Annotated in this window: 49 protein-coding genes and 1 tRNA gene (1 of these 50 cut by a window edge); 15 read left to right on the top strand and 35 right to left on the bottom strand. The window is 66.8% G+C overall.

Annotated features, from left to right (window positions below):
• Nucleotides 1-83: 83 nt before the first annotated feature.
• From atpA to PCK14_RS03365, 9 genes are all read right to left on the bottom strand, one after another.
• A complete protein-coding gene (gene atpA, locus PCK14_RS03325; protein WP_269937047.1) occupies nt 84-1721 on the bottom strand; it encodes a F0F1 ATP synthase subunit alpha in 1638 nt (545 codons plus the stop codon).
• 114 nt (nt 1722-1835) lie between these two features.
• Entirely contained in the window at nt 1836-2651 is an 816-nt protein-coding gene (locus tag PCK14_RS03330) for a F0F1 ATP synthase subunit delta (protein WP_269937048.1), read from the bottom strand.
• Nucleotides 2651-3205 (bottom strand): F0F1 ATP synthase subunit B, encoded by a 555-nt coding sequence (locus tag PCK14_RS03335; protein WP_442864657.1) that lies wholly within the window; start codon nt 3203-3205, stop codon nt 2651-2653. Before PCK14_RS03335 ends, PCK14_RS03330 begins: the two co-directional genes overlap by 1 nt.
• 76 nt (nt 3206-3281) lie before the next feature.
• Complete coding sequence (locus PCK14_RS03340; RefSeq protein ID WP_269937049.1) at nt 3282-3497, bottom strand: F0F1 ATP synthase subunit C; 216 nt, start codon at nt 3495-3497, stop codon at nt 3282-3284.
• Between the two features lie 95 nt (nt 3498-3592).
• Nucleotides 3593-4405: a F0F1 ATP synthase subunit A gene (gene atpB, locus PCK14_RS03345; protein ID WP_269937050.1), complete on the bottom strand. Its 813-nt coding sequence runs from the start codon at nt 4403-4405 to the stop codon at nt 3593-3595.
• A gap of 91 nt (nt 4406-4496) precedes the next feature.
• Nucleotides 4497-4751: a hypothetical protein gene (locus PCK14_RS03350; RefSeq protein WP_269937051.1), complete on the bottom strand. Its 255-nt coding sequence runs from the start codon at nt 4749-4751 to the stop codon at nt 4497-4499.
• A complete protein-coding gene (locus PCK14_RS03355; protein WP_269937052.1) occupies nt 4741-5283 on the bottom strand; it encodes a hypothetical protein in 543 nt (180 codons plus the stop codon). The genes PCK14_RS03350 and PCK14_RS03355 overlap by 11 nt, the downstream gene beginning before the upstream one ends.
• Nucleotides 5284-5400: 117 nt before the next feature.
• Entirely contained in the window at nt 5401-6438 is a 1038-nt protein-coding gene (locus PCK14_RS03360; protein WP_269937053.1) for an MraY family glycosyltransferase, read from the bottom strand.
• Nucleotides 6438-8336 carry a nucleoside-diphosphate sugar epimerase/dehydratase gene (locus PCK14_RS03365; RefSeq protein ID WP_269937054.1) on the bottom strand — a complete coding sequence of 633 codons (1899 nt, stop codon included), beginning with the start codon at nt 8334-8336 and terminating at the stop codon, nt 6438-6440. Before PCK14_RS03365 ends, PCK14_RS03360 begins: the two co-directional genes overlap by 1 nt.
• A gap of 196 nt (nt 8337-8532) precedes the next feature.
• Between PCK14_RS03365 and PCK14_RS03370 the strand changes: the two genes are divergently transcribed.
• From PCK14_RS03370 to PCK14_RS03380, 3 genes are read left to right on the top strand one after another with little or no spacing between them, the layout of a single operon-like run.
• Complete coding sequence (locus tag PCK14_RS03370) at nt 8533-9432, top strand: glycosyltransferase (protein ID WP_269937055.1); 900 nt, start codon at nt 8533-8535, stop codon at nt 9430-9432.
• On the top strand, nt 9429-10421 hold the full coding sequence (locus PCK14_RS03375; protein ID WP_269937056.1) for a glycosyltransferase: 993 nt from the start codon (nt 9429-9431) through the stop codon (nt 10419-10421). The genes PCK14_RS03370 and PCK14_RS03375 overlap by 4 nt, the downstream gene beginning before the upstream one ends.
• The gene (locus PCK14_RS03380) at nt 10418-11389 is read left to right on the top strand and encodes an NAD-dependent epimerase/dehydratase family protein (RefSeq protein WP_269937057.1); all 972 of its coding nucleotides are present in this window, start codon (nt 10418-10420) and stop codon (nt 11387-11389) included. The genes PCK14_RS03375 and PCK14_RS03380 overlap by 4 nt, the downstream gene beginning before the upstream one ends.
• Here the strand turns inward: PCK14_RS03380 and PCK14_RS03385 are convergent.
• Complete coding sequence (locus PCK14_RS03385) at nt 11386-12435, bottom strand: zinc-dependent alcohol dehydrogenase family protein (RefSeq protein WP_269937058.1); 1050 nt, start codon at nt 12433-12435, stop codon at nt 11386-11388. The two genes, PCK14_RS03380 and PCK14_RS03385, sit on opposite strands and share 4 nt — an antisense overlap.
• 145 nt (nt 12436-12580) lie before the next feature.
• Here PCK14_RS03385 and PCK14_RS03390 point away from each other — a divergent pair, with 145 nt between their 5' ends.
• Nucleotides 12581-13468, top strand: a complete 888-nt coding sequence (locus tag PCK14_RS03390; protein ID WP_269937059.1) for a helix-turn-helix transcriptional regulator — start codon at nt 12581-12583, stop codon at nt 13466-13468.
• A 10-nt stretch (nt 13469-13478) separates the two neighbouring features.
• The gene (locus tag PCK14_RS03395; RefSeq protein WP_269937060.1) at nt 13479-13880 is read left to right on the top strand and encodes a (R)-mandelonitrile lyase; all 402 of its coding nucleotides are present in this window, start codon (nt 13479-13481) and stop codon (nt 13878-13880) included.
• An 80-nt stretch (nt 13881-13960) separates the two neighbouring features.
• Here PCK14_RS03395 and PCK14_RS03400 read toward each other — a convergent pair whose 3' ends face one another.
• The 10 genes from PCK14_RS03400 to PCK14_RS03445 all read right to left on the bottom strand — a co-directional run bounded on the left by PCK14_RS03400 (nt 13961) and on the right by PCK14_RS03445 (nt 27456).
• On the bottom strand, nt 13961-14821 hold the full coding sequence (locus PCK14_RS03400) for an L-threonylcarbamoyladenylate synthase (RefSeq protein ID WP_442864658.1): 861 nt from the start codon (nt 14819-14821) through the stop codon (nt 13961-13963).
• 84 nt (nt 14822-14905) lie between these two features.
• On the bottom strand, nt 14906-15790 hold the full coding sequence (gene prmC / locus PCK14_RS03405) for a peptide chain release factor N(5)-glutamine methyltransferase (RefSeq protein WP_269937256.1): 885 nt from the start codon (nt 15788-15790) through the stop codon (nt 14906-14908).
• A gap of 34 nt (nt 15791-15824) precedes the next feature.
• Complete coding sequence (gene prfA, locus PCK14_RS03410; protein ID WP_269937062.1) at nt 15825-16898, bottom strand: peptide chain release factor 1; 1074 nt, start codon at nt 16896-16898, stop codon at nt 15825-15827.
• 134 nt (nt 16899-17032) lie between these two features.
• Nucleotides 17033-19198: a transcription termination factor Rho gene (rho, locus tag PCK14_RS03415; RefSeq protein ID WP_269937063.1), complete on the bottom strand. Its 2166-nt coding sequence runs from the start codon at nt 19196-19198 to the stop codon at nt 17033-17035.
• A 338-nt stretch (nt 19199-19536) separates the two neighbouring features.
• Nucleotides 19537-20505: a homoserine kinase gene (thrB, locus tag PCK14_RS03420; protein ID WP_269937064.1), complete on the bottom strand. Its 969-nt coding sequence runs from the start codon at nt 20503-20505 to the stop codon at nt 19537-19539.
• Nucleotides 20506-20534: 29 nt separating this feature from the next.
• A complete protein-coding gene (gene thrC, locus PCK14_RS03425; RefSeq protein WP_269937065.1) occupies nt 20535-21635 on the bottom strand; it encodes a threonine synthase in 1101 nt (366 codons plus the stop codon).
• Nucleotides 21635-22939, bottom strand: coding sequence for a homoserine dehydrogenase (locus PCK14_RS03430; protein WP_269937257.1), 1305 nt, complete (start codon nt 22937-22939; stop codon nt 21635-21637). The genes thrC and PCK14_RS03430 overlap by 1 nt, the downstream gene beginning before the upstream one ends.
• Nucleotides 22940-22987: 48 nt before the next feature.
• A complete protein-coding gene (gene lysA, locus PCK14_RS03435; RefSeq protein ID WP_269937066.1) occupies nt 22988-24439 on the bottom strand; it encodes a diaminopimelate decarboxylase in 1452 nt (483 codons plus the stop codon).
• A gap of 4 nt (nt 24440-24443) precedes the next feature.
• A complete protein-coding gene (gene argS / locus PCK14_RS03440; protein ID WP_269937067.1) occupies nt 24444-26096 on the bottom strand; it encodes an arginine--tRNA ligase in 1653 nt (550 codons plus the stop codon).
• Nucleotides 26097-26181: 85 nt separating this feature from the next.
• Complete coding sequence (locus tag PCK14_RS03445) at nt 26182-27456, bottom strand: MFS transporter (RefSeq protein WP_269937068.1); 1275 nt, start codon at nt 27454-27456, stop codon at nt 26182-26184.
• A gap of 153 nt (nt 27457-27609) precedes the next feature.
• On the opposite strand from PCK14_RS03445, the gene PCK14_RS03450 reads away from it, so the two are divergent.
• The 4 genes from PCK14_RS03450 to PCK14_RS03465 all read left to right on the top strand — a co-directional run bounded on the left by PCK14_RS03450 (nt 27610) and on the right by PCK14_RS03465 (nt 31779).
• Nucleotides 27610-27682 (top strand) — tRNA-Arg (locus PCK14_RS03450).
• 146 nt (nt 27683-27828) lie between these two features.
• Nucleotides 27829-28794 (top strand): endonuclease/exonuclease/phosphatase family protein, encoded by a 966-nt coding sequence (locus PCK14_RS03455; protein WP_269937069.1) that lies wholly within the window; start codon nt 27829-27831, stop codon nt 28792-28794.
• 88 nt (nt 28795-28882) lie between these two features.
• Nucleotides 28883-30286 carry a GH1 family beta-glucosidase gene (locus PCK14_RS03460; protein WP_269937070.1) on the top strand — a complete coding sequence of 468 codons (1404 nt, stop codon included), beginning with the start codon at nt 28883-28885 and terminating at the stop codon, nt 30284-30286.
• Complete coding sequence (locus tag PCK14_RS03465) at nt 30283-31779, top strand: carboxylesterase/lipase family protein (protein ID WP_269937071.1); 1497 nt, start codon at nt 30283-30285, stop codon at nt 31777-31779. Before PCK14_RS03460 ends, PCK14_RS03465 begins: the two co-directional genes overlap by 4 nt.
• A 92-nt stretch (nt 31780-31871) precedes the next feature.
• On the opposite strand, the gene PCK14_RS03470 is transcribed toward PCK14_RS03465, so the two are convergent.
• The gene (locus PCK14_RS03470) at nt 31872-34781 is read right to left on the bottom strand and encodes a discoidin domain-containing protein (protein ID WP_269937072.1); all 2910 of its coding nucleotides are present in this window, start codon (nt 34779-34781) and stop codon (nt 31872-31874) included.
• Between the two features lie 677 nt (nt 34782-35458).
• Here PCK14_RS03470 and PCK14_RS03475 point away from each other — a divergent pair.
• Nucleotides 35459-36166 (top strand): class I SAM-dependent methyltransferase, encoded by a 708-nt coding sequence (locus PCK14_RS03475; protein WP_269937073.1) that lies wholly within the window; start codon nt 35459-35461, stop codon nt 36164-36166.
• A 32-nt stretch (nt 36167-36198) separates the two neighbouring features.
• On the opposite strand, the gene PCK14_RS03480 is transcribed toward PCK14_RS03475, so the two are convergent.
• From PCK14_RS03480 to PCK14_RS03490, 3 genes are all read right to left on the bottom strand, one after another.
• Nucleotides 36199-37893: an HNH endonuclease gene (locus PCK14_RS03480; protein WP_269937074.1), complete on the bottom strand. Its 1695-nt coding sequence runs from the start codon at nt 37891-37893 to the stop codon at nt 36199-36201.
• A gap of 367 nt (nt 37894-38260) precedes the next feature.
• Nucleotides 38261-38752: a GNAT family N-acetyltransferase gene (locus tag PCK14_RS03485; protein WP_269937075.1), complete on the bottom strand. Its 492-nt coding sequence runs from the start codon at nt 38750-38752 to the stop codon at nt 38261-38263.
• On the bottom strand, nt 38694-39626 hold the full coding sequence (locus tag PCK14_RS03490) for an EamA family transporter (RefSeq protein WP_269937076.1): 933 nt from the start codon (nt 39624-39626) through the stop codon (nt 38694-38696). The genes PCK14_RS03485 and PCK14_RS03490 overlap by 59 nt, the downstream gene beginning before the upstream one ends.
• 45 nt (nt 39627-39671) lie before the next feature.
• Here PCK14_RS03490 and PCK14_RS03495 point away from each other — a divergent pair, with 45 nt between their 5' ends.
• Genes PCK14_RS03495 through hrpA form a run of 3 tightly spaced genes read left to right on the top strand, consistent with a single transcriptional unit; the run spans nt 39672 to nt 45091 of the window.
• Nucleotides 39672-40157: a MarR family winged helix-turn-helix transcriptional regulator gene (locus PCK14_RS03495; protein WP_269937077.1), complete on the top strand. Its 486-nt coding sequence runs from the start codon at nt 39672-39674 to the stop codon at nt 40155-40157.
• 34 nt (nt 40158-40191) lie between these two features.
• Complete coding sequence (locus PCK14_RS03500) at nt 40192-41025, top strand: hypothetical protein (protein WP_269937078.1); 834 nt, start codon at nt 40192-40194, stop codon at nt 41023-41025.
• A 37-nt stretch (nt 41026-41062) separates the two neighbouring features.
• The gene (gene hrpA, locus PCK14_RS03505; RefSeq protein ID WP_269937079.1) at nt 41063-45091 is read left to right on the top strand and encodes an ATP-dependent RNA helicase HrpA; all 4029 of its coding nucleotides are present in this window, start codon (nt 41063-41065) and stop codon (nt 45089-45091) included.
• Here the strand turns inward: hrpA and PCK14_RS03510 are convergent.
• The 7 genes from PCK14_RS03510 to PCK14_RS03540 form a co-directional block, all read right to left on the bottom strand.
• Entirely contained in the window at nt 45088-46848 is a 1761-nt protein-coding gene (locus PCK14_RS03510) for a BCCT family transporter (RefSeq protein WP_269937080.1), read from the bottom strand. The genes hrpA and PCK14_RS03510 overlap by 4 nt on opposite strands.
• A gap of 58 nt (nt 46849-46906) precedes the next feature.
• Nucleotides 46907-47920 carry a matrixin family metalloprotease gene (locus PCK14_RS03515; protein ID WP_269937081.1) on the bottom strand — a complete coding sequence of 338 codons (1014 nt, stop codon included), beginning with the start codon at nt 47918-47920 and terminating at the stop codon, nt 46907-46909.
• 85 nt (nt 47921-48005) lie between these two features.
• Nucleotides 48006-49259 carry an MFS transporter gene (locus PCK14_RS03520; RefSeq protein WP_269937082.1) on the bottom strand — a complete coding sequence of 418 codons (1254 nt, stop codon included), beginning with the start codon at nt 49257-49259 and terminating at the stop codon, nt 48006-48008.
• Nucleotides 49256-49816: a winged helix-turn-helix domain-containing protein gene (locus PCK14_RS03525; RefSeq protein WP_269937083.1), complete on the bottom strand. Its 561-nt coding sequence runs from the start codon at nt 49814-49816 to the stop codon at nt 49256-49258. The genes PCK14_RS03520 and PCK14_RS03525 overlap by 4 nt, the downstream gene beginning before the upstream one ends.
• 72 nt (nt 49817-49888) lie before the next feature.
• Nucleotides 49889-50317, bottom strand: a complete 429-nt coding sequence (locus PCK14_RS03530; protein WP_269937084.1) for an HIT family protein — start codon at nt 50315-50317, stop codon at nt 49889-49891.
• Between the two features lie 41 nt (nt 50318-50358).
• Entirely contained in the window at nt 50359-51408 is a 1050-nt protein-coding gene (locus PCK14_RS03535) for an NAD(P)-dependent alcohol dehydrogenase (protein WP_269937085.1), read from the bottom strand.
• On the bottom strand, nt 51405-52280 hold the full coding sequence (locus PCK14_RS03540) for a sulfurtransferase (RefSeq protein ID WP_269937086.1): 876 nt from the start codon (nt 52278-52280) through the stop codon (nt 51405-51407). The genes PCK14_RS03535 and PCK14_RS03540 overlap by 4 nt, the downstream gene beginning before the upstream one ends.
• Nucleotides 52281-52344: 64 nt before the next feature.
• Here PCK14_RS03540 and PCK14_RS03545 point away from each other — a divergent pair, with 64 nt between their 5' ends.
• Entirely contained in the window at nt 52345-53454 is a 1110-nt protein-coding gene (locus PCK14_RS03545) for a PLP-dependent cysteine synthase family protein (protein WP_269937087.1), read from the top strand.
• 10 nt (nt 53455-53464) lie between these two features.
• On the opposite strand, the gene PCK14_RS03550 is transcribed toward PCK14_RS03545, so the two are convergent.
• Nucleotides 53465-54121, bottom strand: coding sequence for an MBL fold metallo-hydrolase (locus tag PCK14_RS03550; protein ID WP_269937088.1), 657 nt, complete (start codon nt 54119-54121; stop codon nt 53465-53467).
• A 125-nt stretch (nt 54122-54246) separates the two neighbouring features.
• Here PCK14_RS03550 and PCK14_RS03555 point away from each other — a divergent pair, with 125 nt between their 5' ends.
• The gene (locus PCK14_RS03555; RefSeq protein ID WP_269937089.1) at nt 54247-54654 is read left to right on the top strand and encodes a Fur family transcriptional regulator; all 408 of its coding nucleotides are present in this window, start codon (nt 54247-54249) and stop codon (nt 54652-54654) included.
• Nucleotides 54655-54661: 7 nt separating this feature from the next.
• Here the strand turns inward: PCK14_RS03555 and PCK14_RS03560 are convergent, their stop codons facing one another.
• The 3 genes in view from PCK14_RS03560 to PCK14_RS03570 are tightly spaced (at most 32 nt apart) and all read right to left on the bottom strand, a layout consistent with a single transcriptional unit that may run on beyond the window.
• The gene (locus tag PCK14_RS03560; protein ID WP_269937090.1) at nt 54662-56110 is read right to left on the bottom strand and encodes a lipase maturation factor family protein; all 1449 of its coding nucleotides are present in this window, start codon (nt 56108-56110) and stop codon (nt 54662-54664) included.
• A gap of 32 nt (nt 56111-56142) precedes the next feature.
• Nucleotides 56143-57018: a metal ABC transporter permease gene (locus tag PCK14_RS03565; RefSeq protein WP_269937091.1), complete on the bottom strand. Its 876-nt coding sequence runs from the start codon at nt 57016-57018 to the stop codon at nt 56143-56145.
• Nucleotides 57015-57286, bottom strand: the end of a protein-coding gene (locus tag PCK14_RS03570; RefSeq protein WP_269937092.1) for a metal ABC transporter ATP-binding protein. It continues 583 nt past the right edge of the window; only the last 272 of its 855 coding nucleotides appear in the window; its start codon lies beyond the right edge, outside the window; the stop codon is at nt 57015-57017. Before PCK14_RS03570 ends, PCK14_RS03565 begins: the two co-directional genes overlap by 4 nt.

Genomic DNA, 57286 nt, shown 5'->3' on the forward strand with positions numbered 1-57286 from the left:
GGTCACCTTTTTTTTGTTTTTTCCTTCTGTTTGGGGGGTTTTGGCCCCCCACCGGGCCCCAACAACCCGCATCAGGGATGGTGTCAGCGTTTCTGCTTAACGATCTTTTCCTGGTCGACGTCCTCGGCGGCAAGCGCATCGAACTCTTCGTGGCCGGCGCCGACAAGCTTGTCGTCGCCATCCCCGAAGAAGCCCTTCTTGAAGTCAACAATGTTGGACTTGAGTGCTTCAACCGTTGAGTCTTCGAGCAGGTTGGTCTGAGCCAAGGTGGTCAGGACCGAGGTGCGCAGGCGCAGGTGCTCCAGGAACTCGGTCTCGAAGCGGCGCACATCTTCCACCGGGACGTTGTCCAGGTAGCCGTTGGTGCCCATCCAGATTGAAACAACCTGGTTTTCGACCGGGAACGGTGCGTACTGGCCCTGCTTGAGCAGTTCCATCAGGCGGGCGCCACGGGTCAGCTGCTGCTTGGAAGCGGCATCCAGGTCCGAGGCAAACATGGCAAATGCCTGCATGTCGCGGTACTGGGCCAATTCCAGCTTCAACGTACCGGAAACCTTCTTCATGGCCTTGACCTGTGCGGCACCGCCAACGCGGGACACAGAGACACCCACGTCAACAGCGGGACGCTGGTTGGCGTTGAAGAGGTCCGACTGCAGGAAGATCTGGCCATCGGTGATGGAAATGACGTTGGTCGGGATGTAGGCCGAGACGTCGTTTGCCTTGGTTTCAATGATCGGCAGGCCGGTCATTGAACCTGCGCCGAGCTCGTCGGAGAGCTTTGCACAGCGTTCCAGCAGGCGGGAGTGCAGGTAGAACACGTCACCCGGGTATGCCTCGCGGCCCGGCGGGCGGCGCAGCAGCAGCGAGACGGCGCGGTAGGCTTCAGCCTGCTTGGAGAGGTCATCAAACACGATCAGGACGTGCTTGCCGGCGTACATCCAGTGCTGGCCGATGGCCGAACCGGTGTAGGGAGCCAGGTACTTGAAACCAGCCGGGTCAGATGCCGGGGAGGCAATGATCGTGGTGTATTCCAAGGCACCGTTGTCAGCCAGGGTCTGGCGGACAGCAGCGATGGTGGATGCCTTCTGGCCGATTGCAACGTAAACGCAGCGAACCTGCTTCTTGACATCCCCTGAAGCCCAGTTGGCCTTCTGGTTGATGATGGCGTCAACGGCCAGGGCCGTCTTGCCGGTCTGGCGGTCACCAATGATCAGCTGGCGCTGGCCACGGCCGATCGGGATCATGGCGTCAATGGCCTTCATACCGGTCTGCAGCGGTTCGTGAACCGACTTGCGCTCGGTAACGCCAGGAGCCTGAAGTTCGAGGGCGCGGCGGCCTTCGGATTCAATCTCGCCCAGGTCGTCCATGGGCTGGCCCAGGGGGTCAACCACGCGGCCCAGGAAGTTGTCGCCCACCGGCACGGAGAGGATCTCCCCGGTGCGGTGAACCTGCTGGCCCTCGGCGATGCCGGCGAAGTCGCCAAGGACAACAACACCGATCTCGCGAGTGTCCAAGTTCTGGGCCAGGCCCAGTGTGCCATCTTCGAAACGAAGAAGCTCGTTGGCCATGACGGAGGGAAGACCCTCCACCTTGGCAATGCCGTCACTAGCCGTGGTGACGCGGCCAACCTCGACGCGCTCTGCGTTGCCCGGTTCATAGGACGCTGCGAACTCATTCAAGGCATTCCGGACGTCGTCGGCATTGATGGTCAAGTCGGCCATCTGCAGTCCCTGCTCTCCTAAGTTGTGGCTGCCGCCGCTAATACAAGTGGTAGGCGGCACCCTAAGTGTTTGATTCAGTCTGTTGTGGACTGGCGGGTGTGGAACTAAGAGTCCCTACACTGCCAACCGGCGGCGAAGTTCGGCAATGCGGGTTGCTGCGGTTGCGTCAACAACCTCAGATCCCACAACAACCTTGATTCCGCCGACCAATGTCGGATCGATCGTGACATTGATCTTCAAGTCGCGGCCATAGAGGTTGTTCAAGCCGGCCTGCAGGCGGGCGAGCTGCTCTTCGCTCAGGTCACGGGTGACACTGACGGAGGCAATCCAGCGCTGCTGGCGCTTGGCAACCAATTCCACGAAACGTTGCACCAGGGCCGTTGGCTTGAGCCCGCGGGGGGCAGTCACGGCCTGGTGGATCAACAGCGCGGCGACGTCGCCGGCTTCCGGGACAACCTTGCGCGCCAGGGCGCCCTTGGCTGCATCCGAGGCCTGTGCATCGTCAAATGCGCGCTGCAGATCATGACTGGACCCAACAACACGGATAAACGAGAAGAGTTCCTCTTCAAGCTTGTCCAGGTTGGCAGAACCGCCACCTTGACCTTCAGCAACTGCGATCGCCGATGTTGCTGCCAGGACTTCGAGTGCATCGCCCAGGTCACGTGCCGAGCTCCATCGTGAGGCAACCAGGTCCAGGAAGACGGCCTGCGCCTGGGCGCCGACCTTGCCCGAGACCAGCTTGGTGGCCAGTGCTGCCTTGTCCGCACCCTGGCGGGTGGGATCAGTCAGTGCGCGGCGCAGGCCGGCGTTGCTGTCCAGGAGCTCCAAGATGCCAAAGAGGTCCTGGGCCAGTGCGATCGACGCAGTGGCAAGCTGGGGTTCCAACGACTCCAGGGCCGCTGCCAATGACTTGCTCGATACACCTGCCATTACTTCGATGCACCCGCGTTCGTCTGGTTTTCCAGATCAGCCAGGAAGCGCTCAACGACGCGGTTGGAACGCGCATCGTCTTCGAGTGCTTCGCCGACGATCTTGCCGGCAAGCGACGTTGCCAAGGTGCCAACCTCGCTGCGGAGGGAGTTCACTGCGGCAACACGCTCGGATTCGATCGTGACCTGTGCCTGTGCGGTGATGCGTGCAGATTCCTCTGCAGCCTTCGCCTTCAGGTCAGCCAGGATCTGGGCGCCTTCTGCACGGGCGGTCTCACGGATGGTGTTGGCCTCCGTGCGTGCGTCCATCAGCTGGGCCTTGTACTGCTCCAGGAGGGCGTTGGCTTCTGCCTGCGCCTCTTCTGCCTTCTCGAGCCCACCTTCGATGGCCTCTACACGGTCGGTGTAGGACTTCTCGAAGGTCGGTGCGATGAATTTCTTCACCACGAAGAGCAGGACAGCGAAGGACACAGCAGTAACTAGTATTTCCCAAACATTGGGAACAAGCGGGTTTGCACCCTCACTAGCAGCGAGGATTACTTCTGCGGTAATCATTTCTCACTAATCCTTAATCTGATATTTGTCCATGAACACTGCGGCCCCCGCAAAGGGGCCAGGGGGTTCAAAAGGACTAAGCGCCGATGACGAAGGCGAAGACCAGGCCCAAGATGGCCAGTGCTTCTGCAAGGGCGAAGCCAAGCAGTGCGATGGGCTGCAGGATGCGCTGTGCTTCGGGCTGGCGGGCCACACCGTTGATGTATGCGGCGAAGATCATGCCCACACCAATAGCCGAGCCAATTGCTGCCAGGCCGTAGCCAATCATGTTGAGCGAGCCGTGGAGTTCCATTTCGTTCCTTTCAAGATACCGGCGTTGTGCCGGCAGGTTGTGAGGTGATTCTTTAGGGGAAAGCTTGTGGGGGTGAACCCGGGAGGGAAAACGTCTTAGTGTGCGTCAGCTTCCAGGCTGCCCTGGATGTAGATCGCGGTCAGCAGCGTGAACACAAACGCCTGCAGGACCATGATCAGAAGTTCCAGGAAGTACATGGCAACTGAGCCCGCGATCACTGCAACGCCTGTGGCGTTGAGCAGGATGCTGTCCTGGACGACGATCAGGTACTGCGCGCCGCTGCCTGCCAGTGCCACAATCATGTGGCCGGCCAGCATTGTCGCCATCAAACGCAGGGAGTGCGTCAGCGGGCGGACAATGAAGTTGGAAATGATTTCCAAGGGCACCATCAGCGGCATGATCCAGCCGGGAACACCGGAGGGAACAACTGCCAGCTTGAAGTAGCGGATGCCGTGCTTCTGCACGCCAACACCGATCCACGTGAAGTAGATGATGAGGGCGATTGCATAGGCACTGCCTGCGTGTGAGAACGAGGGCAGCTGCAGCAGCGGGATTGCGCCGAAGATGTTGTTCAGCAGCACAAACAGGAACACGGAGAAGAGCAGCGGCACCCAGGGGCGGAAGTTCTTCTCACCCATGATGTCGCGGCCCACAGTGTTGCGCGCGAAGCTGTAGAAGCCTTCGGCGAAGAACTGGAGCCGGCCCGGAACCAGTTTCGGGTTACGGATCGCAACTTTAAAGAAAACAGTGATCAAGACCACCGACAAGATGACCATGATCATCTGCTTGCCGAGCCCAGTGCCGTATTCGGCCATCCAGGGAAGGATGTCTGGGAGGTGGGTGTCACTAATCGTCGGTGGAACGAAGCCACCGTCATTCGAGGCCATCGGAAGCGCAAACGCGGTCAACGCGCTGTCCTCTCTGCAGTTTCGGTCATAGGGCAAGTGTGCTGGGCCATCGCGAGACGGTCAGCTACGTGAAAGAGTCTGATGGTGGGATTCATTGCTGTTTGCCATTATCTGGGCGGCCATGCCTTTGATAATGCCGGGCCAGGTAGTATCCGCAGACCGCCCCAACGGGTATGGCAGCGAACACAATCCAAGCAGTGTGCAATAAAAAGTCCAGTCCCCACCCTATCAAACCCCAGAGAAGGATTCCGCCAATAATGTAGGTGTAATCCAGCTTTCCGGCGTTCTGCGCCGGTGGAACAACCACATGGCGGGGTTCTGTGCCGTCGGGGTCCTTATGCGTCATGGGAACCGTCCTTTGTGTCGCTGGTGCTGCCGTTGCCGGCCTCGCCTGCGGGGCTGGCCGGGGCCTGCGCCGGCACCGCCGACTCATCGAAAATCAGGAAGCGCTGCTTGCTGAAGATGACCACCTCGGTGGCCTGCCACAGCAGCACGCAGGCCACTGCGGCACCTGCAAACCAGGGCTTGTTGAGCCAGCCGGGGGTTCCCATGGCGAAAAGCACCGCGGCAAACCCCACAACCTTCACAAAGTACGTCATGACAAAGATGCCCATGACGGCCTGGGGCATTTTCCTGCTGAACAGGTGGCCCACCAGCAGGCTCAGGCCAAAGAAGGAGATGACCAACAGCGAGCCAAACAGCACGCTGGCCACTCCGTCCGCATCGGTGAAGATGAAGGCCAGCAGGACCATGACGGCAACGGCAATGCCGTCCACCAGCAGGCACTTTTTCAGGATGTTCCAGCTGGGGCTCGCAGTGGGACCCGAGGCCGCAAAAGGCGCCTGCGCAGCGCTGTAGTGGGCGCTTTTGTCCTTCATGGGAGCTCCGTCGTCTGGGGCGGGTGCCCACGGCGGGGCAAGAGGCGGGTGAATGTCACCGATGCCAATTCTACATGAGATAGAACTGATGCCGCACGCCGGGTGCCCGCCATGGCGTCACACAGCCTTCGCAGCCCGCCGGCGCAGCAGTTTCTGGAAAAGCGTTGGCGTGCGCAGGTAGCACAGCACCACGGCAAAACCGGCGGCGGTGGCGGCAATCTGCGCCACCTCCCCGCCTTGGGCGGCGATGATGCCCAGCACGCTTACCAGGATGGTGGCCCCGGCCACCACGGCGGTGGCCTGGACGTGGCCCAGGCCCACGATTGTCAGCCGCTGGTACACATGCTGGCGGTGCGCCACGTACCAGCGCTCACCGGCCAGCAGCCTGCGCAGGAACGTCACAAAGGTGTCCGTGAGGTAGATCAGCACGGGGGAGAAAATGTATTCCACCGGGACGCCGGCAAGGAAGGCGCACATGGCTGTCACGGAAATGGCGGCACCGAGCAGGTAGCTGCCCACATCGCCCAGGAACACCTTGTTGCGGCTCAGGTTCCACGGCAGGAAGCCGGCGAACGCCAAGGCGATGGCAATGCCCGCATAGACCAGCCAGGAATGCCCCGTGAGGTGCCCGGCGTAGGCATAGAAGCCGCCCACGAGCAGGCCGTGCGAGCCGGAAATGCCGTTGATGCCGTCCATGAAGTTCGTGACGTTGATGTACGCGGCCACCGCGAGGGCCCCGGCAGGGATGAGCCACAGTTGCTGCCTGCCCGGGTCGATCACGGCCACCGCCGCCGTTGCCAGGCCGCCAACGCCCAGCTGCAGCCCTGCGCGGACCTTCACGGAGAGCCCCTTGATGTCCTCGACCCAGCCAATGGCGGCGGCGGCAAGCACGACGGCGAGAATCACCGTGAGCGTCAACTGCGCCCCGTTCCCGGCACCGGTCTGTGGCATGAAGACGGCTGTCAGCACGGCTGCGGCCAGGGCGACCGCGGTGGTGATGCCCATGCCGCGGATGGTGGGCACGGAGTGCGATGAACGGGCGTTGGGGACGTCAAGCACCCCGGCGCGCGCCAACAGGGGCCGCGCCGCGAACGGCAGCACGAGCGCCAGGACAAGCGCCACGGCGCCCACTGTGATTTGTGCCCAGGTCTCCATCAGGCACCCGCCGCAACGTCGCCGTCGGACTCGTCGATGCTGGGCACGCCCGGCCCCGCCTCGTCGCGCGTGTGCTGCAGCCACAGTTCCAGGTCCAGGTCCGCCGGATCCAGGGGGCGGGCCTGCGTGTGGGAAATCTTGGGGTGGCCGTCCGGGTCCTTGATTTCGTCGTCGCCCGTGAGCTGTTCGTGCAGCTTCTCCGAGGGGCGCAGGCCCGTGATCTCAATCTTGATGTTCCGCCCGGACATGGCAATCATGCGCTCGGCCACGTCCATGATGCGCACGGGCTCGCCCATGTCCAGGATCAGCACGTCGCCGCCGTGGCCAATGGCGCCGGCCTGGATGACAAGCTGGCAGGCCTCGGGGATGGTCATGAAGAAGCGCGTCACGTCGGGGTGGGTGACGGTGACGGGGCCGCCGTTGTTGATCTGGTCGGTGAACAGCGGCAGCATTGAACCGCGGCTGCCGATCACGTTGCCGAAGCGGACGGAGACGTAGCGCTTGCCCGTCTCCCCCGCCATCCAGGCCGTGAGCTTCTCGGCGGCGCGCTTGGAGTGGCCCAGGGCCGTGGTGGGGCTGGCGGCCTTGTCGGTGGAGATGTTCACATAAGTTTCAACGTCAACGCTGCGGGCCGCGGCCAAGACGTTCAGGGAGCCCAGCACGTTGGTCTTCCAGCCCTCCTCCGGGTACATCTGCAACAGCGGTGCGTGCTTGAGGGCCGCTGCGTGGAAAACCACCTCGGGACGGCGCTTGGCGAAGATTTCGTTGAGCGAATCGGCGTCGCGGATGTCGGCGAGCACAATGTTGTTGTTGTCCAGCAGGCCGTGGCCCCAGATGGACAGCTGCGTGTGCTGGAGCCCGGATTCGTCCCTGTCCAGCATGATCAGCTCGGCCGGGTCAAAGCCGTGCAGCTGGCGGCACAGCTCGGAGCCGATCGAGCCGCCGGCACCTGTCACCAGGACGCGCTTGCCCCGGATGTAGCCGGCAATCTGCTCCACCTCGGTCTCCACGGGCGATCGGCCAATGAGGTCGGCGACATCAATTTCGCGGAAGTCCGTCAGCCCGCCCTTGCTGTCTTTGTTGGTGTCGGGGCTGAGCATCTCCTGCAACGGCGGCAGGACCAGCACCTTCACGCCCAGCCCGGAGACGCGGTCCGAAATCCGGCGGATGGCCCGCGAGTCCAGGTGGGCAATGGCCAGGACCACCACCGTGGACTTGGTGCGCTTGATGATCTCGGGCAGTTCGTCGCCAATGCCCAGCACGCCCACCGAGCTCAGGCGCAGGTGCTTCTTGGTGGGGTCGTCGTCGATCAGGCCCACGGGGACGTACGGGGACTCGGGGTCCTGGACCATGCGGGTGACAAGCGAGTTGCCCAGGAAGCCGGCGCCGTAGACAAGGGTCCGCTGGGCCTCCTCGCCGAAGATCGGCTTGCCCTCGACGTACAGTCGCTTGGCGTAGCGCACGGCGGCCATGAGCAGGGCCGCGAAGGGGAAGGCGATGACGGCCACGGAGCGGGCAATGTGGAGTTCGTTGATGAGCACCGACAGGAAGACGCTGGTGACCACGGCGACAATGAGCGTCACGGCGACCAGGACCCTGGCCTCGTGGATGCTGCCAAAGGTGTAGCGGCCCCGGTACAGGGCCATGTACCAGCCGGCAATGAGCTGTGTGGCAACGGCCACGGCGATCAGGCCCGCCAGGCCAACAAAGTTGATCAGGCCAATGTCGAGTTCATAGCGCAGCAGCACTGCCAAAAAGAGCGCCACGGCCCAGGCAAGGGAGTCGAGCAGGGCCTGTGACCAGAGCCAGAGCCGGGGCTTCCGCTCGCCGTCCCCGGAAGGGCCGGATCCCTGGCCCGCTGCGGGGATTCCGGCTGCCTGCTTGCTGGAGGTATTCAATGCGACTCTGGTTCCGTATTCTGCCGGTTGCTAGGTTGCTGAGGCCTTGTTCCACGGCACAGCGGCGGCCCATGATGGCGGCTGTACTAAAGTGGAGGCTACACAAGAATAGTAATCCCTTTGGGCGATTACCCACTGTTTAGCCGTGCCGCATGCCGCGCAACCGCCGCGGGCAGGCGCCCGAGAGGACCCTCCCTTGACCGATACCGTAGCCGTCGCTGCCGTCACCTTTGACAGGCCCTCGGACGTGCGCACCCTGCTCGGGGCCCTGGCCGCGCAAAGCCACACGCCGCACGCCATCGCCCTGGTGGATTCGGGCACACAGGACGTGCGCAGCATTGCCGAGGAGTCACCGGCCGAGGTCACGTATGTGAGGTCGCTGGCCAACCTGGGCGGCGCCGGCGGGTTCTCACTGGCCATCCTGAACGCCATTGCCTCGGGTGCGCAGTGGGTCTGGATCATGGACGACGACGCCCATCCCGAGGACCCCGAATGCCTGGCCACACTGCTGGCAGCGGCGAAGGAGCGCGGCCTGGACGTGGTGGTGCCCATCATCGTGGCCCCGGGCGAGCCCACCAAGCTGTCCTTCCCGTTCCGCATTGACGGCCACCTCACGCATGAGCGTTCAGTGGTGGAGCCGCTGGGCTTCATTGACAACGTGGGCCAGTTCTTCAATGGCGCATTGATCCGCAGCGACGTCTTCTTCAAGGTGGGCCTGCCCGATCTGCGCCTGTTCATCCGCGGCGATGAAACCGACTTCATGCTGCGACTGCGCGAGGCCAAGGTGAAGTTCGGCACCGTCACCTCCGTGGCACTGAGCCACCCGGTGGGCTGGGGCGAGGTCCAGCAGGTCCTGGGCGACCGCCTGCACGTGCTGGTCCCGGAAACTGCCTTCAAGCGCTTCTACTATTACCGCAACCGCGGCCACCTCACCCGCAAGCACCGCCGCGTGCGCTCCTTCGTGGCCGACGCGGTGGGATACCCCCTGTTCTTCCTCAAAAAGGGCGATCTCAAGGGCCTGGCCAAGTGGGCCGGCACGTACGGCGCCGGGCTGCGCGGGGCAAAGTTCGGCCCCATGAAGGACCAAAAGTTTTGAGCCTGGGCCGCCGCGAGCAGTTTTTCGTTGTCATCACCACGTTCAACCGTGCTGACTACCTTGCCGAGCTGCTGTCCTCGGTTGCCGCCCTCGACCCCGCCCCGCACGGCGTGGTGGTGGTCAACAACGCCAGCACTGACGGCACCGCATCCGTCATAGAGGAGGCCCGGGCGCGCTTTGCGGCGCTTCCCGCGCCGATCCCCCTGGTCCACCACCTGCTCGCCGAGAACTCCGGCGGTGCCGGCGGCTTCTCCGCCGGCGTGGAGCGTGCCCTGGCCGAGGGTGCGCAGTGGATGTGGCTGATGGACGACGACGTCACTGCCGTTCCCGGGGCCATCGGCGCCTTTGGCCCGTGGATGGAGCGCTACGACGCCCTGGTGGGGCGCCGCTACGACGCCGCCGGCGAGCCCTTCTATTGGCAGAACAACTTCAGCTCCTTCCTTGGCTTCCCCCTGCCCGTGCGCGGGGACGTTTTCAAGGACTCCAATGAATTCGCCACCAACGCCGGCTGCTTTGAGGGCATGCTGCTGCACCGCGACGCCGTTGCCGAGGTTGGGCTGCCCGACCCGCGCTTCTTCCTGACCTGGGACGACACCGTGTACGGCTGGCTCATCTCGCTGCGCCGCCCCGTGGTTTACGTCAATGAGTTTGTGCTGCACAAGGCGCGCGCCCAGCGCAGCATCGACCTGGGCATCCGCCACCTCAATGACTCCTCGGACCTTGGCCGCTACTACGTCATGCGCAACCGCGGCCTTGTGGCACAGTACCTGCGCGCCAACGGCCGCTTCAACCGCGTTGGTTTTGCCCTCGGCACGGTCTTGACCGCGGCCAAGGAAGTGCTGCGCCTGCTGGCCGTGGAGAAGTCACCCAAGGGCGCCGGCCGGCTGCTGGCGGGCTGGCGGGAATCCCGGCGCATCATGGCCGCCACGGACTTTGAGCCCATGCCGGCCCTGGACCTGGCCCCCGGCCGGGACGGCGGCGCGGCATGAGCGGCGAAACGCCTGGCCTGAGGTGGGCCGTGGTTGGCGCCTCCGGCTTTGTGGGCAGCGCCGTGGTTGCGGAGCTGCGCGGCCGCGGCCTGGACGTCCTTGAGGTCACGGCACCGCGGCTCGAGAGCAGCGCCACGGCTGCCGCGGACGTGGTGGCCGAGGCCGCCGGCGCGAATGCCGGCGCAGCCGCCGCTGCGGCCGCCTTGCTCGAGACGTTCCGCGGTGTGGACGTTGTGGTCAACGCCGCGGGCCTGGCCACGCCCGGCGGCGGCGAATCGCCGGGGCAGACGGGGGCCAATGCGCTCCTGCCGGCAGTCATTGCCACCGCGGCGCGGGACGCCGGCGCCCGGCGCCTGGTGCACCTGAGCAGCGCCTCCGTCCAGGGGCAGTTGCGCACCATCGACGCCTCAAGCCGCCGCGAGCCGTTTTCCGCCTACTCACGGTCCAAGGCCCTCGGGGAGGAAGCCCTGGAGCTGCTTGCGGCCGGGCCGCTGGGCATCACCACCATCCGCGCCACCTCCGTGCAGGGTCCCAGCCGCCCCACCACGCTGTCGCTGGCCAAGATTGCCCGCTCGCCGCTGGCCAGCGTGGCAGCCCCCGGCACAGCCCCCACACCCGTGAGCTCCATCGACGCGCTGGCCTGGTTTGTCGCCGAGGTGGGCAGGCACCCAGGCGGGGTTCCCGCCGTCGTGCTCCAGCCATGGGAGGGGCTCTCCGTCCGCGAGGTCCTCGCGGCGGCTGGCGGCCGCTCCCCCATCACCCTGCCCGCGTGGCTGTGCCGCGCCGTGCTTGCCGCGGGCTACGCGGTGTCGGGCGCGCTGCTGGGCGAGAGGCTGCACGGTCCGCTGCGGCGCGTGGAGCTCATGTGGTTTGGCCAGGAACAAGTTCCTGGCTGGGCCGAGGCGGAGGGCCTGGTGCCGGTTCCGGCCGTGGCCCGCGTCCTGGAGCAGGCCCGCACCGCCGCTTAGGCCTGGAGGCGGACCTTCAGGGCACTGCGGCTGTCCATGGCCCGGTAGCCGTCTGCCGCGTCCTCCAGGCTGATGGTTTGGTCGAACACCTTGCCGGGGTTGATGCTGCCGCTGAGCACCTCGGGCAGGAATTCCTCGATGTAGGCGCGCACGGGTGCCGGCCCGCCGGTCAGCGTGATGTTGTGGCCGAACAGGCTGCCGAATCCCACGGGTGCCTCCTCATATTGCGGCACACCCACGCGCGAGATCGTGCCGCCAGGGCGCACCACGCCAACGGCCTGCGTATAGGCCTCCATGTAGCCCACGGCCTCCAGGACAGTGTGGGTGCCCTGGCCGCCGGTGAGTTCACGGACCCTTTCAATTCCCTCCGCGCCGCGCTCGGCCACCACATCGGTGGCGCCGAACTCACGGCCCAGGTCCGTGCGGTCCCCGTGGCGGCCCATCAGGATGATCTGCTCCGCGCCCAGCCGCCTGGCGCTGAGCACGGCCATGAGGCCCACGGCGCCGTCGCCAATCACCGTGACTGTTGTTCGGGCGTTGACCCCGGCGCTGCGGGCGGCGTGGTGGCCCGTGCCCAGCACATCGGAGAGGGTCAGCAGGGACGGCAGCAGGGCGTCGTCAGCGCCCGACGGCGTGTAGCCGGGCACCTTGACGAGGGTTCCGTCGGCGAGGGGCACCCGCACGGCCTCCGCCTGGCCGCCGGCAACATCCCCCGAATTCCAGAAGCCGCCGTTGCTGCAGGAGGTTTGCAGACCCTCGCGGCAGAAGTCGCAATTCCCGCAGGACCACGCGAAAGGGGCAATGACAAAGTCACCCTTGGCCAAGGTCCGCACTGCAGCGCCAATCTCCTCAACGATGCCAATGAATTCATGCCCCATGGAGGATCCCGTGCCGCCAGCAGGGCTGTGGTGGTAGGGGTGCAGGTCGCTGCCGCAGATACAGGAGTTCACCACCCTCACAATGGCGTCCGTTGGGTTCAACAGCACGGGGTCGGCAGTGGTTTCCACCCGGACGTCGCCGGCTCCGTACATAAATGTGGCTCGCATGGCACTTCTTCCTTGACGCTGGTGCCGGCGCATTCCGCCGGCCTGCCCCCAGTCAAGCTTCTTTTGCAGCTGTGTGGGAGTGCCTGCCATTGCAGGTAATGGCAGTGCCTCCCTGCGCCGATCGGCCCGGCGTACTGTTGAAACCATGGACCACAAAACTGAGATTCGGGAGTTTCTGACCAGCCGGCGCGCCCGGCTCACACCCGATCAAGCCGGACTGCCTGCCTATGGCGGCAACCGCCGGGTCAAGGGGCTGCGCCGGGAGGAAGTGTCCCTGTTGGCCGGGGTCAGCATCGACTACTACGTGCGCATGGAGCGCGGCAACCTTGCAGGGGTCTCCGAGAGTGTGCTTGAGGCCGTGGCCCGCGCACTCCAGCTCGACGAGGCGGAGCACGGACACTTGTTTGCCCTGGCGCAGAAATCCTCGGGCAAGGCCCCGGCCCGGCGCCGGCCTGCACCGCTGAAGGTGCGCGCCAACCTGCAGGAGATCCTGGACGCCATGCCCGGCATACCCGCCTGGATCCGCAACGCCCGGCACGACTTCCTGGCCGGCAATGAGATGGCACGGGCCTTGTACTCCCCCCTCCTCGCCTCGCCGGGCCAGCCGCCCAACACGGCGCGCTTTGTCTACCTTGACCCGGACTCCAAGACGTTCTTCGGCGACTGGGACAGGGCCGCCGACGACCTCGCCGCCATGCTGCGCCAGGAAGCCGGGCGCAATCCCCAAGACAAGGCCCTGGCAGAGCTGGCGGGCGAGTTGTCCACGCGCAGCGAGGACTTCCGCCGTCGTTGGGCCGCACACAATGTGCGCTTCCACCGCACGGGGGCCAAGAAGCTGCACCACCCCGTGGTGGGCGACCTTGAGCTGAACTTTGAGGCCATGGAATTCCCCTCCGACCCGGGCCTGACGCTCATTGTCTACACCGCAGCCGCCGGCAGCCCGTCGGCGGATGCCCTGAAGCTGCTGGGCAGCTGGGCCAGCACACAGGCCGCCGCTGCCGCGCCGGCGCACCAGAACTCACCCACGGAATAGGAGGAAACACATGAAGCGAGTGCCCAAGACGCCCACCACCAAGGGACCGGCGCAGATGTTTACAGGCGACGTCCACTTCGACGTCATTGCTGCCGGCGAGGCCCCCTCGCGGCTGCGCGTGAACACCGTCCGGTTCGCACCCGGCGCACACACCGCCTGGCACCGGCACGCCAACGGCCAGACCCTCCACGTCACCGACGGCGTGGGCTATGTCCAGGCCCGGGGCGGCGAGCTCATCACGATGCACCCGGGCGACACCGTGCACACTCCCCCTGGCGAGTGGCACTGGCACGGCGCAAGCCCCACCGACTTCATGGTCCACCTGGCCATGTGGGAATCCCTCGCCGAGGGCCAGGACGGCCCCGAAACGGAGTGGGGCGAGCACCTGGCCGAGGGTGAATACCCCGTTTAACCACCGTGAACACGCACTTGTGGCCCCGAAATCATGATTTCGGGGCCACAAGTGCGTGTTCACGGTGCTTCCACGGGGAGCTAGGGCTTGGCGTCGCCTTCGGCCGGCTCGGCGTCTTCCACTGTGTCTTCCGCAGGCTCAGCGACGGCTGCAGGCTCAGCGTCAGCATTGCTTTCGGCGATTTCAGCATCCGACTTGACCAAGTCAATCGCCGGTTCCGCTTCGTCTTCGGCCGGGGCATCCTTGACCAGGTTGGCCGGCTCCCACAGCTCGGGCTCGGCGTCGCCGCCCAGGGCGCTGGGGACAATGCGCTTGATTTCCTCCAGGCTGATGGCGCCCTCGCGGACCACACGCAGGCGCAGGCCCGTGGCGTCAACAATCGTGGACGGAGTGGGGTCGGTGCCCTCCAGCGGGCGGAAGCCGCCCTCCAGGTACACCTCCACCGATTCGGCCAGCTGTGAGCGTGCCTCGGAGGCCGTCTGGGCGGCGGGCTGCCCCGTGCGGTTGGCACTGGAGACGGCCAGCGGGCCCGTGATGGTGAGCAGGTCAAGTGCCAGCTGGTCGTCGGGGACGCGCAGTGCCACGGTGCCCTTGGTCTCCCCCAGGTCCCAGGTCAGGGTGGGCTGGGAGTGGAAGATCAAGGTGAGCGGGCCCGGCCAGTACTTCTCGGCAAGCTTGCGGGCATCGTCGGGAATGTCCACGGCGAGGCCCTCCATGGTGCCGATCCGCGGGATCAGCACGGGCGGGGGCATGTTGCGGCCGCGGCCCTTGGCAGCCAGCAGCGTGGCCACGGCCTGCGGGGAGAAAGCGTCGGCGGCAATGCCGTAGACGGTGTCCGTTGGCATGACAATGACCTGCCTGCCGGCGATGGCCTTCTGCGCGTGGGCCAGGCCCTCGGCGCGCTGCTCATCATTGGTGCAGTTATAGGAAGTGGTACTCACGTCAACCATTCTTTCATCACGGCGCCCCCTGAGTGGAACGCCAGCCGACTTTCACAGTGATTCACCGCAACAATTCCGTGGACCCTAGAGCCGGATGCCGCTGGTGGCCCGGTCCCGGCCCGTCAGGTCAACATGGCCCCGGACATCGCGCCAGTTCCCGGAGGCCTGCATCATGGCCACCATTTGCTCGGCCTGCACCTCGGCGTGCTCCATGACAAAGAAGCCGCCGGAATGAAGCAGCCGTGCGGCCGTTGCGGCAGCCGCCGTGGGCAGCTCCATGCCGTCAGCTCCCCCGCCGTACAGTGCCATGTGCGGATCGTGGAGCCGAACTTCCAAGTCTCGCGGAATGGCCGCAGCAGGAATGTACGGCGGGTTGGAGACCACCACGTCCACGCTCCCATCCAGCTCTGCGAAGGCGTCGCGGAGGTCGCCCTGCACCAGGGTGGCCCCGGTGCCGGCAAGGTTCCGCTCTGCCCACGGGTAGGCGTCATCGCTTAGTTCCACGGCGTACACCCGTGTTCCGGCCGATTCCGTGGCCAGCGAACCGGCAATGGCGCCGGAGCCCGTGCCCAGGTCCACGGCCAGCAGTTCAGCCGCATCACCGCGTTCCTGGCGCAAGCGGGTTAATTCATCCAGTGCCAGCTGGACAACCGATTCCGTCTCGGGTCTGGGCACAAAAACACCCTTGCCCACGGCCAGCTCAAGGTGGCGGAAGTAGGCCACGCCCGTGATGTGCTGCAGGGGTTCCCGCGCGGCACGGCGCGCCACCAGGGCGTCGTAGCCGGCGGGTGCCACAGCTGTGCCAAATAGCATGGCGGCCAGTTCCCCGCGGCTCACACCGAGCAGATGCGCCGCCAACAGCTGCGCATCCACCGCCGGTGAGGGCACGCCGGCGGCGGCAAGGGCCGCCGTCGCTCCCGCAACGGCATCGGCCAGGCTGGGGCCACGCTCGCCAGGTTCCGGGGAAATCGCGCCAGCGATTTCCCCGGCCGGCGAGTGGGGACTAGTCACCCAGGGCGTCCAATCGGGCCTGTTCGTCCATCTCAATGGCCGACTGCACCACGGGTTCCAGGTCGCCGTTCATGACGGCGTCCAGGTTGTAGGCCTTGTAGCCGGTGCGGTGGTCCGCGATCCGGTTTTCCGGGTAGTTGTAGGTGCGGATGCGCTCGGAGCGGTCCATGGTGCGGATCTGGGACTTGCGCACGGCGGAGTTTTCCGCGTCCACAATGGCCTGCTGGTGGGCCAGGATGCGGGCACGCAGCACGCGCATGCCGGCTTCACGGTTCTGCAGCTGCGACTTCTCGTTCTGCATGGCCACCACAATGCCCGTGGGAAGGTGGGTGATGCGCACGGCGGAGTCGGTAGTATTGACCGACTGGCCGCCGGGGCCCGAGGAACGGTACACGTCGATCTTGAGGTCGTTCTGGTTGATGTCCACTTCCTCGGGCTCATCAACTTCCGGCAGCACCAGCACACCGGCGGCCGAGGTGTGGATGCGCCCCTGGCTTTCAGTGGCAGGAACACGCTGCACGCGGTGCACGCCGCCTTCGAACTTCAGGCGGGCAAACACGCCCTCGGCGGGGTCGTTGGAACGGCCCTTCACGGCAATGGAAATGTCCTTGTAGCCGCCCAGGTCGGACTCGGTGGCGGAGATGATTTCCGTCTTCCAGCCGCGCTGGTCAGCATAGCGGGTGTACATGCGCACCAGGTCGGCAGCGAACAGGGCTGCCTCGTCGCCGCCTTCTCCGGCCTTGACCTCAAGGATCACATCGCGTGCGTCATCGGGGTCGCGCGGGATGAGCAGGCGGCGCAGCTTCTCCTGGGCGGCGGCAAGCGCCTCCTCCAGGACGGGGACCTCGGCGGCAAATTCTGCATCCTCGGCAGCCATCTCGCGGGCGGCCTCCAGATCGTCGCTGATGGACTCAACCTGGTGGTAGCCCTCAACCACGTTGCTCAGTTCCGCATACCGGCGGCCCAGCTTGCGGGCCAGCGCCTGGTCGGCGTGCACTTCGGGCTCGCTCAGGCGCATCTGCAGCTCGGCGTGCTCATCAAGCAGACCGTGGATGGATTCAAACATTTCAAAACCTCTCTCGACGTACGTCAAGTCTAATTACAATTGGCCCGGCGGCGGCTCCGGCGGCGGGCCGGCCGCCGGACAACGCGAAAGGGCGGGTCCGCACACGAATGTGCGGTCCCGCCCCAATTGCAGCGCTACTTGTCCAGCTCAGCCTTCGAACCCAGGGTGGTCTTCTGGATCTGCATGAGGAACTCGACGTTGGAGCCTGTCTCACGGATCTTGGAGGTCAGCAGTTCAAGCGACTGCTGCATTTCCAGGCCGGAGAGCACGCGACGCAGGCGCCACATGATCTTTACTTCCTCAGGGGAAAGCAGGTTCTCCTCGCGACGGGTGCCTGACGCGTTGACGTCAACGGCCGGGAAGATGCGCTTGTCGGCCAGCTGGCGTGACAGGCGCAATTCCATGTTGCCGGTGCCCTTGAACTCCTCGAAGATGACCTCGTCAGCCTTGGAACCGGTTTCCACCAGTGCCGTGGCCAGGATGGTCAGTGAGCCGCCGTTTTCAATGTTGCGGGCCGCACCGAAGAAACGCTTCGGCGGGTACAGGGCTGCGGAATCCACACCACCGGAGAGGATGCGGCCGGAGGACGGTGCCGAGTTGTTGTAGGCACGGCCCAGGCGGGTCATGGAGTCCAACAGGACAACAACATCCATGCCCATTTCCACGAGGCGCTTGGCGCGCTCGATCGACAGTTCGGCAACCTGTGTGTGGTCGTCGGCGGGGCGGTCGAAGGTTGAGGCAATGACCTCGCCCTTGACGGTGCGCTGCATGTCGGTGACTTCTTCGGGACGTTCGTCAACGAGCACCATCATGAGGTGGACCTCAGGGTTGTTGATGGTGATGGCGTTGGCGATTGCCTGCAGGATCAGCGTCTTTCCGGCCTTCGGCGGGGAGACGATCAGGCCGCGCTGGCCCTTGCCGATGGGGGCGACCAGGTCGATGACACGGGGTCCGACCTTCTTGGGGTCGGTTTCCAGGCGCAGGCGCTCGGAGGGGTACAGCGGAACCAGCTTGGCGAACTCGACGCGGTTCTTCAGTTCCTCGGGGTTCTTGCCGTTGACGCTCGTGACGCGCACCAGTGCGTTGAACTTCTGGCGTGCGCTCTGGGCGTTGCTGCGGTCCTCGCCTTCGCGGGGTGCACGGATGGCACCGACCACGGCGTCGCCCTTGCGCAGGTTGTACTTCTTGACCTGGTTCAGGGAAACGTAGACATCGTTGGAGCCCGGCAGGTAGCCGGAGGTGCGCACAAAGGCGTAGTTTTCCAGGATGTCCAGGATGCCGGCCACGGGCAGCAGCACGTCGTCCTCGGTCACCTCGGTGTCATCGAAGTCCGGGCCCGCGTTGCGGCCGCGGCGGCGTTCGTTGCGGTCGCGGAAGCGGTCGTTGCGGTCGTTGCGGTCATTGCGGCTGTTGTTGGAGCTGCGGTCGTTGCGCTCGTTGCCGCCGTCGTTGGTGTTGCGGTCGCGGCGGTTGCGGCGGTTGCGGCTGTTGCGTGAGCCGTCCTCGTCGTCGTTGCCCGCGGCGTTGGCAGCACCCTGGTTGTTGTTGCCACGCTCGTTGCGGTCGTTGCGCTGGGTGCGGTCGTTGCGCTGGTTGCGCTGGTTGCGGCCGTTGCGCTCGGAGCCTTCGCCGTTCTCGCCCTGCTGCTCGGCTGCGGGGGCTTCGCCCTGCTCGGCCGCGGGGGCTTCCACTGCTGCGTTTTCGGTGCCGGCGTCCTGCTGGCGGCCGCCGCCCTGGGCGCGGCGGTTGCGGGTGCGGGGCTGGCGGCGGTTGTCGCCGTCGTTCTCCGCTGCTGCCTCGGAAGGCTCGACGGCGGCTGCCTCCTGTGCGGGGGCGGCGGCCTGGGCGGGCGCCTCCTGGGCACCGGAGCCGGTGGTGATGATGCCGTCGCTGCTGGCGGCGCGGCGGGTGCGGCGGCCGCGGGCCGGGCGCTCTGCGGTCTCGGAAGTTGCGGCCTCGGTGGCGGCGGGCTCTGCCGCCGGTGCGGCGTCGGCGCCGGACTTGCGGGCGGCACCGCGCTTGGCGGGTGCCTCTGCTGCCTCGGCGGCCGGCTCGGCTGCCTTGGCGGCACGTGCCGGGCGGTCAGCGACGGACGAGCCGCGCTGGTGCGCCGAGATGGCGTCCACAAGGTCGCCCTTGCGCATGCGGGAACCGCCAGTGATGCCCAGCTGGCCTGCCAGGACCTGCAGCTGTGCCAGTTTCAAGCCTGCCAGCCCTGCGGACTTTGCAGGTGCCGACTGTGCGGCGGAGTCCAAATCAGCAGCCTTGGAAGCGGCGGCTGAAGTTACGGTTTCGGTCACGAAGGATCCTTCCCCCTCGATGGCGGGCCCAGTTGCTGGGGCCGCGATGATTAGTGTCAGATCCGCCGTTTGCTGCCGCACTGGCAGTCAAGGGCAGGTATCTGAGGTCCATTTTTCGCTCCTGGACGAACCAGAAATACGGGAAATGTGTGGTTCACCCTTCGAATCAAGCCTCACAGGGGAGCAATCCATCGGCCCCATCCGGCGGCTGCCATGGATTGGACCGGCGGCCGCCACGCAAGAAAGCGCAGGCCGCAAGGGCGGCATCAAGAGCCAGGGAAACATTGCTCATTTCCGCACAGGCCCAATGAGCGCCAGGTGGGGAAAGTGTTTGTGAGCTACGGATGCACTTCCACTTTAGCACCATCAAGGTCCACCTGGAGCCGCAAAACCCGCCAAGACACGCCGCCATTGACCGCATTTTGTGCAGCGGCGCCAAGATCTGTGATTCGCTGCACAACGGCGTCCGCCTCGGTGCCGCCGTTGGCCAGCACCATGACTGTGGGGCCAGCGCCGGAGATGAAGGCGGCGTGCCCCTCGGCGCGCAGCTGTGCCACGAGTGCGGCGCTGCCGGGCATGGCCTCGGCGCGGTAGTCCTGGTGCAGGTAGTCGCGCGTGCCGGCCAGCAGCAGCGCCGGTTCGGAGGCCAGGGCATGCATGAGCAGCGCGGCACGGCCGGAGTTGGCGGCGGCATCGGCGTGGGGAACGGTGGCGGGCAGCATGCCGCGGGCCCGCTCGGTCTTCAGTTCAACATTGGGGATGGCCACCACGGGCACCACCCGGTCCGACGGCGTGACCTTGGCGCTGGCGTAGCCGGCGCCTTCCTGCCAGGAGACAGCCACGGCGCCGTAGATGGCCGGGGCCACGTTGTCCGGGTGGCCCTCCAGCTCGGAGGCAAGCTGCAGCACCCAGGCGCGATCCTGCCGGTCCGTTTCCTCCACGAGGGCGTTGGCGGCCATGATGGCCGCCACGATGGCCGAGGCCGAGGAGCCCAGGCCACGGCCGTGCGGGAGCACGTTGCTGGCCGTGATGCGCAGGCCGGCGCGGCTGTAGCCCAGGCGCGCCCAGGCCGTGTCGAGGGTCTTCACCACGAGGTGGCTGGCGTCGCGCGGGAGCTCCTCCACGCCTTCCCCGCTCAGGTCAAACTCCAGTCCGGGTCCGTCAAGGACGGTCACGGACAGCGTGTCGTACAGCGAAACCGCAAGGCCCAGCGAGTCAAAGCCGGGGCCCAAGTTGGCACTGGTGCCCGGGACGCGCACGGTGGCGGTGGTTCCGGGGACGGGAGTTTTCAGGAGCGGGGAAGTCATGGCGGTGCCTGTCATGGTGGTGGTTGCCGCTAGTCCGTCAGGCCCAGTGCAGTGGCGACCGTGACGACGTCGAACGGCACGGACTTCGGCTCGGCGGCGCCCTCGGCGTTCTTCAGGGCCCAGTCCGGGTCCTTCAGGCCGTGGCCGGTGACGGTGATGACGATCGTCTTGCCGGAGGGCACCTGGCCTGCGGCGTGCTTCTTGATCAGGCCGGCAACGCCTGCCGCGGAGCCGGGCTCCACGAAGACGCCTTCCTTGGCGGACAGCCAGCGGTGGGCGGCGAGGATTTCCGTATCGGTCACGGCCTCGATGACTCCGCCGGACTCGTCGCGGGCGGCAATGGCCATGTCCCAGGACGCCGGGTTGCCGATGCGGATGGCCGTGGCGATCGTGTCGGGCTCGGTGATGGGGTGGCCGGCCACGAACGGGGCGGCGCCTGCCGCCTGGAAGCCCCACATGATGGGGGTGTGCGTGGACACGGCCGGCAGGGTGCCGGCGGTTGCCGACTCGTAGGGCGCCGCGTATTCCTTGTATCCGCGCCAGTAGGCGCTGATGTTGCCTGCGTTGCCCACGGGCAGCACGTGGTAGTCCGGGGCGTCGCCCAGGGCGTCCACAACCTCAAAGGCACCGGTCTTCTGGCCCTCGATGCGGGCCGGGTTGACCGAGTTCACCAGGAACACGGGGTAGGACTCGGCCAGCTTGCGGGCCACGTCCAGGCAGTTGTCGAAGTTGCCGTCAACCTGCAGGATCGTGGCGCCGTGCGCCACTGCCTGGCTGAGCTTGCCCATGGAGATCTTGCCCTCGGGCACCAGCACGGCGCAGGTCAGCCCTGCAGCCTTGGCGTAGGCCGCGGCGGAGGCCGAGGTGTTGCCGGTGGAGGCGCAGACAACGGCCTTGGCGCCGGCGGCAACGGCTGCCGTCATGGCCATGGTCATGCCGCGGTCCTTGAAGGATCCGGTGGGGTTCATGCCCTCCACCTTCAGGTACACGGTGGAGCCGGTCAGCTCCGAGAGGTGCGCAGCGTGCACCAGCGGGGTGCCGCCCTCCCCCAACGTGATGATCCTGGTTTCTGCCGTAACCGGCAGGCGTTCTGCGTATTCGCGGACAACCCCGCGCCACTGGTGAGCCATCAGACTCCCTCCACCCTCAAGACACTCGTAACGGAATTAATGATGTCAAGGCCCTTGATGGCCTCGACAGTTGCTGCCAGGGCAGCTTCGCTTGCGCGGTGCGTGACGATGCGCAGCTCCGCCGAGGCGGGCCCTGCATTTTTTGCCTCGTCGCGGTCGCGGTGCACGGTCTGGCGCATGGTCTCGATGGAGACCCCGTTCTCGGCAAACAACGCAGCAATCTTTGACAGCACGCCCGGCTGGTCGGCGGCGTCCAGGCCAATGTAGTAGCGCGTGGCCACGGCATCGATGGGCAGCACCGGCAGCACCTCAATGGTGGAGTCGGTGCGGCCCGGGCCGCCCAGGACCAGGCGGCGGGCTGCCGAGACAACATCGCCCATGACGGCCGACGCCGTTGGGGAGCCGCCGGCGCCGCGGCCGTAGAACATGAGCTCGCCGGCGGACTCCGCCTCGACGAACACGGCGTTGAAGGCACCGCGCACGGCACCGAGCGGGTGTTCGCGCGGGATCAGGGTGGGGTGCACGCGCACGCTCACACCGCCGTCGAGCTTCTCGGCAATGGCCAGCAGCTTGATGACGTAGCCGGCATCCTTCGCGGAGGCAATGTCGGTGGCCGTGACGGCCGTGATGCCCTGGCAGTGCACGTCTTCCAGTGCAACGCGGGTGTGGAAGGCCAGCGAGGCCAGGATGGCGCCCTTGGCGGCGGCGTCGTGGCCCTCGATGTCGGCTGTGGGGTCTGCCTCGGCGTAGCCCAGGCGGGTGGCCTCGGCCAGGGCGTCGGCAAACTCCGCGCCCGTGGAGTCCATGGCGTCCAGGATGAAGTTCGTGGTGCCGTTGACGATGCCCATGACGCGGGTGATCTTGTCCCCGGCCAGGGAGTCGGTGATGGGGCGCAGGATCGGGATGGCCCCGGCCACGGCGGCCTCGTAGGAGAGCTGGACGCCGGCGGCGTCGGCCTTCTCGTACAGGGTGGGGCCGTCCACGGCCAGCAGGGCCTTGTTGCCGGTGACAACCGTGGCCCCGTGCTCAATGGCTTCCAGGATCAGTGTGCGGGCCGGCTCAATGCCGCCCATGAGCTCAATGACAATGTCAGCGTTGCGCACCAGCGCCGAGGCGTCGGTGGTGTACAGCTCCCGGGGAACCTCCACCTCGCGGGGCGCGTCAATGTTGCGCACCGCAATGCCCGCCAGTTCCAGCCGGGCGCCTGTGCGTGCAGCCAGGGCTGCGGCGTCCTCCAGCAGGATGCGGGCAACCTGCGAGCCCACATTCCCGGCGCCAAGCAGCGCCACCTTCAAGGTCTTGATGTTGGCGGACACGTCAGCGTCCGCAGTGTTGAGCTCTGTCAAAGGTCTCTAGGCCCCTAAATCGCGTGCCAGCAAATCGTCTTCTGTCTCGCCCCGCACGATCAGGCGTGCGGTGCCGTTTTTGACGGCAGCCACGGGCGGACGGGGAACGTAGTTGTAGTTGCTGGCAAGTGCCCAGCAGTACGCGCCCGTTCCGGGAACTGCAAGCAGGTCTCCGGCCGCCACGTCATTGGGCAGATATACATCTCTAACAACAATGTCACCGCTCTCGCAATGCTTGCCCACCACTCGGGACAAAGCTGGCGCTGCTTCGGAGGCGCGGCTGGCCAGAACTGCCGAGTAATCGGCCTCGTAGAGCACGGGGCGGGCGTTGTCGCTCATGCCGCCGTCCACCGACACATAGCGGCGCGGGGCCGTCACATCCCCCTGGCCGTCCACCTCGACCTGCACGGTCTTCAGCGTGCCTGTCTCGTACAACGTGAAGGTGGTGGAGCCAACTATGGCGCGGCCCGGCTCAATGGAGATCCGCGGCGCCTCCATGCCCAGCTCCGCGCACGTTTCACGCACGACGGCGGCCATGGCCCGTGCCACCTCGGCGGCAGGGCGCGGGGTGTCAACGGCGGTGTAGGCAATGCCGTAGCCGCCGCCCAGGTCCAGTTCGGGCAGCGTGACGCCGTACGTTTCCTGGATCCGGTGGGTGAAGGCCAGCAGCTTGCGGGCGGCGATCTCAAAGCCCTCGGCCTCAAAGATCTGCGAGCCGATGTGCGCGTGGAAGCCCAGGAAGTTGATGCTGGGGGCCTCCACGGCAAGCTTGGCGGCGGCCTCCGCGGCGCTCATGCCGGGGGCCTCGGGGTCCTCGGCAATAAAGCTCAGGCCGAACTTCTGGTCCTCGTGGGCCGTGGCAATGGATTCGTGCGTGTGGGCATGCACGCCGGGGGTCAGGCGCAGCATGACGTTGGCCTTTTCGCCCCGGGCGGCGGCAATGTCAGCAACGCGCTGGAGTTCGTGGAGGCTGTCCACCACAATGCGGCCCAGCCCCATGTCCAGGGCGCGGTTGATCTCCGCGGCGGACTTGTTGTTGCCGTGCAGGCCCAGGTTTTCACCCAACAGGCCGGCACGCCTTGCCACGGCCAGTTCGCCGCCGGAGCAGGTGTCCAGGCGCAGGCCCTCGGAATCAACCCAGCGGGCCACCTCGGTGGACAGGAATGCCTTGCCGGCGTAGTAGACGTCCACGCCGCCGCAAATGTCCGCGAAGGCCTCATCAAAGGCGTCCTTGAACATGCGGGCGCGCTGGCGGAAGTCGTCCTCGCTCATGACGAACAGGGGCGTGCCGAACTGTGCCTTCAACTCGCTCACGGCAATGCCGCTGATGGTGACCTCGCCGCTTTCGCTGCGGTCGACGTCGTGCGCCCACATCGCCGGCACAAGCTCATTGACGTTTCCTGCGGCAGGCAGCCAATCGGGGGCCAGCTCGGCGCCGGCGATGCGGGTGTTTTCCATCGGGTTACATCCGTTCCGGTGCCGAGACGCCCAGCAGTGAAAGGCCGTTGGCAAGCACCTGGCCCACGGCATCGTTGAGCCACAGGCGGGTGCGGTTCACGTCGGTGACGGGTTCCTCGCCCATGGGGGTGACGCGGCAGGCGTCGTACCAGCGGTGGTAGGCGCCGGCGATGACTTCCAGGTGGCGGGCCACGCGGTGCGGTTCGCGGAAGCCGGCGGCCTGCGCCAGCATGCCCGGGTACTGGCCCAGCACGGCCAGCAGCTCGGATTCGGTGGCGTGGCTCAGGGCCGCGGCGTCGAAGGCGCTGCGCTCAACACCGGCGGCAGCGGCGTTGCGGCCCACTGCGCAGGTGCGTGCGTGGGCGTACTGCACGTAGAACACGGGGTTCTCGTTGGACTTCTTGGTCAGCACGTCCAGGTCGATGTCAATGTTGGAGTCCGAGGAGAAGCGGGCCAGCGAGTAGCGGGCTGCGTCCGTTCCGACCACCTCCACGAGGTCTTCCATGGTGACAACGGTGCCGGCCCGCTTGGACATGCGCACGGGCTTGCCGTCCTGGACCAGGTTCACCATCTGGCCGATGAGGACCTCGACGCGGTTTGCGTCATCGCCCATGGCTGCCGCGGCGGCCTTGAGGCGGGCCACGTAGCCGTGGTGGTCGGCGCCGAGCATGTAGATGCACAGGTCAAAGCCGCGGTCGCGCTTGTTCTTGAAGTAGGCAATGTCGCCGGCAATGTAGGCTGCGTTGCCGTCGCTCTTGATGACCACGCGGTCCTTGTCGTCGCCGTAGTCGGTGGAGTTCAGCCACCAGGCGCCGTCCTTCAGGTACATGTTGCCGGAGCCCTTGAGCTGGTCAAGGAGCTTCTCCACGGCACCGTCCTCAAAGAGGGAGTTCTCGTGGAAGTAGACGTCAAAGTCCACGCCGAACTCGTGCAGGGAGGCGCGGATGGCCGCGAACATGAGCTCGACGCCCTGGGCACGGAATTCTTCCTGCGGATCCGCCGAGTCAAGGATGCCGGGGTTGTTGGCCATGACTTCGCGGGCGATGTCCTCGATGTACGCTCCGCCGTAGCCGTCTTCGGGTGCGGGCTCGCCCTTGGCGCTGGCCAGCAGGGAGCGGGCAAACTTGTCGATCTGGTTGCCGTGGTCATTGAAGTAGTACTCACGGGTGACGTCGGCGCCCTGCGACTGGAAGATGCGGGCCAGGGAATCGCCCACGGCGGCCCAGCGGGTGCCACCGAGGTGGATGGGGCCCGTGGGGTTGGCGGAGACGAACTCAAGGTTGATCTTGGTTCCGGCCATGGCGGCATTGGTGCCGAAGGCCTCCCCTGCCTCAACGATGGCCTTGGCCAGCTCGCCGGCTGCAGCGGCGTCCACTGTGATGTTCAGGAAGCCGGGGCCGGCAATGTCAACCTTGGCGACGCCGGGGATCGCACCCAGGCGCGTTTGCAGGACCTCGGCGATCTTGCGCGGGGCAACGCCGGCCGGCTTGGCCAGCTGGAGCGCAATGTTGGTGGCCCAGTCGCCGTGTTCACGGCTCTTGGGCCGGTCCACCTTGACTTCCGAGGGCAGTGCGTCGGCGGGAACGGCGAGTTCACCGGCGTCGACGGCATCTTTTAGGCAGGTGGCAATGGCGGCAGAAAGTTCTTCAGGAGTCACGCCTCTAAGTGTACGGTTCCGCCCGCGCGCTCCCCCAATCCGCCTGTGCACCGCCCAGAATGTGGCCCGGGCACCCCGCTGCCTGTCAGGCGGCGGACTTCCGGGTGAAGTCGTCCTCGAGCATCCTGGGCCTGCAGATGATCCAGGCGCCAGCACCCAGCAGGAGCAGCGTGCCGAAGAGGAACAGGAACGGCACGGTCCAGGAACCGCTGGACTGCCGCAGCAGCCCAAACAGCAGCGGACCCGTGCAGGCCAGCGTGTAGCCCATGCCCTGGCTGAAGCCGGACAGCGCCCCGGCACCGAGCTGGGTGCGGGTGCGGTGGTTGATGAGCAGCAGCGACAGCGGGAACGTGCCGGGGCCAAGGCCCGCCAGCGCCACCCAAAGCCACGTGCCGCTGGCCGGGGAGAGCAGCAGGCCCAGGTAGCCGGCAACGAAGCAGCCCAGCATGAGAACCACGGCCGGGAACGGGTTGCGCATCATGGCGGCGATGAGCGGGATGCACAGGCTCAGCGGCAGGCCCAGCGCGGCAAAGAGCGCGAGCATGGAGCCGGCATGGCCCCTGTCCAGCCCGGCCTGGGTGAGGATTTCCGGCAGCCAGGCAAACATGGCGTAGGTGTTCAGTGCGGTGCAGCCAAACATGAACGTCAGTCCCCAGGCCGTGGGCGACTTCCACAGGTTCATCTTCGGTGCGGGCGCCGGATGGTGCACTGTCAACGCGGCGGCGGTGTCCGTCCCGGTCCCGGGCACGACGGCGGCCGCCGGCTTGGCAGGGCTGGCGGGGGCCTGCGCGGTGCGCTGGGAAAAGAGCGCCACGAGCCAGGGAATGAGCGCAATGGTGCTGATGCCGGCCCAGGAGGCCAGTGAGAACTGCCAGTGCGTGGCGTCCGCGACGGGCACTGACAGCTGCGCCGGCAGCGCGGTGCCCACGGAGATGGACGTGACGTACAGGGCCGTCATGAGGCCGATCTTGGTGGGGAAATACTTCTTCACCAGGGGCGGCAACAGGACGTTGCCGGCACCCAGACCACCGAAGGCCACCACGGAGAACACCAGGAACAGGGGCGTGTTGGGTGCCAGCACGCGGGCAACCTGGCCCACGATGCTCACCAGGATTGCAATGACAATGAGGCGCTCAAGTGAGGCCCAGCGGATCACGTACGGCGTCAAGAAACCAAACAGCCCGAAGGCCGCAGTGGGGAGCATGCCCAGGATGCCGATCGTCGCCGGGCTGAGCGGAAGGTCCTGGCTGATGGTTGAGATCAGCGGCGGCACCACCGTGACGGCGGCGCGCAGCGTCAGGGCAGTGAGGATGATGGCAGCGGCAAAAAGCCACGCCCGTTGATGCATTTTTACGCCCATGAATTCACCATTGACCCAACGTTACCCCCAGGTCAGGCGCTCCCAGGAAGCGGTTTGCCGGGCATCGCGGCAACGGCCCGCATCCGGTTTTCATGTGGCGCCCTGCACCTGCTAAGCTCTTTCTCGTTCCCATATGGCAGCCACGGTTGCCACGCCTTCGTAGCTCAGGGGATAGAGCGTCGGTTTCCGGTACCGTAGGTCGGGGGTTCGAATCCCTCCGAGGGCACATTTTGAAGGTGTCCGGCTTTGCGAATCACTTCGCCAAGCCGGACACCGTTTTTGTTTAATCCGCAGGCCGTGCCGTGCGGGTGCCGGGCAGCCGCACAGGCCGCTGCCAGCTTCCACCCAATTTTCCGTGGCAGCGTTGATGCGATGGCATTGCTACAGGAACACCACAGGGCACCCGCGTCCGCACGCCCCCGCCGCACCCGGCTGGGCACGGTCGTCGTGGCCAGTTCCCTGCTGCTCACCTTCGTGCTGCTGGGCCATGCCTGGCTCCCCGACATTGCGGGGCTGGGCCTGGTCATCGACTCCGGGCTCATCTGGCTCGGTGCCGCCGTCCCCCTGTTGGGGCTTGCCGCCATTGCGGCCCGGCGGAAGTACCTCGCCGCAGCCGTCATGGTTCCGGCAGTGGTGTGGTCCCTGATGTTTGTTCCGGGGTTGGTTCCGCTGGCCTGGAGCGCCCCGGCACCCGCTGCGGATGCCATGACCGTTGTCAGCCAAAACCTGCAGGCCGAGTCCGGCACGGGGGCAGAGTCGGCCAGGGCCATGGCCGCCACGGGCGCCCAGGTGGTTGCGTTGCAGGAGATTGACGGCGGCTCACGGGAGGCTGTCAACGCCGAACTGGACCCGCACTACGGGTATTCCTACCGGATCGGCACGGTTGGCCTATGGAGCAGCTACCCCATCCTGAATGCCCAGCCGCAGGATCTTGGCCTGGGCTGGAACCGGGCGCTGTCGGCCGATCTGCAAACCCCGTCCGGGTTGGTGCGCATCTACGTTGTCCACGCCGCCTCCGCCCGCCCGCTGGAACACGCCGAGCGGGACACTATGCTCAACAACCTCGGCCAGGCCATCGCGGCCGACGACAGCGAGCGGGTCATTGCCGTGGGCGATTTCAATGCCGCATCATCCGACCGCAACTTCCCGGCGGGCACAGCCAAGCTGAGCGAGCCGCGGCAGGATGCGGGCCTGGCCGGGTTCACCTGGCCGGCCTCACCCTTCCCCGTGGCACGCCTTGACCACATCCTGCAGCGCGGCCTGACGGCAACGTCCAACACAGTAATGCCGGCAGGAGCCAGCGACCACCTGGCCGTGCGCGCCAGCTTCAATTTCTAGGCGTTTGCAAACTTGTTGGGCGCATTTCCTTGACTTGACCCGAAGCATCCGAAAAGCTCAGGCCACGGATAGTCAATGAAAGGTCTCCATGGACAAGCCCGCATTCCCCACTTTTCCGCGCAATTTTTCCTGGGGTGTTTCCACCGCCGCGTACCAAATTGAGGGTGCCGTCGCGGAGGACGGCCGCGGCCCTTCCAGCTGGGACGCCTTTGTGGCCCAGCCGGGCCGGGTGGTAAACGGCGACACCGGGGAGGTGGCCTGCGACCACTACCACCGCTATCGCGAAGACACGGCCCTCATGAAGGACCTGGGCATTGACGCCTACCGTTTTAGCTTTTCCTGGCCCCGCATCCAGCCGGGCGGCAGGGGCGCGGTCAATGCCGCGGGACTTGGCTTCTACGACAAGCTCGTGGACGGGCTGCTCGAGGCCGGCATCACCCCCGCACCCACCCTTTTCCACTGGGACACGCCCCTGGAGCTTGAGGAGGCCGGCGGCTGGCTGAACCGGGACACGGCCGAACGGTTTGCCGAGTACGCCGGGATCGTGGGCGGACACTTTGCCGACCGGATTCCGCAGTGGATCACCATCAATGAACCCGTGGTGCTGACCATGCTTGGCTATGGCGCCGGCATCCAGGCACCCGGCCTGGCCCTGGGCTTTGAGGCCCTGCCCGCCGCGCACCACCTGCTGCTGGCACACGGCCTGGGCGTGCAGGCACTGCGTTCAGCCGGGGCCGGCAACATTGGCATTGCCAACAACCACGCGGCCACCTGGCCAGCCAGCGAGCACGAGGAGGATCTGCAGGCTGCCGGGCTGTACGACAACATTGCCAACTGGATCTTTGCCGACCCCATTCTCACCGGTGCCTACCCGCCGGAACTGGAGCCCTTCCTGCCGCCGGTCCCCGACGCCGACCTTGCCGTGATCTCCACACCGATCGACTGGTACGGCATCAACTCCTACAACCCCACCCTGGTGGGTGCGCCCACAGCGGGCGAGGCGGCCCTGGTGGACGGCCACGAACTGGATGCTTCGTTGCCGTTCTCACTGCGGGAAATTGAGGGCTACCCGCGCACGGACTTTGACTGGCCCGTGGTCCCCGCGGCCTTCACCGAGCTGCTGCTCGCCTTCAAGGACCGCTATGGCGAGAAGCTGCCGCCCATCTACATCACCGAGAACGGCGCCGCGTTCAACGACGGCCCGGACGGCGAAGGCCGGGTGCGGGACTCACGGCGCATCGACTACACGGACGCCCACCTGCGAGCGCTGAAGGCAGCCATGGATGCCGGCGTGGATGTCAGGGGCTACTTCCACTGGTCGCTGCTGGACAACTTTGAATGGGCGGTGGGCTTTTCCCAGCGCTTTGGCCTGGTCCATGTCGACTACGAAACCCAGAAGCGCACGCCCAAGGATTCCTACCACTGGTACCAAGAACTGATCCGCTCGAACAAGGAACGCCCGGCGGGCAACGACGAAGGAACGCTTTCATGAGCGATGCAGGACAGGCCATGCCCACGGCCGTATCCACCAGCCCGGCAGGCCCCGGCCCCACCGCAACCACCTCCCGGGGTGCCGTGCGCGGGGTGGCGGAAGGCGGCGTCGAGCATTACTGGGCCATCCCGTACGCCGCCGCCCCCATTGGTGAACTGCGTTTTGCCCTCCCCTCCCCCGCAGTGCCCTGGGACGGCGTCCTGGATGGCACCTCGCCCGGCCCCACCGCGCCGCAGAATCCCTATGGCGGGGCGTTGGCACGCATTCTGCCCACCGTGGACATCCCGGGCGAGAACTTCCTGAACGTACACATTGCCGCACCGGCCAGCCGCGACCCGGAACTGCTGCCCGTCATGGTCTGGTTCCATGGTGGCTCGCTGCAGCACGGCTCCAACGCCCTGGCCGGGTACCGGGGCAGCTCCTTTGCCCGCGACGGTGTGGTGTTTGTGGCCGCCAACTACAGGCTGGGCGCCGAAGGGTTCTCCGTGCTGGGGGGTGCACCCCTGAACCTGGGCCTGGCGGACCAGATGGCCGCACTGCGCTGGGTCCAGGCCGAGATTGCCGCCTTTGGCGGTGACCCTGCCCGGGTGACGGTGTTTGGACAGTCAGCCGGCGGCAACACGGTGTCGGCCCTGCTGGCCCATCCGGATGCCCCGTCCCTCTTCAGCCGCGCCATCATCCAGAGTGGTCCGCTGAGCGCCGATCCACCCGCCAAGGCAGGGCGGATCACCGAAAAAATTGCCAAGGACCTGAAGATTCCGGCCACGCGCGAGGCCTTTTCCCGGCAGTCCCCCGCCTCCCTGCTGGCCGCCCAGGCACGGGTCACCGCTGGCACCACCCCGCTGACGGGAGGGCCGTCGTACGCACTGTCCGTGGAACCCGGGCTGGTGCCTGCAAGCCCCGCGGAGGCCCTGGCCGGCGGCGCCGGAGCGTCCATCCCCCTGCTCATTGGCACCACCACGGACGAGGCCCGGCTGTGGCTGGTCCCCACGGGGCTGGTCATGAAGCTCAAGGCACTGCACCTGGCCGTGGCGCGCCGGAAGGTGGGAATTTCCGCCGCAGCCGTGAAGCTCTTCAAGCGCAACCGGCCGCACTCCATCACGGGGGAAATCCTGGGCGACCTCGCCACGGACAAGCTGCTGCGGGTGCCCATGAACCAGCTGGCCGACGCCCGTCTGGCAGGCCCCGCCCCCACCTTCGTCTACGAGTTCGCCTGGCCGAGCCCCGTGGAATACCTGCGGGCCGCGCACGCGGTGGAACTTGGCTTCGCGTTCGACGATCTCGGCTCGGCAGATTCGCTGGGGCTGGCCGGCAGCACGGCGCCGCAGGAACTGGCCACGGCCATGCACCGGGCGTGGGTGGACTTTGCCGCCACGGGCAGCCCGGGCTGGGAACAGTGGAGCACGCAGCGGCCGGTCAAGACGTTCGACGGCGGCAGCAACCCCGTGGTCTTCGCGCCCCGCGACGACGAGCGGGCCGCCCTGACGCCGTAGCCCGCGGCAGGCCCGGTGACCCAGGCAAAAAGAAATCCGCGGCGGCTCCCTGGTGGGGAGCCGCCGCGGATTCAGGATGGGGCGGTTTGCCTTCAGTGGCTGCCGCGTGAGGGCCGGCGGCGGATCATTGCCAACGCCCCTGCACCCAAGAGCAGCATGCCGCCAAGCAACAGTGCCGCCACGTTGGCGCCAGTGCTGGCCAGTCCGTCACCTGTGCCTGCCGGCGTTGCCGCCGGTGCGCTTGGTGAAGGCTTGCCCGTGGTTGTGGCAGCGCCCGTTGCGGGGGCGGTGGTTGCCGTGGACGGTTCCGGCGTCACCGTCGGTTCCGTCGTTTTGCTCGGTTCCGGCGTTGCGGTGGGTTCCGGGCTGGGCGACGGCGAGGCGCCGGGTGTGTCCAGGTCCAGCACGGCATATCCCGCGTAGCTCTCCTGGCCGCTGGCCGCACGGTACTCCACGGTGGTGGGCTGGTAGCCGGCCAGGGTGAACGGCGCGGAGTACGCACTCCACGCACCGCCGCCAACCCGGTACTCGATCGTTGCCCCGGCCGCGGCGGCACCCGTCGCTGCCAGCGTCACTGTCGGTTCGGCGTCGTACTTGCCATCGCCATTGGGCTCACCGTCCACGGAACCGGCAACACCAAGCGATGACACCTCCGTATTGCGGACCTCGATCTCGTACGCGGAGAGGTACTGGCCCATGGTGGAGGCCTGGACCTCTACCTTGACGTGGCGGGCGTTGACGGAGGGGAAGGTGACAACGTCGGTTCGTGCCAACTCCGGCATGCCGGTCTTGGTGGCCGCAACGGTCCAGGTGCTGCCGTCCGGGGAGGTGGACACCGTGTAGTCCCTGGCGGAGGCACCCTCCCAGGCAATCGTGACCTCATTGAAGGTCTGGGCCGTGCCGAGGTCGCCGACGAGCCAGCGGGTTCCGTTGTAGTTGGCGGACCACCGTGTTGTCAGGTTTCCGTCAAATGCCTGGTTGGCCGGAAAGTTGGGCGTCTCGTTGCCGGAGGCCGTTGCAACGGCGCCCACAGCAACATTGTTGGCGCCTTCGATGCCCAGGTTCCAGGCCGCAACTGTGCCGCCTGCAGCGCGGGCCATGCCCGAACCGGCGGGGACCAGCCCGGCCAGGCGAACGTAGCGTGCCTCGGTGAGCGGGAACCGGAACTGGTCCGCGCCCGCGCCGGCCACCTGGTGCGTCGCGACGCGGTCCCAGAACAGGCCGTCCCTGGACGTTTCCACGGCGTAGCCGGCCGGGGCGTTGGCGGCCCACTCGGCATTGATGCCGCCCACCTTGTGGACGGAGCCCAGGTCCACGAGCAGCGATGCCGGGTTGGCGTCAGCAGATTCCCAGCGGGTGTTCTTGTCTCCGTCGGTCAGGTTCGACGCCGGGTGGCCTGCTTTGCTGGAGGACGCAGTTGCCGGCTTGCCTGAGGCGAGGTCCGCCCCGCCGGCAACGGGGGTTGAGTCCTTGACTGTGCCCAGTGCCGGGCCCATGCCAATCTTGTCCAGTGCGCTGTTGAAGCTGGCATAGCCCACCGTGGGCGCCTTGGCGGTCCAGGTCTTCTGGGCAACCACGGGGAACGAGCGCTGGATCAGGCCGTGGACGTCCTGCTGGCTGTAGTCCCGGTCCACGAGGTCGTTCCACACGGCGAACATGGCACCCATGACGTCCCCCGGCTGGACAGTGAGATTGCCTGCCATGTTGGGCAGCCAGTCGTTGTACAGTCCCTGGTTGTTCAGCCCGCTGCCGTGGTAGTAGTTGGCAAAGGGGACCACGTACAAGGTGGCGTCACTGGTGTTGATGCACTTGACCTTGTCGGCGGCCGCCATGGTGATGCTGTACCAGTCCGCACTCCAGCAATTGGGCACCACATCCATGTCGTAGCCGGCAATGGATCCGCTCATCCATTTGTAGCTGGCCCAGACACCAGGGGTTTTGCCGGCGGCGCGGATGTGCGCTGCCATGTCGTTGTAGAACTGGCGGTACTGGAGCTTGTTGCCCGGGTATTCATCGGCGCCGAAGTTGACCTCGGGCCCCTGGAACCACGGCATGAATTCGTCAAAGATGCCCTTGACCACTTCTGTCGTTTCCGGCTTGCCCAGGTCAAGGTGGTCCGATTTTCCGTTGTCCAGGCCAATGTCCGGACGCCACTTGATGATGGCAGCCGAGTGGGCGGGGACGTCGATTTCGGGGATGATCCGGACGCCGCGGCTCGCCGCGGTGGCTTCGAACCCGTCCCAGTCGGCCCGATCGAAGGATCCGTCGGCCGAGGCCAGCCCCGCGTACTTGGGGTTGTCCGACTTCAGCCGGAAACCCATCTGGCCCTTGGTCCAGTCCTTGTTGTCCACAAAGATCTGGTTGTCGTTGAGGTGGATCTGGAAACGGTTGAGCTTGTAGTAGCTCATCATCTTGATGTAGTCGTCCACAAAGTCCGCCGTGAAGACGCGGCGCCCCACATCCAGGATGAAACCGCGGGCCTCGTAGTCGGGCCAGTCCACGGCGGAACCGGCGGGAAGCTTGTTGCGTCCGTCGGACTGGACCATGACCTGCAGGATGGAGCGCGTGCCGTAGTAGACGCCTGTGTCGGTGGGTGCGGTGACCTTGACGCCGTCCGCGGAGACCTGAAGCTTGTACCCTTCGGCGTCGTAGCGGTCCCCGCCTGCGATGTACTTGTCTGCAACGTCCAGGACCAGCGAGATGTCACCGGGCTTGCTGGCACCGGCCACCACCGGCAAATCCAGTCCTGTCATTTCGGCCAAATCATGGGAAAACTCCTCACCCACCTGGTTTAGTGTTGCGGGCACCACGATGCGGCTGGTCGGTGAAATTTCCACCAGGCCGCTGCCGCCCGTCCATTCATGCAGGGACGGCACCACAACCGGTGCTGGGTTGACGGCCGGCTCCACGGGAGCGGCCGTTGCCGGTGCCATTGCAGCGATGCCGGCCAGCGGCATGCTTACCGCCGCCACCATCGCCATCTTGCGCCAAGTTCTGTTCATTGCTGTGAGACCCCTCAATATTTACGCTTCATTTGCCCTGCGGGGATGCGCATAGGCGTCCGCGGGGCATTCAAGATGGTTCGTGAAGCCGGCATCAGGCCCTGCGCCACAGTCTCGAAAGTGGTATGCATCACAACCGGCAACTTTCCCAGTAGAGTGGCTGCGCATCGCCCAAGTCAACGATGTTCGTGATTGATGACGTCCAAGAATCATCAGCAATGAGCATTTTGCATGGGTTGATCCCCATTCCGAAGCACCGTCAAGGGCCCTGCACTTGGGGCTCCAGGAAACCGGATTTAGGCGGGCCTGCGGCTGCCCGCCGCTCCGTTCTGCCACTCTTCCGGGCCGCACGCAGGACCTGGCGGTGAAGCATTCTCACCCCTGGCAAAAGAGAATCCATGCAGAGCTGCTGCGGGTTGACCGGGGCAGCAAGACGGGCATGACGGGTTTTCACTGGCCGTTGCGGGCGGGCCGCAGCCCCTGCCAGACACCTTGGGGCGTCCCAGTTGCACCGGCCAGGAGCGCCGCACGCCGCCGGGCTGTCCCTGCTTGTGCACGTGGGGCACTGCGGCGGGAAGTTTGGAATGTTACGCGGCCACCTCGCCTTGTTGCGGCGCCATCAACGCAGCAACAAATTCAGCCACGTGCCACCGCCAGGGCAGGTATAGCCTGTAGCCATGCCGACCACACCCGAGGGCAGGCCGCCTGCCGAGACCATGTTCGACGAGACCTTCTGGGATGGGCGCTACAGCGGCAGCCGCGCCGTCTGGAGCGGAAATCCCAATCCACAGCTGCTGGCCGAAATGGAATCCTTCCCCACACAGGCACCCGCGATTGCGGCCGCATCGGCGGACGGGCCGGGCTGGCCCGCTGCCCTGGACGTGGGCTGTGGTGAGGGTGCCGATTCCATCTGGCTGGCCCGGCGCGGCTGGCATGTGACGGCAGTGGACATCTCGCGCGTTGCATTGCAGAAGGCAGAGCAGCACGCCAAGGCGCTCGAGCTGCCCGGTTCCATTGCCTGGGAGCACCACGACCTGCTGGAGTGGGCCCCGCCGGCAGCAGCGTTCGACCTGGTCAACGCCCAGTTCATGCACCTCCCCAGCCAGGACCGCATACCCGTATTTGCGCGGCTCGCGGCAGCCGTTGCCGCAGGCGGGACGCTGCTGGTGGTGGGGCACTCCTCGCAGGACCTACTGGCGGGGGCCAAGCGGCCCAACGCACCTGATCTTTACTTCACCGCCGCCGAGGTGGCCACCTCACTGGACCCGCAAGTGTGGAGGGTGGAGGTGGCAGAGGCCCGGCCCAGATCTGCGGCAGGTGTTGATGGGGAAACCATCACGATCCACGACGAGGTGCTGCGGGCCGTCCGGATCGCCACCAGCTAGTCCCGGCGCACCAGTCTCAGCTCCCAGGCTCCTCAGCAGCGTCGTTTTTTCGAGCGGCCGGGATTTCTCCCCGGGGAACCAGGCAGGGGCGGTGCCACGGAAACGTAGCGACGCCCTGTAGGCGTGGTGGTTTCCGTGGCCCAGCCCTCTCCCGCAGGACCGGTTCCGCGCTGGAACTGCCATCCGGGTGCTTCCTTGGCCTGGTTGCAGTCGGTGCACAGCCCCTGGCCGTTTTCCGTTGTTGTGGGACCGCCTGCGGCATAGGACTTGATGTGGTCGAACTCCCGGATGGGAGCGTCGCAGTACAGCGTCTGGCAGCGCTGGTCACGGAGCCGGATGAATTCCTTCATGCCTTCGGGGAACACCCTTGCCCGGGAGTCCATGGCGAGCAGGGCGTTGCTGTCTGGATGGGTGAAGAGCCGTTTCAACCAGACCCGGGGTGAGAACCCGTCTGCCGCTGTGTCCGGTTGCAGGATCATGTCCCGGGCCGTGGGTGCCGGGATTGGCTCGTAGCCCACTAGGACGGCCGGTTCATTGTCGCTGCCAAAAAGAGACCTGTCGGTCATGACCAGCTCCAGTGCGATCTCCGGCTCCCTCACGGCCGTGCACCAGGGTTCACGCACGGCACCGGGCCAGCCGCCGCCTGCTCCATCCGCCCCGGGTGCCGGGGCGCCCCTGTGGTCACTGATGGTGCCGGCGCCGTCGTCGCAGGCCGCGTGCTGGATGAGTCGGTGCATGAGGGCGTCGGCCATGACCTGGCCCTTGCTGCGTTCATCTCCTGCTGCCCGGGCGCTCTGGGCCACTTTGGTCAGGGTATTGAGGATGCGCACGCCTTGCTTGAGTGGAATGAGTGCGGTCAAGAACGTCATGCCGTCGGCGGCGGGGCGGAGCGAGACGTAGCGGTCGCCCACTGCCTTTTGTCCGCGCTTGACGAAGGCCTCCGGGTCGAGCTGGTAAGCAGCTTTTCTGGCCGCCGCCCGCAGCTCCCTGGTGCCCATGAGTTCAACGGCGCCCACGTCGCCGCTGATGCAGCGGTCCACCCGGGCCCGGTCCTCAAATGATAGGAATACAGTCTCTGTAGCCACGATTCTGGCCCTGAATTCGTTGAGGCTGCCACGGGAAAAGGCGTCCATGCTGCATGGCAGCTCACGGACCAGCACCTCCGCCAGTTCGCACAGCTGGCGCCCCCGGTGCGGCGATTCGTGCCTGGCAAGGGCCACTTGATGGGCAATCCCCTTGCCGATTCGTTCCTTCGGCACGCCCACCTGCGCCTGACTGAGGCGTTGGCTGGCCACAAACAACGTTTGCGCGTGGGCTTGCGCCGCGGCCATGGCGTTCTTGGCCGTTTCCAGCTTGTCGATGACATCTATGAGCGTGGCCGCCGAAATCTGGCCAACGGCCACGGCATCGAAGCCCGCACTGGTGGGGTTCCCACCCAAGGGGGCAATGACATCTGTGGCTTGGGCGAAACGGGCCTCCGCCTTGCTCGCCGCTGACTTTGCCGCGGACAGCCGCTCGGACAGGGCAGCCAGGGTTTCCGCGCTGCGGCCCCCGCGAATGGCACTGTCGAGCTCCCCGGCCGCATCATCGGCCCGGGCCCTTGCCTGGGCGGCAAATTCATGGGCCAGGGCCGCATCCAGCTGCGCGAGCATGGCGGGGTCAAAGAAGCTGCCGCAACTTTCCAGGACGGAGTTGCCAAGTTCAAGGAGGCCACGGCACTTCTGCATGGTTGCGGCGCCAGCACCACTTCTCGCGCCCGCAATCGCATTCCGGGTGCCGGCTCCAACGGCTGGCGGAACCGGCGCATTGGAGGCGGTGCCAAGGAAGCGTGGGCCGGCGCAATTGGCGGGACTGTCGAAAAAGTCCGGAGCTGCCACGTCCATCACCGCCCTGTGCCGGAAGCCCCGGCCGGTGGCCGAAGCAAGAGTTCGGGATCAAGTTCAGACCGCCAAACAGGACGTTTGCCCGGCCCTTCCATTGCTCCCTTGCTACTTAAACTCTACGCAGGGGGTGTGACATTTTTGGCCCATCCGGCGCATCTGTGGATGGCCCCCTTGCCAGCTGTTCCTGTGGAGGAACTGCCCACAAAAGGCTTCACGCCAAGTGCAGCTTGAACCCCGCGTGGGACTGCACAAAGCCAAGCCGTTCATAGAAGCGGTGCGCGTCAGTGCGGGAATTGTCGCTGGTGAGCTGCACCAACGTGGCACCCCGCCGTCCTGCCTCCTCCACGGCCCAGGCGATCATGGCGGATCCGAGTCCATTGCCCCGCAAATCCGCCGAAACCCGCACGGCCTCGATCTGTTGCCGGGTTGCCCCGCCCCGGGCCAGGCCGGGCAGGTACGTCAGCTGCATGGTCCCCACAACTGTCCCGGCGGCGTCCTCCACCACGCACAGCAGGTGGGCCGGGTCGGCGTCGATCGCGTGGAAGGCCGCCAGGTAGGGGGCCCGGCGTTCCGGGGCCGTGGAGTCTACGGCAGCACGGAGCTGGTCGGCGGCCATCAGCCCAACGATGCCGGCAACGTCGCCTTCAACGGCGCGCCTCAAGCGGAAGGACTGGCCTGCGAGCGCGAAGGTTGTCAATGTCATGGGCGGGTCCCTTCATGGTGACGCCGGCAGCAACTGATGCCAACACCACGACGATACCCACCATTTGCCCTGCGCCCAGCACCTCCCCGGCCACAAGCCAACCCAGCAGGATCGCAACCACGGGACTGAGCAGCCCCAGGAAGGCTGCGGCACCCGCCGGAAGTTCGGACAGCCCGCGGAACCAGCAGACATAGGCCAGTGCAGTGCCGAAAAGCGACAGAAACAGGTAACCGGCCAGGTTGGGCACTGTCAGCGGTTCTGCTGGCAGGCCCTCGAGCAACATCAGGGGCACGGCCAGTGTGGCTCCACCCGCCAGCAGCTGCCACGCGGTGGTAGCCAGGGGCGGCACCGGCCGGCCCGCACGGGAGACCGGCTGGCCCCATTTCTTCGCCAACACCGTGCCCGCCGCCATGGACAGGGTGCCGCCCGCGGCGGCGGCGAGGCCCAGCGCGTCCAGCCGCGACTGCGACTGCAGCACAATCAGGGCCACCCCAAGCACGCCTGCCGAGCCGGCCGCCAACCGGGTCCAGGTGAGATGCTCCTGCAGGATCCGGCTGGCCAACAGGGCCACGAGCAGCGGCTGGGCACCTCCCACAATCGCGGCCACTCCGCCAGGCAGGCGGTAGGCGGCCACAAACAGCAATGCGAAGAAGAGCCCGATGTTCAGCACCCCCAGCACCCACGACTTCCACCACCAGGAGCCCGCCGGCAGGCGCCGCGACAGCGCCAACAGCAACAGGCCCGCGGGCACGGCACGCAGCACGGCGGCCAGCAAGGGCCTCCCCTCCGGCAGGAACAGGGTGGTGGTGAGGTAGGTGGACCCCCACAGCACGGGGGCAATGGCGGTGAGCAGGATGAATTTTTTGCTAAGCACTTAGCTAATATAACTAAGTGCTTAGCAAATTGCTAGGGTGGATCCATGACGGAGCAACTAGATCGCATCCTGGCCCAGTGGCACGCCGAGAAACCCCACCTGGATGTCTCACCCATGGCCGTGATCGGGCGGCTCAGCCGCGCCGCCTCTGCGGTGGAAACGAGGCTGGGCGCAACGTTTGCCGCGCACGGGCTGGATTCCTCTTCCTTCGATGTGCTGGCCACCCTGTTGCGCAGCGGCCACCCCCACAGCCTGACCCCGGCCGCCCTGGCGCGCGACGCCATGGTCTCCACAAGTGCCGTGGCACAGCGCCTAAACAAGCTGGAGTCCCGGGGCCTGGTGTCCAGGACGGCAAACCCCGACGACGGGCGCGGCACCCTGGTCTCGCTGACGCAACCCGGCCGGGATCTCATCGAGGCAACCCTGCCGGACCACCTGGCCACCGAGCACTCCATCACCGGCGTGCTGAGCCAGGGCGAACAGGCCCAGCTGGCTGCCCTGTTGCAGAAGATCACCGACGCAGCGGGCTGACTGCCCGGCCCGGGATCCATGGAAGACTTTCCCCATGACCAAATTGATTGCCCTGGCCGCCCTGCTTGCCGCACTGGCCTGGGGCGTCACGGCAACAGCCTCCTGGATCTCCAAACGAAAAGCCCCCAGGGCCATCGGCGCAGGAGGCACGCAGCGGCCCGTGACAAACGCCGAGGTGGACCGGGCCATGCTCACGGCCCAGTTGCGCACGGCGGCCGGCGTTGCCTTCGCGCTGCTCATGTTCACGTCCCTGTTCCGGGTGTCCGTGGGCTTGTCGGGCCAGGCGGGCCTGACGGCCGTGCTCACGGCAAGCCTGTCGGCCAGCGGGGGCCTGCTGCTGTTCTCCGCCCTGCCCGCCAGGAAACTGGATGCCCCCACACCGCTGCTTGCCAAGCGCTCCATGATTGCACCGGCGGCAATTCTGCTGGCCTTCGCGGCCTTCATCACGGCCGGCGGCCTGGCAGGCCCGGCACTGCTGGCCTGGCAGAACGGCGCGCCTGCCCTGCTCACGGCCCTGGCCATGGCAGGTTCCGCCGTTCTTGTGCTGCAACGGCTCAAGGCCACTGCCTCACTTTCGGATCCGCGCATGGCCTCGCTGGACAGTCAATGGCGCAGGCTCTCGGCCCGCGACCTCACCACCTTCACCAGCGGCGCACTGCTGGCCAGCCTCGGCGGGACTGCCCTTGCCGTCGGTTGGGATGCCTCCGGCGCTGGCACGGCGTCACCCATCTGGACCACGGCGTGCCTCGCCGGGGGTGCGGCACTGGCGGCAGCCGGCGTCGTGCTCCTGGTGCTCTCAGCCAGGGGTGCGCTGACCCTGCGCACGCGCGCCAAGGCAAACACGCACGCCCCGGCCACCGCGGGCTGACAACACAGCGCAAAATCCGCATAAACTGGGTGGCACCATGACTTTGACTATCAGCTACCCCGCCGCGCTTCCCGTCTCGGAGCGCCGCGAGGACCTCATGGCCGCCATCGCCGCCAACCAGGTCACCATCATCGCCGGTGAAACAGGCTCCGGAAAGACCACCCAGATCCCCAAGATGTGCGTGGAACTGGGCCTGGCCGAGAAGGGCCTCATTGGCCACACGCAGCCGCGCCGCCTTGCCGCGCGCACCGTGGCCGAGCGCATCGCCAGTGAACTCGACGTGAAGATTGGCGAGGAGGTGGGCTTCCAGGTCCGCTTCACCGGCCACGTTGGCCCGCAGACCAAGATCAAGCTCATGACCGACGGCATCCTGCTGGCCGAAATCCAGCGCGACCGGCTCCTGCGCAAGTACTCCGTCATCATCATTGACGAGGCCCACGAACGCTCCCTGAACATTGACTTCATCCTGGGCTACCTGCGCCAGATCCTGCCCAAGCGCCCGGACTTGAAGGTCATCATCACCTCGGCCACCATTGACCCCGGCCGCTTCGCCAACCACTTCGCCTCCCCCGAGGGACCTGCGCCCATCGTTGAGGTTTCCGGGCGCACCTTCCCCGTCGAGATCCGCTACCGCCCCCTGGACGGTTCGGCCGAGGACGACGACGAACTTGACTCCCGCACTGACCGCCGCCTTGACGGGGGCAACAGTGAGGAGGACAGGGACCCGCTGGATGCCGTGTGCGACGCCGTGGACGAACTGTCCAAGGAAGCACCCGGGGACATCCTGATCTTCTTCTCCGGCGAGCGCGAAATCCGCGACGCCGCCGATGCCCTGGCCGGCCGGGTCAAGACCAACCCGCGGCTGCGCGACGTCCAGATCCTGCCCCTGTACGCCCGGCTGTCCCTGGCCGAGCAGCATGCAGTGTTCACGACGGGCAACCGCCGCCGGATCGTGCTGGCCACCAACGTGGCGGAGACGTCACTGACGGTGCCCGGTATCAAGTACGTCATTGACCCCGGGACGGCGCGCATCTCCCGGTACTCGCACCGCACCAAGGTCCAGCGCCTGCCCATCGAACGGGTGTCGCAGGCCAGCGCCAACCAGCGCTCGGGCCGTTGTGGCCGTGTCTCCGACGGCATCTGCATCCGCCTGTACTCCGAGGAGGACTTCAACGCCCGGAGCGAGTTCACCGACCCGGAAATCCTGCGCACCAACCTGGCGGCAGTCATCTTGCAGATGACGGCCATGGGCGTTGCCAAGGGGCCCAAGGACGTGGAGAAGTTCCCGTTCGTCCAGCCGCCGGACTCCCGGGCCATCACCGACGGCGTGAACCTGCTGCGCGAGCTCGGCGCCGTGACCGCCCAGGGCGGGATCACCGGCGTCGGACGCCAGCTCTCGCAGCTCCCTGTTGACCCCCGGCTGGGCCGCATGATCGTTGAGGCAGCCAAGCGCGGCGTGGCCGCCGAGGTCATGGTGCTCGCTGCCGCGCTGACCATCCAGGACCCGCGTGAACGCCCCACCGACAAGCAGCAGCTGGCGCAGGAAAAGCACAAGCGCTTTGTGGACGAGCACTCCGACTTCACGGGCTTTTTGAACTTGTGGCGTTACATCAAGGAGAAGCAGGACGAGCTGTCCTCCAGCGCGTTCCGCCGCCTGTGCAAGGCCGAGTTCATCAACTACCTGCGCGTGCGGGAATGGCAGGACCTGTTCACCCAGCTCAAGCAAATGGGCAAGTCGCTGGACATCAAGGTGTCGGGCAATGACATTGACCCGGTGGCCAACCACGACGCAGTGCACATGAGCCTGCTGACGGGGTTGCTGAGCCACATTGGCCTGTACGACCAGCGCAAGCGCGAGTACGCCGGCGCCCGCGGCACCAAGTTCATGGTGTTCCCGGGCTCTGCATTGTTCAAGAAGTCGCCCGACTGGGTCATGGCCGCCGAGCTCGTGGAGACCTCGCGCCTGTGGGCCCGCGTGGCCGCCAAGTTTGACCCGCTCTGGGCCGAGCAGGTGGCCCCGGACCTGGTCAAGCGCACGTACAGCGAGCCGCACTGGTCCAAGCGCAACGGCTCCGTCATGGCGCATGAGAAGGTCACGCTCTACGGCGTGCCCATTGTGCCGGACCGTCGCATCCAGTACAGCCGGATCGACCCGGAACTGTGCCGTGAGATGTTCATCCGCCATGCCCTCGTGGAGGGCGACTGGCACACCAACCACAAGTTCTTCCACCGCAACCAGGCCCTGCTGGCCGAGGTTGAGGAAATGGAAACCCGCATGCGCCGCCGCGACCTGCGCGTGGACGACGAAACGCTCTTTGAGTTCTACGACGAGCGCGTGGGCGGGGACGTGGTGTCCGAGCGGCACTTCGACAAGTGGTGGAAGAACGCCCGGCACGAGAACCCGGCGCTGCTGGACTTCGACACGCACGTGGTCATGGCCGAGGAACCCGCCCTGGACGAGGCCGCGTTCCCCAAGACCTGGGTCCAGGGCGAGTTCGAGCTGCCCCTTTCCTACGAGTTCCACCCCACGGCGCCCGGTGCCGCCCCCAACCCGTCCGACGGCGTGACGGTGCAGGTGCCGCTGCTGTTCCTGAACCAGCTCAGCGAGCCCCAGTTCCGCTGGCAGATCCCGGGCCTGCGGGCCGAGCTGGTCACGGCGCTCATCAAGTCGCTGCCCAAGGCGATCCGCAAGAACTTCATCCCGGCCCCGGACGTTGCCCGGCAGGCCGCCGCCGCACTGGCCGAGGACTTCGACCCCGCAGTGGACGAGCTGGAGCCCTCGCTGGAGCTTGCCCTGCGCCGGATCAAGGGCCATGTGATCCCGCCCGGCTCCTGGAACTGGGACGCCGTGCCGAGCCATCTGCGCATGACATTCTCCGTGGTGGACAAGAACGGCAAGATCCTGGAGGAGGGCCAGGACCTCTCCGATCTGCAGGCCAAGCTGGCCGGTGCCACCCGCCGGGCCATTGCCGAATCGCTCGGCGCCACGCCCAAGACGACGCAGGCCGGGCGGGTTTCGACAAGCTCAACCACCGGACCCCGGGGATCGGCTGATAACCGGGGATCGAGCTTGTCGAGATCAGGGGTCTCGCTCCCCAGCCGCTCCCCCCACTCGCAAGCTCGCGGCGGGTCCCTCGCGGCCGTGGCCCCAAGCTCAACCACCGACGCCCGGGTTTCGACAAGCTCAACCACCGAGGGCATCCAGGAACGCTCCGGGCTCACCGCCTGGGACGTGGGCACGCTCCCCCGCGAGGTCAAGCGCCTGGTGGGCGGGCACACCGTGACGGGCTACCCCGCACTCGTGGACGAGGGCGCAACGGCCGGAGTCCGCGTGTTCCAGCGCCAGGATGCCGCGGATGCCGCCATGCGCGGCGGCGTGATCCGGCTGCTGGCACTGCGCGTGCCTTCCCCGGACAGGTACGTTCTGGACCATTTGAGCAACACGGAGAAGCTGACCTTCAGCCAGAACCCGCATGGTTCGGTGACGGAGCTGATTGCGGACTGCACGCTGGCCACGATCGACAAGCTCACACCTGCCGCACTCCCGTGGACCCAAAAGGACTTCGACGCGCTGTACGAGATGGTGCGGGCCGAGCTCATAGACACGGTGTTCTCGGTGACGGCAGTGGTGGAGAAGGTCCTGGCCTCGAACATGCGCATCCAGAAGAAGCTGCGCGAGACCACGAGCCTGCCGCTCATCAGCGCGCTGAATGACATCAAGCAACAGCTGGAACTTTTGGTGTACCCGGGGTTCGTGGCGAAGACGGGCTTTGCCCAGCTCAGCCAGCTGCCCCGCTACCTCACGGCCATCGAACGCAGGCTGGAGAAGCTGCCCAACAACGTGGCCCGCGACGGACAGTCGATGGCCATAGTGCAGCGCCTCGAGGACGAGTACGACGACGCCATGGCGGCACTGCTGCCCGGGCAGCGTTCAACGGCCGGGCTGGTGCACGTCCGCTGGATGATCGAGGAACTGCGCGTGAGCTTGTTCGCCGTGGAGCTGGGCACTGCCTACTCGGTGTCGGAAAAGCGGATCCGGGTGGCCCTGGCCAAGGCGATGGCCTAGGTTTTTGTGTCTGGCCCGGCCGGGGCAGCGGGATCGGCCGGGGCCTTCGGCCCCTCGGCCGTCCCCTTGGCGTGGTGGCCGAACGGGTCGATGTGCTGGCGCTTGTCGGCCGGGAGGCGTCCGCGCAGCCGGGCCGTGAGCTTTCGCAGGCTCAGCAGCGAGGAATCCGTGTTGGGCCCCTCCACCTCCAGGCCGTAGAAGTCGCCGATGTGTTCCACGAAGGCCAGGCGCTTGGCCTTGTCGTAGGCGCGGGCCTCGCGGGAAAACGCCAGGTAGGTGGAGAAACAGACCAGGATCAAGACCACGCTGAAAGGCAGTGCGATGATGATCGCGGCCGTCTTCAGGGCCTCGAGGCCGCCGGAGAGCAGCAGTGCGCTGGCCAGCAGGGACGTGGCCAGGGTGAAGAAGATGCGGATCCAGTTCTTCGGTTCCACGTCGCCGCCGCTGGCAATCATCCCCATGACAAGTGCGCCGGAGTCGGCCGAGGTCACGAAGAAGATCACGATCATCAAGATGGCGCCAATGGTGAGCACGGAGCCGGCGGGAAGCTGGGCCAGGGTGGCAAACAAGGCCCCTGCGGCATCGACAGTGCCGTCCGCGCCAACCAGGCCGCCCTTGCCGGAAAGCTCGGAGTAGATGGCCGTGCCGCCCAGCACGCTGAACCACAGCAACGTGACCAGGGTGGGCACCAGGATGACGCCGGCCACGAACTGGCGCACCGTGCGGCCCTTGGAAATGCGGGCGATGAAGATGCCCACGAAGGGCGCCCAGGAGATCCACCAGCCCCAGTAGAACGTGGTCCAGGTGGACTGCCAGGCCTCGCCCTCGGCGCCGGAGAAGGCGCTGACGTTGAAGGCCATGCCCACAAGGTCCTGCAGGTAGTTGCCGGTGGACTGGACAAAGTTGCGCAGCAGGAACTGGGTGGGCCCCACCACGAGCAGAAACACCACGAAGATGCCGGCCAGGATCAGGTTCGTGTTGGAGAGCCACTTCATGCCCTTGCCCACGCCGGAAAGCACCGAGAACAGCACGAAACAGGTCACCACGGCAATGATGACCAGGTCAATGAACATCGAAGAGGTGATCAGGCCGGCGCTTTCGAGCCCGGCACTGATCTGCAGCACGCCGAGCCCCAGCGAGGTGGCCACACCGAAGATCGTGCCCACGAGGGCCACAATGTCGATGATGTTGCCCAGGCCGCCGCGGACCTTCCTGCCGAAGAGGGGTTCAAGCGTCCAGCGGATGGAGACGGGCCGGCCGCGCCGGTGGATGGCGTAGGCCAGGGCCAGTCCCAGGACAACGTAGATGGACCAGGCGTGGACACCCCAGTGCAGGAAGGTCTGTGAGAAGGCGTGCTGGGCGAGCTCGCCGGGCGTGCCCGTGGTGCCGGGCTTGGGCGAGGCGTAGTGGCTCAGGGGTTCGCTGACCCCGTAAAACACCAGGCCAATGCCCATGCCGGCGGCGAAGAGCAGGGAGAACCAGGAGCCGAGCGAGAACTCGGGTTCGTCGTCGTCGCGGCCCAACTTGATGTCGCCGAACCTGCCGAAACCCACCCACAAGCTGAAGATGACAAGGGCGGTGGCCAGCAGCACGTAGTACCAGTTGAAGTAGCCCACAATGGTGCCCTGGATGCTGGAAAACAGTTGCTCGGCGGTGTCCGGGGCGACCATCGCGAAGGACGCAAAAACCAGGACAATGGTGGCGGCCGGCCAGAAGACCCAGCGGTGGACGGGCGGGGCGGACTTGGTCTCTGACATTTCCCCAGCATAGGCCCACTCCCCCAATCCCCGCCGGGTTTCGGCCACCCGGGCCGTGTCAATGGTTGGGGAAGCACTTGCCCTGGGCGAGTTTCGACAGCCCCGTGAGGTCCCCGGCGGCAAAGGTGGTGACCTCCTGTTGGCCGTGCTCGTACATGAGCTGGGTGGCGTCCTGCACATGGCCCAGGCCCAGCACGTGGCCCAGTTCGTGCTGGATCACCGCACCCACCCCGGCCGCCCCGGTGGGTTCGGCCAAGGCCTTGGCCAGGCCCTCCGCATTGAGCTGGACGGTGCCAGTGACAAACACTGTGCTGCCCTGGTCCCCCGTGATGCCCTGGCTGCCGCCCAGGCCGGCCAGGAACGGATCGCCCTCCTTGACGTCCAGGGTGAACTGCGGCTCTTCGGCAACCGTCTCCCAGACGATCAACACCGGCGCCCAGCGTTTTCCGTAGCGTTCGGGCTGGTAGGGCTCCCGCTTCTCATCGAAGGACTCGTCAGTCGCGCCGTCGTCAATAAACTCGAAGCCGCTGGCCTTGGAGGCTGCCGCCACGGCGTCCGCCACCAGCTTGGCGGCCCCGGGCGGGGCGTTGTCGGGGCGGGTCACGTAGTGGATGGGGCGGCAGGGATCGTAGGCAATGGGGTCCTGCCGCGTGCCGCTGTGAATGAAAGAATAGCTGTCATTGGGCTCCGCCACCGGCGGCGGGGATCCCAGCGGCTCCTTTTGTGCCTCGACCCCGTGCGGCGGGAAGTCAGTGAAACCGCCGGAGAACAGCCCCGCCCCCTGGGCCGGATCCGTGAACTGCTCGCCAACGATGGCAGCGGTGATCTTCCCGGCGAGGCTGGGGGCCGCGTACCAGGTGCCGGCCACGGCCACGAAGAGGACCAGCAACACTGTCAGCAGAATCCGCGCCGGGTGCCGGCGCCTCCGGCCGCTCCGGCGCGGGGGCACCGGTTCGTTGCCGTGCATGGCGCTGACCAGCCGGCGCACTTCTTCGTCGTGGACCCATTGCGGGGTCCGCCCGGACGGCGAACTCGGCAGCCGCTTGCTGTCCTGCGGGTCCGGCCCGCTCACGGTGCCCCAACCTTCATGCCGAACCCGCCATGGTGACCCCCAATAAGTGTCCAAAGAGCTGTTGGGAAGAATACTAGGCCACGGGTCAAGCCCGGCGCAGGGATGCCCTGTCTGCAGGAGCGGCAACGGGCCGGACCAGCAGCAGCGGGGCGGCACAGGCAAGTGCCGCCCCGGCCACCACCAACGCCACGCCGCTGGAGACCCCCGTGGCAACGAGCCCAAGCACCAGGGCCCCGAGCGATCCTGCGGGCTGAAGCACCATGGAGGCCAGGGACAGCACGGTGGCGCGGTGCCCGGCGTCGACCTCGGCATGGAGCATGGTCTCGTAAATGGCGCCATAGGCCGTGTGCACGGCATAGCAGGCGAAGAACGCAACGACCAGCCCGGCGGGGCCGGCTGCCAGGCCCATGCCAACCACAGTGGCGCCCTGGGCCACGGCAAGCACCACGGCAGCATGGCGCAGGGACCAGCGCCGCAGCAGCAGCGGAACTGCGGCGGCTCCCGCGGCGGACACTGCCCAGGCCGCCGCCGACACCGGGCCCATGGCGACGCCGGCCAGCTCGGGATTGTGCAGGAGTTCGGACAGCCGAATGGGCATGAATTGTTCAAAGCCCACCATGCCGAAGCCCAGGAACAGGCTGGCACCCAGCAGGGCGCGCAAGACCCTGTTGCGCAGGGCCAGTCGGGCGCCGTCGGCAATGGTGCGCGGGGTGGCCCGGACGGAATCCCACAAGGAGGAGGCGTGGGCGGGGCGTTCCTCACGCATGAGGAGCAGGGTGGCGGCTATCTGCGCCAGCGTCAGCACGGCGGCGGCCAGGAACGGGGTGGCCAGCGCATCAAGGGCCGGAAACGGGTGCCAGGCAATGAGGCCCCCGGAGGCCAAAGCGCCGAGGGCAATGGATGAGCCAATGACAGTTCCGGCGCCGGAGATGCCCTTCGCCACGGTGTCGCCGCTGCCGCCCGGGCCGCTGCGGGCGGCCAGGGTCCCATCCACGAACCAGGCGTTCAGCGGGCCGCTGTCCAAGGCCCGGAACACGCCCTGCAACGCCGAGGCTGCCATGAACCAGCCCAGCGTCCCGGCGAAGGCGAACATTGAGTAGGAGGCCAGGGCAAACAGGGCCGCGGCCACCATGAGCGGGCGGCGGCCCCATGAATCGGCAAACCCGCCAGTGGGCAGCTCCAGGAAAAGAACCACGATGCCCTGGACCGACAACACCGCACCAAACTCGGCGATGCTCAGCCCCCGGTGCAGGGGCAGGAGCGCGTAGACGGGGATGAGCAGCCCCGCGGGCAGCCAGCGCAGGGCCGTCAACAGCCAGAACTTTGCCCGGAGGCTCACTGCGGCCGCCGGGGAAGGGCCAGTACGTGCCAGGCAACCGGCCGGGCGTCCGGTGAATCGGACTCCCGTGATGCGAAGTCCGCCAGGAGGCCCTGGATGCGGTCCATGAGCTCGGCCGCGTCCTCGGGGGTGAGGCGCAGCAGCCAGTCGTTGATGCCAAGGACCGGCTCCCACTCCGGCGCCAGGCCGCCGCGGAGGTAGTCGCCCACATTCTCCATCAGGTAGTCCACACTGTGGCCCGTGGCCGCCCGCATCAACGCCTGGGCGGCCACGTCGGAGCCGAAGCCCTCCGTGCGGAAATCGGTTTGCCGGTGCACCGCCTTCCATCGGCGTTCACGGCGGGATTGCTTGGCGTCGTCGTCTGCCACAAAGCCGTAGCGTTCCAGTTGGCGCAGGTGGTACGACGCCGAGCCGCTGGATTCCCCCAGCCTGCGGCCAAGCTCCGAGGCCGTGGCCGGGCCGTGTTCGCGCAAGGCCGCCAGCAGGCCCATGCGCAGCGGGTGGGCGATGGCCTTGAGCGTTTCAAGGTCGGATACTGTCTTTCCCGAACTGTCCATGGCACAAGCCTAGAACGCAAAGAACTCTTTGCAAAGGTTTCTTTGCAAAGAGTTCTTTGGGGCTTGGCCGGCTCAGGCCTCGGGGACGAACTCCCCGTGGCCGGCGGCGCGCAGGGCCTCGCGCAGCTTCACGGCGCTGGCGTCCAGGGCGGCGGGGTCCGGGTTGTTGTCCACGGCGGCGAAGCTGAAGTTGTCCAGCCCGTACGCCGGGAACACATGCACGTGCAGGTGCTCCACCTCAAAGCCAGCAATGATGACCCCGGCGCGCGGGGCCCCGAAGGCCGCCACCTGGGCCTGCCCGATGGTCTGCGCAACACCCATGAGCTTGCCCATGAGCTCGGGGGACGCGTCGGTCCACTTGTCCACTTCCTGGCGCGGCACCACCAGGACGTGGCCGTCCGTCAGGGGCCCGATGGTCAGGAAGGAGACGCAGTCGGCGTCCTTCCACACAAAGCGGCCGGGGATCTCGCCTGCGATGATCTTGCTAAACAACGTGCTCAAGAAGTGCTCCTGTTCGAGGTGCCGTACGGATGGGTGCCGGTCTAGATGGTTGCGGCGTCCAGCACAAACCTGTACTTGACGTCGCCGGCAACCATGCGGTCGTAGGCGGCGTCGAGTTCCTTGGCTGTGACCAGCTCAATGTCGGAGACAATGCCGTGCTCGGCGCAGAAGTCCAGCATTTCCTGGGTTTCGGCAATGCCGCCGATCAATGAGCCGCCATAGGCCAGGCGCTTGCGGATGAGCAGCCCGGGGTCAACCGGCGGCATGTCCTCCGAGGGCAGGCCCAGCTGGATCAGGGCGCCGTCGCGGGCCAGCGTGCGCAGGTACGGGTTGAGGTCGTGGACGGCGGCAACCGTGTCAAGGATGGCGTTGAGCGATTCCTTGGCGGCAGCCATCTCCTCGGGGTCGGTGGAGACCACCACGTTGTCGGCGCCCAGTGCCCGCGCGTCGTCGGCCTTGGCCGGCGAGGTGGTGAACACTGTGACGGTGGCGCCCAGGGCCTTGGCGATCTTGACGCCCATGTGGCCCAGGCCGCCCAGGCCAATCACGCCCACGGCGTCGCCGTCCTGCACGTCGAGGTAGCGCAGCGGCGAGTAGGTGGTGATGCCGGCGCACAGCAGGGGCGCGGCGGCGGCGGGGTCCATGCCTTCGGGGATGTGCAGCACGTAGTTCTCATCCACCACGATGGACTGCGCATAGCCGCCCTGCGTCACGACGCCGCCGTTGCGGCTGTCCACCACGCCGTACGTGCCGGTGTTGCCCACCTCGCAGTACTGTTCGAAGCCCTCAAGGCAGGATTCGCATTCGCGGCAGGAATCAACCATGCAGCCAACGCCCACCCGCTCGCCAACGGTAAAGCCTTCCACGCCGTCGCCCACGCGGCTGACGATGCCCACGATTTCGTGCCCGGGCACCAGCGGGTACTTGGCGGGTCCCCATTCCGAGCGGATGGTGTGCACATCGGAGTGGCACAGGCCGCAGAATTCAATGGCAATTTCAACGTCGTGGGCGGCCGGTTCGCGGCGCTCAATGGTGCCCGGCTGGAGCCCGGACGTGGCAGAGACGGCTTCGTAAGCCTTTACTTGGGTCATGCTTCAACCCTATCCCCGGCGGAGGCACTGCCACCAGCGGGGCTGGCGGCGGCACCTGTTGCAACGGGGCGCCCGGGCTGGTTGGACCAGGCCGACCACGATCCCGGGAACAGCGCGGCCTTGAAACCGGCTATCTCCAGCGCCGCGATTTGGTGCGCGGCAGTCACGCCGGAGCCGCAGTAGACGGCCACGGGCGTTTCGGCATCCACACCCAGTGCGGCGAACCGTGCCCGCAGCTCCGCGGCCGGCAGGAACGCCTTGTCCCCCGCCAGATTTTCGGTGGTCGGGGCACTCACGGCCCCCGGGATGTGCCCAGCCCGCGGATCGATGGGCTCCACCTCGCCGCGGTACCGCTCGCCCGCCCTGGCGTCGAGCAGGACCCCATCCCAGGCTGCCGCGCCGTCGGCGTCAATCGTGTCCAGGGCACCAAAGCGGACGACGGCGTCACCCGGCTCCGCGTGCACCTCGCCTGCCGCCAGAGGAAGGCCGGCCGCACGCCAGGCCGCCAGCCCGCCGTCGAGCAGCTGGACATCCGCCAGACCTGCGTGGCGCAGCAGCCACCAGGCACGGGCGGCCGCGGCAGCCCCGGCGTCGTCATAGACCACCACAGTGTCACCGGCATTGATGCCCCAACGCTGCACGGTGGCGGCAAAATCTGCCTCGGCGGGCAGCGGGTGGCGGCCATCCTGCGGCGCGCCATGTGAGGCCAACTCGGCATCCATGTCAACGAACACGGCCCCGGGGATGTGGCCGCCCAGATAGTGGCCGTGGCCGTGGGGGTCGCCCAGGACCCAGCGGACGTCCAGCAGGACTGTGCGCCGACCGGCGGCGAGCCTCTCGTTGAGCTGGGCTGCGGTGATCAGGACGGGCATGTGCGGCTCCTTGGAACTGGGCGTTGGGCTGCTTCAAATCTACGCCAGTGCATACACTTGGCCTATGAACCCCGCTGCACAGAACACCGCCACGCCGCCTGCCGCCCCCGCCTGCCGGGACTGGACCCGCAACGCGATAGCCCGGGTCCAGGCAGAGAACAACCGCTCGGCCGACACCCACCTGTACAAGATCGAGCTGCCCGCGCAATGGGGCGTGGACCTGTACGTGAAGGACGAGTCCTGCCACCGGACAGGCAGCCTCAAGCACCGGCTGGCCCGTTCCCTGTTCCTGTTCGGCCTGGTCAATGGCTGGATCAATGAAGGCACCACAGTGGTGGAAGCCAGCTCGGGCAGCACAGCCGTCTCCGAGGCCTACTTTGCCCAGCTTCTGGGCCTTGACTTTGTGGCCGTCATGACGCGCACAACGAGCCCGGAGAAGATTGCCCTGATTGAGCAATTTGGCGGGCGCTGCCACCTGGTGGATGCGGCCGGGGAGGTCTACTCAGCGGCGGCTGCCATCGCGGCCGAATGCAACGGCCACTACATGGACCAGTTCACGTATGCCGAGCGCGCCACAGACTGGCGCGGCAACAACAACATTGCCGAGTCCATCTTCAGCCAGCTGGCCCACGAGCAGCACCCCGAACCTGCCTGGGTGGTTGTGGGGGCCGGCACGGGCGGCACCTCCGCCACGATCGGGCGTTACATCCGCTACCACGCACACGCAACGCAGCTGGCCGTGGTGGATCCTGAAGGATCGGCGTTCCTGCCCGCGTGGCAGGCCAACGACATGACAGTGGTGACGGGGCGGTCCTCCCGCATCGAGGGCATCGGCCGGCCCCGTGCCGAGCCGAGCTTTGTCCCGGGCGTCATCGACACCATGATGGAGGTGCCCGACGCCGCGTCCGTTGCGGCCATGCGGCACTTTGAGCAATTGACGGGCATGCACGCGGGCCCCTCCACCGGCACCAACCTGTGGGGCGTGTGGCAGCTCGTGGCACAGATGGTGGCAGCGGGCCAGAAGGGCAGCATTGTGACACTGATGTGCGACGGCGGCGAGCGCTACGCCGGCAGCTACAACAACCCCGCGTGGCTGGCGGAAAAGGGCCTGGACCCGGCCCCGCACCTTGGCACCATCGAACAGTTCTTCGCCACGGGGACGTGGAACGGCTGACCCGGGGCCGCTAGACCTGCACGGCCTGGCCCACGGCCAGGTGCGCGAAGGTGACCCCGTGCAGCCCGCCGATCCGCGCAATGTGGGACTCGGTGAACGCCAGGCCCTGCTCATTGAGCAGCCCGTCGTGGATTTGGTAGGCGTGCGGGGCGCGGACCGAAACCACAAAGTCCACCACCTCGGCCACCTTGGACCACGGGGCATGCACCGGGACCAGCAGCGTGCCCACGGTGACGCCGTGCGGAACCACGAGTGAATCGCCCGGGTGGTAGAGCGTGCCTTCCACGAGGTAGCCAACGTTCGCCACCACGGGGATGGAGGGGTGGATCAGCGCGTGCTGTCCGCCAAAGCACTGCACGGAAAAGCCTGCTGCCGTGAAACTGTCCCCCGGGGCGGCATCATGGATCCGCCCCGCAGTTCCGGGCGCGCGCAAGCGCAGGTCCGCGGCCACGCCGGCCGGTGCGTGCACCGCGAGGTCCGGGGAGGCGGCGAGGGCGGCGGTGAGGGCATCGGCGTCGTAGTGGTCGGGGTGTTCGTGGGTGATGAGCACGGCACCGGCGCCGGCCAGGGCCTGGGCCGCCTCCGAGAAAACGCCCGGGTCCAGGACCATCACCCGCCCGTCCTGCTCGAGCCGGACACATGCGTGGGTGTATTTGCTCAGCTGCATGGTGCCAGCCTATGCCCGCTCCCCTGCCTTGGCCATGGCCGTCCGGCGCCGTGGGCAGCGCCTTGTGCAGGCGGGTGCGATAGGCTGGTTGACTGGACCATAAGCGTGGAAAGTGGGTTGCGGGCATGTCTGATGCACCGGTGAAGGAGCAGCGCGTCACCAAGCAGCGTGTTGCCATCGGCGCTGCCCTGGACACGCTGGACGACTTTGTCAGCACGCAGGAGCTGCACCGCCTGCTGCACGAGCAGGGCACACGGGTGTCGCTGGCCACCACTTACCGGATCCTGGCCTCCATGGCCGATGAGGGCCTGGTGGACACGCTGCGCAACGGCGAGGGAGAGGCCGTGTACCGGCGCTGCTCCGCCACGAGCCACCACCACCACCTGCTGTGCCGCAACTGCGGCAAAACCGTGGAGATCGAGGCCCCCGAGGTGGAGAGCTGGGCGGCCCGCGTTGCCAAGGCCAACGGCTTCACCCAGGTCCAGCACACGGTGGAGATCTTCGGCCTGTGCCCGGAGTGCTCGGCCAAGTAGGCTGCGCTCAGCCCATTGACGCCGTGGCCGGCACGAGGTCGCCCACCCATTCCCTGACCCACCAGTCCCCCGTCTCGCGCCGCTCGCGCCACGTGGTGAAACGGTAGGCGAACACGCGCGCCCGCACCATCTCCGGCGCGGCACCGCCAAAGGGGTCGTGGCGCAGCAGGCGCAGCGTGGCGGGATCGGCCGCCAGCAGCTTCCCCAGGAACGGCGCGAACCAGTGCATGCCCGGCTGGCCCAGCGCCAGGAACCACATCATCCAGTCCAGCCGCAGGTGGTAGGGGGCAAACTGCCGCGGCATCCGGCCCACCGGCCCCGGCTTGCCGTGGAAGCCGTACTCGAGCCAGGCCTGCCCGTCCCATCCCTCCACCACCACCTCATGCCGCTCGCGGGTGATGGAGCCGAACGCACCGTAGGCGTTCCCCAGCCGCCACCTGTTGAAGCTGGCGTTCATGAGCTGGTTCGGGGAGAAGAGGTTCCGCAGCGGCCACCAGGCCAGCACCAGCATGGCCAGACCCATGGCCAGGACGACGGCGGCCAGCCACCAAGGCATCCCCGGCGGCTGGGTGCCGCCCGCGGCTGGGACGGCCCAGGGAAGGAGTGCGGCCAGGGCGTCGTCGCCCACGGCGCTGGCGGCCAGGACCAGGGTGAGGGCGTTGAGCCAGGCAAAGTTCCCGGACAGGACCAGCCACAGCTGGGTCGCCACCACCACGGCCGCGGCCCAGGCGGCCACGGGCTGCGGGGCGAACAGCAGGAACGGGACAAACAACTGGGCCACATGGTTGCCCAGCACCTCCACCTTGTGAAGGGGCCGGGGCAGGTGGTGGAAGAACCAGCTGAGCGGGTTGGGCATGGGCTGGGTCTCATGGTGGTAATACAGGGCCGTGAGGTCCCGCCACACACGGTCGCCGCGCATCTTGATCATGCCGGCGCCAAACTCCAGCCGGAACACGAGCCAGCGGAACAGCCAAAGGGTGATGACCGGCGTCGTGCTCTGGCTTGAGCCCAGGAACGCGGCCAGGAAACCGGCTTCCAGGAGCAGGATCTCCCAGCCAAAACCATAAAAGGTGCCGCCGGCGTTGACAATCGACATGTACCCCAGCCACAGGGCAAGGAAAACGAGCATGGGCAGCCACGGCGGGCCCAGCTGCGGCAGGCCCAGGACCACAGTGAGGGCCAGCACCGCCCCGGACCAGGCCAGCGTGCGCAGGAGTGCGTCCGAATAGCGCCAGTGGAAGAGCGACGGGACCGGCGGATGCGTGCCGGGCGCGGGCCTGCGCGGGGTGGGCAGCAGGCCCCGCTCCCCCAGCAAGGCGGGGAACTGGCGGGCGCTGGAGACGAACGCAATGACGAACACGGCGGCGATCCCGCGCTGCAGGACGAACCGGGCGGCGTCGTAGTTGGCGCTGCCCAGCCAGCCGGCATCAAGCCAGCCCGGCCCGAACCAGTCCATGGCTCAACGCTAGCCCTTCAGGGCCGGTCCGCCTAGGCTGCGACGGTTGGCCGCGCGGCCCAGCCCCGGCGGCGGCGCCAGGCACCGGCCGCCCGGCACAGCACGTAGATGACAAACGACAGCGTGGTGACGTACGGGCTGATCGGGATGCTGCCGCCCAGGGCCAGCATGATGCCGCCAACGGTGGCAATCATGGCGAAGGCCACGCTCAGCAGCACCACCATGCGCGGGGCCGCGGTGACCTGCAGGGCCGCAGCCGCCGGGGTGATGAGCAGGGCCAGCACCAGCAGGGCACCCACCACCTGGATGGACAGCGCCACGGCAATGCCCAGCAGGAACATGAACGCCAGCGACAGGGCACGCACCGGCACGCCGCGTGCCGTGGCAATGTCCGGGTCGGCGCTGGCAAAGGTCAGCGGCCGCCAGATGAGTGCAAGCCCGGCCACCACCACCAGGGCGGTGCCGGCCAGGACGGATAGCTGGGTGGCGTCCACCGAGACAATCTGGCCTGTGAGGAGCCCGAACTTGTTGGCCGAGCGCCCCTCGTAGAGGGACAGGAACAAGATGCCCAGTCCCAGGCCAAAGGGCATGATGACGCCGATGACGGAGTTTTTCTCCCTGGCCCGCACGCCCATGACGCCCAGCAGCAGGGCCGCCAGGATGGAGCCCACCAGCGAGCCGAAAATGACGTCGGCGCCAATCAGCAGCGCAAAGGCGGCGCCGGCAAAGGAGAGCTCGGCAATGCCATGCACGGCGAAGGCGAGGTCGCGCATCATGACGAAGGTGCCGATCAGCCCGCCGACAACGCCCAGGATGGCCCCGGCGAGCAGCGTGTCGCGGAACAGCGGCAGCAGTTCGCCGTAGTTGGAGAAGTTGAAAACGGCGTCGGAAAAGTCAGCCCAGTTCATGCCGCCCCCTGCCCGTGGTCGTGGTCGGCGGCAAGTTCCAGTTCGGCGACGTGCCCGTCAATGACAGTGTCGGGTCTCCCCACCACCACGAGCCGGCCGTCCATGTTGAGCACCTCCACGCGCGTGCCGTACAGCTCGGAGAGCACCTCGGTGCGCATGACCTCGGCCGGGGTGCCCACCATGAAGCGGCCGCCGGCAAGGTACAGCACCCGGTCAACGTGTTCCAGGATGGGGTTGATCTCATGCGTGACAAAAACGACGGCGGTCC

The organism is Arthrobacter sp. HY1533 (assembly GCF_027568515.1).
Classification (GTDB): domain Bacteria; phylum Actinomycetota; class Actinomycetes; order Actinomycetales; family Micrococcaceae; genus Specibacter.

Bases quoted from the DNA above. Each gene is read 5' to 3' on its own strand.
- PCK14_RS03500 (WP_269937078.1), top strand. From the start codon at position 40,192: ATGACCAAATTGATTGCCCTGGCCGCCCTGCTTGCCGCACTGGCCTGG.
- PCK14_RS03465 (WP_269937071.1), top strand. From the start codon at position 30,283: ATGAGCGATGCAGGACAGGCCATGCCCACGGCCGTATCCACCAGCCCG.
- prfA (WP_269937062.1), bottom strand. From the start codon at position 16,898: ATGTTTGAATCCATCCACGGTCTGCTTGATGAGCACGCCGAGCTGCAG.
- PCK14_RS03445 (WP_269937068.1), bottom strand. From the start codon at position 27,456: ATGGGCGTAAAAATGCATCAACGGGCGTGGCTTTTTGCCGCTGCCATC.
- atpA (WP_269937047.1), bottom strand. From the start codon at position 1,721: ATGGCCGACTTGACCATCAATGCCGACGACGTCCGGAATGCCTTGAAT.
- PCK14_RS03330 (WP_269937048.1), bottom strand. From the start codon at position 2,651: ATGGCAGGTGTATCGAGCAAGTCATTGGCAGCGGCCCTGGAGTCGTTG.
- PCK14_RS03390 (WP_269937059.1), top strand. From the start codon at position 12,581: ATGGACCACAAAACTGAGATTCGGGAGTTTCTGACCAGCCGGCGCGCC.
- PCK14_RS03540 (WP_269937086.1), bottom strand. From the start codon at position 52,280: ATGCCCGTCCTGATCACCGCAGCCCAGCTCAACGAGAGGCTCGCCGCC.
- PCK14_RS03550 (WP_269937088.1), bottom strand. From the start codon at position 54,121: ATGCAGCTGAGCAAATACACCCACGCATGTGTCCGGCTCGAGCAGGAC.
- PCK14_RS03555 (WP_269937089.1), top strand. From the start codon at position 54,247: ATGTCTGATGCACCGGTGAAGGAGCAGCGCGTCACCAAGCAGCGTGTT.
- thrB (WP_269937064.1), bottom strand. From the start codon at position 20,505: ATGACTTCCCCGCTCCTGAAAACTCCCGTCCCCGGAACCACCGCCACC.
- PCK14_RS03565 (WP_269937091.1), bottom strand. From the start codon at position 57,018: ATGAACTGGGCTGACTTTTCCGACGCCGTTTTCAACTTCTCCAACTAC.
- PCK14_RS03355 (WP_269937052.1), bottom strand. From the start codon at position 5,283: ATGAAGGACAAAAGCGCCCACTACAGCGCTGCGCAGGCGCCTTTTGCG.
- PCK14_RS03385 (WP_269937058.1), bottom strand. From the start codon at position 12,435: ATGCGAGCCACATTTATGTACGGAGCCGGCGACGTCCGGGTGGAAACC.
- PCK14_RS03480 (WP_269937074.1), bottom strand. From the start codon at position 37,893: ATGCAGAAGTGCCGTGGCCTCCTTGAACTTGGCAACTCCGTCCTGGAA.
- PCK14_RS03545 (WP_269937087.1), top strand. From the start codon at position 52,345: ATGAACCCCGCTGCACAGAACACCGCCACGCCGCCTGCCGCCCCCGCC.
- lysA (WP_269937066.1), bottom strand. From the start codon at position 24,439: ATGGAAAACACCCGCATCGCCGGCGCCGAGCTGGCCCCCGATTGGCTG.
- PCK14_RS03395 (WP_269937060.1), top strand. From the start codon at position 13,479: ATGAAGCGAGTGCCCAAGACGCCCACCACCAAGGGACCGGCGCAGATG.
- PCK14_RS03535 (WP_269937085.1), bottom strand. From the start codon at position 51,408: ATGACCCAAGTAAAGGCTTACGAAGCCGTCTCTGCCACGTCCGGGCTC.
- PCK14_RS03350 (WP_269937051.1), bottom strand. From the start codon at position 4,751: ATGACGCATAAGGACCCCGACGGCACAGAACCCCGCCATGTGGTTGTT.
- PCK14_RS03340 (WP_269937049.1), bottom strand. From the start codon at position 3,497: ATGGAACTCCACGGCTCGCTCAACATGATTGGCTACGGCCTGGCAGCA.
- PCK14_RS03360 (WP_269937053.1), bottom strand. From the start codon at position 6,438: ATGGAGACCTGGGCACAAATCACAGTGGGCGCCGTGGCGCTTGTCCTG.
- PCK14_RS03460 (WP_269937070.1), top strand. From the start codon at position 28,883: ATGGACAAGCCCGCATTCCCCACTTTTCCGCGCAATTTTTCCTGGGGT.
- PCK14_RS03470 (WP_269937072.1), bottom strand. From the start codon at position 34,781: ATGAACAGAACTTGGCGCAAGATGGCGATGGTGGCGGCGGTAAGCATG.
- PCK14_RS03560 (WP_269937090.1), bottom strand. From the start codon at position 56,110: ATGGACTGGTTCGGGCCGGGCTGGCTTGATGCCGGCTGGCTGGGCAGC.
- PCK14_RS03495 (WP_269937077.1), top strand. From the start codon at position 39,672: ATGACGGAGCAACTAGATCGCATCCTGGCCCAGTGGCACGCCGAGAAA.
- PCK14_RS03455 (WP_269937069.1), top strand. From the start codon at position 27,829: ATGGCATTGCTACAGGAACACCACAGGGCACCCGCGTCCGCACGCCCC.
- PCK14_RS03525 (WP_269937083.1), bottom strand. From the start codon at position 49,816: ATGGACAGTTCGGGAAAGACAGTATCCGACCTTGAAACGCTCAAGGCC.
- PCK14_RS03485 (WP_269937075.1), bottom strand. From the start codon at position 38,752: ATGACATTGACAACCTTCGCGCTCGCAGGCCAGTCCTTCCGCTTGAGG.
- thrC (WP_269937065.1), bottom strand. From the start codon at position 21,635: ATGGCTCACCAGTGGCGCGGGGTTGTCCGCGAATACGCAGAACGCCTG.
- PCK14_RS03380 (WP_269937057.1), top strand. From the start codon at position 10,418: ATGAGCGGCGAAACGCCTGGCCTGAGGTGGGCCGTGGTTGGCGCCTCC.
- PCK14_RS03510 (WP_269937080.1), bottom strand. From the start codon at position 46,848: ATGTCAGAGACCAAGTCCGCCCCGCCCGTCCACCGCTGGGTCTTCTGG.
- PCK14_RS03335 (WP_442864657.1), bottom strand. From the start codon at position 3,205: ATGATTACCGCAGAAGTAATCCTCGCTGCTAGTGAGGGTGCAAACCCG.
- PCK14_RS03475 (WP_269937073.1), top strand. From the start codon at position 35,459: ATGCCGACCACACCCGAGGGCAGGCCGCCTGCCGAGACCATGTTCGAC.
- hrpA (WP_269937079.1), top strand. From the start codon at position 41,063: ATGACTTTGACTATCAGCTACCCCGCCGCGCTTCCCGTCTCGGAGCGC.